This is a genomic window from Rhizobium beringeri (assembly GCF_004306515.1).
In the GTDB taxonomy this organism is placed as follows: domain Bacteria; phylum Pseudomonadota; class Alphaproteobacteria; order Rhizobiales; family Rhizobiaceae; genus Rhizobium; species Rhizobium beringeri.
The window spans coordinates 819254-874038 of sequence record NZ_SILG01000001.1; the positions used below are offsets into that span (position 1 = coordinate 819254).

Annotated in this window: 58 protein-coding genes and 2 pseudogenes (2 of these 60 running past the window's edge); 33 read left to right on the forward strand and 27 right to left on the reverse strand. The window is 60.3% G+C overall.

Annotated elements, in window-relative coordinates; genetic code table 11:
- Positions 1-269: the 5' portion of a dienelactone hydrolase family protein gene (locus ELH03_RS04290; RefSeq protein ID WP_128411594.1), read on the reverse strand. It extends 577 nt beyond the left edge of the window; only the first 269 of its 846 coding nucleotides appear in the window; its start codon is at positions 267-269; its stop codon lies off the left edge, out of view.
- A 324-nt stretch (positions 270-593) separates the two neighbouring features.
- Between ELH03_RS04290 and ELH03_RS04295 the strand changes: the two are divergent.
- The 3 genes and pseudogenes from ELH03_RS04295 to ELH03_RS04305 all read left to right on the forward strand — a co-directional run.
- Positions 594-1397 (forward strand): annotated as a pseudogene (locus tag ELH03_RS04295) (hypothetical protein); the annotation flags it as partial.
- Positions 1398-1413: 16 nt separating this feature from the next.
- Positions 1414-1842 carry a DUF1515 domain-containing protein gene (locus tag ELH03_RS04300; RefSeq protein WP_128411595.1) on the forward strand — a complete coding sequence of 143 codons (429 nt, stop codon included), beginning with the start codon at positions 1414-1416 and terminating at the stop codon, positions 1840-1842.
- A gap of 208 nt (positions 1843-2050) precedes the next feature.
- On the forward strand, positions 2051-2236 hold the full coding sequence (locus tag ELH03_RS04305) for a hypothetical protein (RefSeq protein WP_018241117.1): 186 nt from the start codon (positions 2051-2053) through the stop codon (positions 2234-2236).
- Positions 2237-2952: 716 nt separating this feature from the next.
- Here the strand turns inward: ELH03_RS04305 and ELH03_RS04315 are convergent.
- The 8 genes from ELH03_RS04315 to ELH03_RS04345 form a co-directional block, all read right to left on the reverse strand.
- On the reverse strand, positions 2953-3153 hold the full coding sequence (locus ELH03_RS04315; protein WP_128403799.1) for a hypothetical protein: 201 nt from the start codon (positions 3151-3153) through the stop codon (positions 2953-2955).
- 336 nt (positions 3154-3489) lie between these two features.
- Positions 3490-3672 carry a DUF3606 domain-containing protein gene (locus tag ELH03_RS04320; RefSeq protein WP_018517836.1) on the reverse strand — a complete coding sequence of 61 codons (183 nt, stop codon included), beginning with the start codon at positions 3670-3672 and terminating at the stop codon, positions 3490-3492.
- A 116-nt stretch (positions 3673-3788) separates the two neighbouring features.
- A complete protein-coding gene (locus ELH03_RS04325; RefSeq protein ID WP_128403809.1) occupies positions 3789-4025 on the reverse strand; it encodes a hypothetical protein in 237 nt (78 codons plus the stop codon).
- 212 nt (positions 4026-4237) lie between these two features.
- Complete coding sequence (locus ELH03_RS04330; RefSeq protein ID WP_128403798.1) at positions 4238-4681, reverse strand: pyridoxamine 5'-phosphate oxidase family protein; 444 nt, start codon at positions 4679-4681, stop codon at positions 4238-4240.
- Positions 4682-4766: 85 nt separating this feature from the next.
- Entirely contained in the window at positions 4767-4916 is a 150-nt protein-coding gene (locus tag ELH03_RS37240; RefSeq protein WP_165447333.1) for a hypothetical protein, read from the reverse strand.
- Positions 4917-4984: 68 nt separating this feature from the next.
- Positions 4985-5347 (reverse strand): hypothetical protein, encoded by a 363-nt coding sequence (locus tag ELH03_RS04335; RefSeq protein WP_128403797.1) that lies wholly within the window; start codon positions 5345-5347, stop codon positions 4985-4987.
- A 79-nt stretch (positions 5348-5426) separates the two neighbouring features.
- On the reverse strand, positions 5427-5690 hold the full coding sequence (locus ELH03_RS04340; protein WP_128403796.1) for a DUF1488 family protein: 264 nt from the start codon (positions 5688-5690) through the stop codon (positions 5427-5429).
- 120 nt (positions 5691-5810) lie between these two features.
- Positions 5811-6113 carry a hypothetical protein gene (locus ELH03_RS04345; RefSeq protein WP_018449489.1) on the reverse strand — a complete coding sequence of 101 codons (303 nt, stop codon included), beginning with the start codon at positions 6111-6113 and terminating at the stop codon, positions 5811-5813.
- Between the two features lie 191 nt (positions 6114-6304).
- Between ELH03_RS04345 and ELH03_RS04350 the strand changes: the two genes are divergently transcribed.
- Both ELH03_RS04350 and ELH03_RS04355 read left to right on the forward strand, forming a co-directional pair.
- Positions 6305-6709: a hypothetical protein gene (locus ELH03_RS04350; protein ID WP_027685551.1), complete on the forward strand. Its 405-nt coding sequence runs from the start codon at positions 6305-6307 to the stop codon at positions 6707-6709.
- Positions 6710-6782: 73 nt separating this feature from the next.
- Entirely contained in the window at positions 6783-7151 is a 369-nt protein-coding gene (locus tag ELH03_RS04355; RefSeq protein WP_128411619.1) for a hypothetical protein, read from the forward strand.
- 142 nt (positions 7152-7293) lie between these two features.
- On the opposite strand, the gene ELH03_RS04360 is transcribed toward ELH03_RS04355, so the two are convergent.
- On the reverse strand, positions 7294-8799 hold the full coding sequence (locus tag ELH03_RS04360; protein WP_128411596.1) for a DegQ family serine endoprotease: 1506 nt from the start codon (positions 8797-8799) through the stop codon (positions 7294-7296).
- Positions 8800-9410: 611 nt separating this feature from the next.
- On the opposite strand from ELH03_RS04360, the gene ELH03_RS04365 reads away from it, so the two are divergent.
- Complete coding sequence (locus tag ELH03_RS04365; RefSeq protein ID WP_245504873.1) at positions 9411-10400, forward strand: LacI family DNA-binding transcriptional regulator; 990 nt, start codon at positions 9411-9413, stop codon at positions 10398-10400.
- An 85-nt stretch (positions 10401-10485) separates the two neighbouring features.
- On the opposite strand, the gene ELH03_RS04370 is transcribed toward ELH03_RS04365, so the two are convergent.
- Positions 10486-11415 carry a LysR family transcriptional regulator gene (locus ELH03_RS04370; protein WP_130766079.1) on the reverse strand — a complete coding sequence of 310 codons (930 nt, stop codon included), beginning with the start codon at positions 11413-11415 and terminating at the stop codon, positions 10486-10488.
- Between the two features lie 110 nt (positions 11416-11525).
- Between ELH03_RS04370 and ELH03_RS04375 the strand changes: the two genes are divergently transcribed.
- Both ELH03_RS04375 and ELH03_RS04380 read left to right on the forward strand, forming a co-directional pair.
- A complete protein-coding gene (locus tag ELH03_RS04375) occupies positions 11526-12125 on the forward strand; it encodes an NADPH-dependent F420 reductase (RefSeq protein WP_128411599.1) in 600 nt (199 codons plus the stop codon).
- Between the two features lie 97 nt (positions 12126-12222).
- On the forward strand, positions 12223-13143 hold the full coding sequence (locus ELH03_RS04380; RefSeq protein WP_128411600.1) for a LysR family transcriptional regulator: 921 nt from the start codon (positions 12223-12225) through the stop codon (positions 13141-13143).
- Positions 13144-13151: 8 nt separating this feature from the next.
- Here ELH03_RS04380 and ELH03_RS04385 read toward each other — a convergent pair whose 3' ends face one another.
- The gene (locus ELH03_RS04385) at positions 13152-14105 is read right to left on the reverse strand and encodes an NmrA/HSCARG family protein (RefSeq protein WP_128411601.1); all 954 of its coding nucleotides are present in this window, start codon (positions 14103-14105) and stop codon (positions 13152-13154) included.
- 274 nt (positions 14106-14379) lie between these two features.
- Between ELH03_RS04385 and ELH03_RS04390 the strand changes: the two are divergent.
- The 11 genes and pseudogenes from ELH03_RS04390 to ELH03_RS04440 all read left to right on the forward strand — a co-directional run.
- A pseudogene (locus tag ELH03_RS04390) lies at positions 14380-14731 on the forward strand (transposase); the annotation flags it as partial.
- A gap of 222 nt (positions 14732-14953) precedes the next feature.
- Positions 14954-16210 (forward strand): polysaccharide biosynthesis/export family protein, encoded by a 1257-nt coding sequence (locus ELH03_RS04395; RefSeq protein WP_233942061.1) that lies wholly within the window; start codon positions 14954-14956, stop codon positions 16208-16210.
- Positions 16211-16378: 168 nt separating this feature from the next.
- Positions 16379-17095, forward strand: a complete 717-nt coding sequence (locus ELH03_RS04400) for a glycosyltransferase family 2 protein (RefSeq protein WP_233942437.1) — start codon at positions 16379-16381, stop codon at positions 17093-17095.
- Positions 17096-17121: 26 nt separating this feature from the next.
- The gene (locus ELH03_RS04405; RefSeq protein WP_130766080.1) at positions 17122-18285 is read left to right on the forward strand and encodes a glycosyltransferase family 4 protein; all 1164 of its coding nucleotides are present in this window, start codon (positions 17122-17124) and stop codon (positions 18283-18285) included.
- Complete coding sequence (locus ELH03_RS04410; protein WP_130766081.1) at positions 18272-20371, forward strand: putative glycosyltransferase family protein; 2100 nt, start codon at positions 18272-18274, stop codon at positions 20369-20371. The genes ELH03_RS04405 and ELH03_RS04410 overlap by 14 nt, the downstream gene beginning before the upstream one ends.
- Complete coding sequence (locus ELH03_RS04415; RefSeq protein ID WP_130658560.1) at positions 20368-21255, forward strand: DUF6492 family protein; 888 nt, start codon at positions 20368-20370, stop codon at positions 21253-21255. Before ELH03_RS04410 ends, ELH03_RS04415 begins: the two co-directional genes overlap by 4 nt.
- Entirely contained in the window at positions 21252-22082 is an 831-nt protein-coding gene (locus ELH03_RS04420) for a hypothetical protein (RefSeq protein WP_130766082.1), read from the forward strand. Before ELH03_RS04415 ends, ELH03_RS04420 begins: the two co-directional genes overlap by 4 nt.
- On the forward strand, positions 22075-23076 hold the full coding sequence (locus ELH03_RS04425) for a glycosyltransferase family 2 protein (protein WP_130766083.1): 1002 nt from the start codon (positions 22075-22077) through the stop codon (positions 23074-23076). Before ELH03_RS04420 ends, ELH03_RS04425 begins: the two co-directional genes overlap by 8 nt.
- A 2-nt stretch (positions 23077-23078) precedes the next feature.
- Positions 23079-24458 (forward strand): polysaccharide biosynthesis protein, encoded by a 1380-nt coding sequence (locus ELH03_RS04430; protein ID WP_130766084.1) that lies wholly within the window; start codon positions 23079-23081, stop codon positions 24456-24458.
- Positions 24459-24474: 16 nt separating this feature from the next.
- Positions 24475-25656, forward strand: a complete 1182-nt coding sequence (locus ELH03_RS04435) for a glycoside hydrolase 5 family protein (protein WP_130766085.1) — start codon at positions 24475-24477, stop codon at positions 25654-25656.
- A 494-nt stretch (positions 25657-26150) separates the two neighbouring features.
- Positions 26151-26654 carry a hypothetical protein gene (locus ELH03_RS04440; RefSeq protein WP_130766086.1) on the forward strand — a complete coding sequence of 168 codons (504 nt, stop codon included), beginning with the start codon at positions 26151-26153 and terminating at the stop codon, positions 26652-26654.
- Positions 26655-26894: 240 nt separating this feature from the next.
- Here ELH03_RS04440 and ELH03_RS04445 read toward each other — a convergent pair whose 3' ends face one another.
- Positions 26895-27866, reverse strand: coding sequence for a quinone oxidoreductase family protein (locus ELH03_RS04445; RefSeq protein WP_130766087.1), 972 nt, complete (start codon positions 27864-27866; stop codon positions 26895-26897).
- A 69-nt stretch (positions 27867-27935) separates the two neighbouring features.
- Here ELH03_RS04445 and ELH03_RS04450 point away from each other — a divergent pair, with 69 nt between their 5' ends.
- Entirely contained in the window at positions 27936-28802 is an 867-nt protein-coding gene (locus ELH03_RS04450) for a LysR family transcriptional regulator (RefSeq protein ID WP_197729980.1), read from the forward strand.
- 160 nt (positions 28803-28962) lie between these two features.
- On the opposite strand, the gene ELH03_RS04455 is transcribed toward ELH03_RS04450, so the two are convergent.
- The 5 genes from ELH03_RS04455 to ELH03_RS04475 all read right to left on the reverse strand — a co-directional run bounded on the left by ELH03_RS04455 (position 28963) and on the right by ELH03_RS04475 (position 34233).
- Positions 28963-29376, reverse strand: a complete 414-nt coding sequence (locus tag ELH03_RS04455; protein ID WP_164902130.1) for a GFA family protein — start codon at positions 29374-29376, stop codon at positions 28963-28965.
- Between the two features lie 404 nt (positions 29377-29780).
- The gene (locus ELH03_RS04460; protein ID WP_128403777.1) at positions 29781-30422 is read right to left on the reverse strand and encodes a peroxiredoxin-like family protein; all 642 of its coding nucleotides are present in this window, start codon (positions 30420-30422) and stop codon (positions 29781-29783) included.
- 449 nt (positions 30423-30871) lie between these two features.
- A complete protein-coding gene (gene cysN, locus ELH03_RS04465; RefSeq protein ID WP_028734142.1) occupies positions 30872-32368 on the reverse strand; it encodes a sulfate adenylyltransferase subunit CysN in 1497 nt (498 codons plus the stop codon).
- A 1-nt stretch (position 32369) separates the two neighbouring features.
- On the reverse strand, positions 32370-33323 hold the full coding sequence (cysD, locus tag ELH03_RS04470; RefSeq protein WP_128403775.1) for a sulfate adenylyltransferase subunit CysD: 954 nt from the start codon (positions 33321-33323) through the stop codon (positions 32370-32372).
- A 151-nt stretch (positions 33324-33474) separates the two neighbouring features.
- Positions 33475-34233, reverse strand: coding sequence for a phosphoadenylyl-sulfate reductase (locus tag ELH03_RS04475; protein WP_128403774.1), 759 nt, complete (start codon positions 34231-34233; stop codon positions 33475-33477).
- A gap of 420 nt (positions 34234-34653) precedes the next feature.
- On the opposite strand from ELH03_RS04475, the gene ELH03_RS04480 reads away from it, so the two are divergent.
- From ELH03_RS04480 to ELH03_RS04490, 3 genes are all read left to right on the forward strand, one after another.
- Entirely contained in the window at positions 34654-35100 is a 447-nt protein-coding gene (locus ELH03_RS04480; protein ID WP_105005357.1) for an RrF2 family transcriptional regulator, read from the forward strand.
- Positions 35101-35445: 345 nt separating this feature from the next.
- A complete protein-coding gene (locus ELH03_RS04485; protein ID WP_128403773.1) occupies positions 35446-35793 on the forward strand; it encodes a DUF6152 family protein in 348 nt (115 codons plus the stop codon).
- A 19-nt stretch (positions 35794-35812) separates the two neighbouring features.
- On the forward strand, positions 35813-36286 hold the full coding sequence (locus ELH03_RS04490) for a DUF6644 family protein (RefSeq protein WP_128403772.1): 474 nt from the start codon (positions 35813-35815) through the stop codon (positions 36284-36286).
- Between the two features lie 5 nt (positions 36287-36291).
- Here ELH03_RS04490 and betA read toward each other — a convergent pair whose 3' ends face one another.
- The 3 genes from betA to betI form a co-directional block, all read right to left on the reverse strand.
- Positions 36292-37944: a choline dehydrogenase gene (gene betA / locus ELH03_RS04495; protein ID WP_128403771.1), complete on the reverse strand. Its 1653-nt coding sequence runs from the start codon at positions 37942-37944 to the stop codon at positions 36292-36294.
- Between the two features lie 199 nt (positions 37945-38143).
- Complete coding sequence (gene betB, locus ELH03_RS04500) at positions 38144-39607, reverse strand: betaine-aldehyde dehydrogenase (protein ID WP_128411607.1); 1464 nt, start codon at positions 39605-39607, stop codon at positions 38144-38146.
- A complete protein-coding gene (gene betI, locus ELH03_RS04505; protein ID WP_233942073.1) occupies positions 39604-40245 on the reverse strand; it encodes a transcriptional regulator BetI in 642 nt (213 codons plus the stop codon). The genes betB and betI overlap by 4 nt, the downstream gene beginning before the upstream one ends.
- Positions 40246-40385: 140 nt before the next feature.
- On the opposite strand from betI, the gene ELH03_RS04510 reads away from it, so the two are divergent.
- The 4 genes from ELH03_RS04510 to ELH03_RS04525 all read left to right on the forward strand — a co-directional run bounded on the left by ELH03_RS04510 (position 40386) and on the right by ELH03_RS04525 (position 44529).
- The gene (locus ELH03_RS04510; protein WP_128411608.1) at positions 40386-40940 is read left to right on the forward strand and encodes an HdeD family acid-resistance protein; all 555 of its coding nucleotides are present in this window, start codon (positions 40386-40388) and stop codon (positions 40938-40940) included.
- 192 nt (positions 40941-41132) lie between these two features.
- Positions 41133-41372 (forward strand): ribbon-helix-helix domain-containing protein, encoded by a 240-nt coding sequence (locus ELH03_RS04515; protein WP_027685520.1) that lies wholly within the window; start codon positions 41133-41135, stop codon positions 41370-41372.
- Between the two features lie 159 nt (positions 41373-41531).
- Positions 41532-43355 carry a bifunctional diguanylate cyclase/phosphodiesterase gene (locus ELH03_RS04520; RefSeq protein WP_233942075.1) on the forward strand — a complete coding sequence of 608 codons (1824 nt, stop codon included), beginning with the start codon at positions 41532-41534 and terminating at the stop codon, positions 43353-43355.
- Positions 43356-43530: 175 nt separating this feature from the next.
- On the forward strand, positions 43531-44529 hold the full coding sequence (locus tag ELH03_RS04525; RefSeq protein ID WP_130766088.1) for an NAD(P)H-quinone oxidoreductase: 999 nt from the start codon (positions 43531-43533) through the stop codon (positions 44527-44529).
- Positions 44530-44701: 172 nt separating this feature from the next.
- Here the strand turns inward: ELH03_RS04525 and ELH03_RS04530 are convergent, their stop codons facing one another.
- Entirely contained in the window at positions 44702-46141 is a 1440-nt protein-coding gene (locus ELH03_RS04530) for an MFS transporter (RefSeq protein ID WP_128411610.1), read from the reverse strand.
- 101 nt (positions 46142-46242) lie between these two features.
- Between ELH03_RS04530 and ELH03_RS04535 the strand changes: the two genes are divergently transcribed.
- Positions 46243-46866 (forward strand): helix-turn-helix transcriptional regulator, encoded by a 624-nt coding sequence (locus ELH03_RS04535; RefSeq protein WP_128411611.1) that lies wholly within the window; start codon positions 46243-46245, stop codon positions 46864-46866.
- Between the two features lie 25 nt (positions 46867-46891).
- Here ELH03_RS04535 and ELH03_RS04540 read toward each other — a convergent pair whose 3' ends face one another.
- Positions 46892-48103, reverse strand: coding sequence for an MFS transporter (locus tag ELH03_RS04540; RefSeq protein WP_128411612.1), 1212 nt, complete (start codon positions 48101-48103; stop codon positions 46892-46894).
- A gap of 782 nt (positions 48104-48885) precedes the next feature.
- Here ELH03_RS04540 and ELH03_RS04550 point away from each other — a divergent pair.
- Complete coding sequence (locus tag ELH03_RS04550; protein WP_128411613.1) at positions 48886-49893, forward strand: asparaginase; 1008 nt, start codon at positions 48886-48888, stop codon at positions 49891-49893.
- 128 nt (positions 49894-50021) lie between these two features.
- Entirely contained in the window at positions 50022-50762 is a 741-nt protein-coding gene (locus ELH03_RS04555) for a hypothetical protein (protein WP_128411614.1), read from the forward strand.
- On the opposite strand, the gene ELH03_RS04560 is transcribed toward ELH03_RS04555, so the two are convergent.
- Entirely contained in the window at positions 50737-51492 is a 756-nt protein-coding gene (locus ELH03_RS04560) for a DeoR/GlpR family DNA-binding transcription regulator (RefSeq protein WP_128402241.1), read from the reverse strand. The two genes, ELH03_RS04555 and ELH03_RS04560, sit on opposite strands and share 26 nt — an antisense overlap.
- 141 nt (positions 51493-51633) lie before the next feature.
- Here ELH03_RS04560 and ELH03_RS04565 point away from each other — a divergent pair, with 141 nt between their 5' ends.
- Positions 51634-51990 (forward strand): hypothetical protein, encoded by a 357-nt coding sequence (locus ELH03_RS04565; RefSeq protein WP_012756560.1) that lies wholly within the window; start codon positions 51634-51636, stop codon positions 51988-51990.
- A 360-nt stretch (positions 51991-52350) separates the two neighbouring features.
- A complete protein-coding gene (locus ELH03_RS04570; RefSeq protein ID WP_130658574.1) occupies positions 52351-52971 on the forward strand; it encodes a glutathione S-transferase family protein in 621 nt (206 codons plus the stop codon).
- On the opposite strand, the gene ELH03_RS04575 is transcribed toward ELH03_RS04570, so the two are convergent.
- Positions 52956-53321: an MmcQ/YjbR family DNA-binding protein gene (locus ELH03_RS04575; protein ID WP_128402243.1), complete on the reverse strand. Its 366-nt coding sequence runs from the start codon at positions 53319-53321 to the stop codon at positions 52956-52958. The genes ELH03_RS04570 and ELH03_RS04575 overlap by 16 nt on opposite strands.
- Positions 53322-53359: 38 nt before the next feature.
- Positions 53360-53554: a hypothetical protein gene (locus ELH03_RS04580; RefSeq protein ID WP_128402244.1), complete on the reverse strand. Its 195-nt coding sequence runs from the start codon at positions 53552-53554 to the stop codon at positions 53360-53362.
- A 177-nt stretch (positions 53555-53731) separates the two neighbouring features.
- On the opposite strand from ELH03_RS04580, the gene ELH03_RS04585 reads away from it, so the two are divergent.
- Positions 53732-54628 carry a LysR substrate-binding domain-containing protein gene (locus ELH03_RS04585; protein WP_128402245.1) on the forward strand — a complete coding sequence of 299 codons (897 nt, stop codon included), beginning with the start codon at positions 53732-53734 and terminating at the stop codon, positions 54626-54628.
- Between the two features lie 3 nt (positions 54629-54631).
- On the opposite strand, the gene ELH03_RS04590 is transcribed toward ELH03_RS04585, so the two are convergent.
- Positions 54632-54785, reverse strand: partial view of a glutathione S-transferase family protein gene (locus tag ELH03_RS04590; RefSeq protein ID WP_128402246.1) — the 3' portion only. 512 nt of this gene lie beyond the right edge of the window; 154 of the gene's 666 nt are visible here — the last part of the coding sequence; its start codon lies beyond the right edge, outside the window; its stop codon occupies positions 54632-54634.

Below are 54785 nucleotides of genomic sequence, written 5' to 3' on the forward strand. Positions count from 1 at the left end.
ACACTCAAACGCATGCCCTCGCATCCATGCAGGAGGACGACCGCCGGGAAGGGGCCATCACCCCGGGGGCGGGACAGATATCCCAGCAATGGCGTGCCCTGCGGTTGAGAAAGAATTTCTCCCTGTTCTCTCGCCTTGCTTATTCGAAATGGGCTTAGCTTTATAGGCGCGCTTTCGAAGTGAACCAACTCGTCGGCATCAGCCGGGTTTCCAGCGAGCGCGACGTTGAGAACAGCGACGAGGCAAAGAAAAAGTCTCGTGGTTTTCACTGAACTTCTCCACCGTTGGATCAACAGCCTGCTAATTATACGCCGGACCTGAAGGCGCGCAAAGCGGGCGAGGGGTTTTGCCGCCGATTGGGTCGGATTCCAAACCGGCGCACGACCGCGATCGGAAGCCCTTGATCACCCCCTGGCAGATCATTTATGACTACCGTAAATCCAAGCTGCGAAATTTGAGTCCAGAAGCGATGTCGATCAAATCGACGGCGCCCTCCGATCGTACGCGCCATTCGCCAAGGCTTGCGGATTTGCCACAGGGCCCACCTCTTGCTCCGTCCTCCTCGGGCCTGACCCGAGGATCTACGTTGGTCTGGGAGTATCATACCCCTCGTCATGGGCGTCCCCGGCTCGAAGTCGGTGCAGGAACTGGCGACGTCGGCAACCAAGCGCTGGGCCATGATCGACGCGATCCGAGACACATACAATGGCGGCAAGCCTATCTGGACCTTCGTTCTCGACCAGTCCGGCCGCAACGATAACAGCGCCACGCCAAGCACATGGTCGAACGCCAAGCTCGGCTTGGTCGACCGCGTCAAGACGCGCTATGGGGCGTGCATCCATGTCGTCGGCGTCACCATAATTCCGACCATGACCGCTTCGTCGGACAGCGGCCGGACGGTCGCGGGCTATACCGTGCCGGCCTTATGGACAACCACGTTGGCGACGGTGAACAACACCATCAAGGCAAGTTCTCGTTACGCCAAGGTCATCGATCAGTTGCTTGCCTTCACAGCGGAGACTGATCCGACGAAGTCGCCGGCCGCTGAAATGTTTCCGCTCGGAAACGTCGTCGGGCATCCTGGAAATCAGGACGGCGTGACGACGTGGGACACGATCAAGCTGCCGGCTTCAGTGCCGGACGGCACCCGCATCATGTTCGAATATCAGCCGGGCCTATGGACGTCGAGAAACACCTATGGCCGCACCGACAATGGCGACGGGACGGCCGACTATAAGGTGCAGGAGATATTCGCTACCAATGTCCAGGACAATGCAGCGCTGCTGGCCCACGGCATGAACCTCGATACCACGTCTTATGTCCATCCGACGCTGCAAGGGATCTTGCGATTTGTCAGCCGCTTGCCGCAATCCGAAAAGCTGAAATTTTACCCCTAGTCGAGCGCGGAGAGAGATGACATCCGATGACGACATTCTCCGCGCTCTCGGGCGCGTCGAGGGAAGACTGACGGGCATCGAGGACAACGTCGCGCTTCTGCGCAAGGAGGTCAGCGACGAAAAGGCCAGTGCCCATGACAGCCGCGCCGTGATCCACAAGCGGCTCGACGAGCAGGCCAGGCAGATCGCCCACCTGGACACCAGGGTGGCGATCAGCGGCGGCGCGGATGCGCAGATCCGCGAGGAAATCAAGAGCCTCAAGGAGACTGTCGAGAAGAACCAGGAGGCGGTCGGGCCGGCGCTTGAAGAGTGGAAGCGGATGAAAACGATCGGCTACGGCATTTCAGGCCTGATCGCCTTCGCCGGCCTGACGATCGGCGGCATCATTGCTTATGCCAGCGATGGCGCGGTTGCGGCGCTTCGGCATTGGTTGAAGATCAATTGATCTGGTGGCGCCGATCACTGGGCGGCCGGTCTTGGGTTGTCGCGTGCGCAAACGCTTCTCGTGCTCTACAGATAGCCTATCTATTGTGATCCCGTTACGCGCCGCCCGCCGTGGCGCCCGGCAGACCAGCAAACCAAACTTCCAAATTTTAGACTCGCCAACGAACAAAACGGCGGCCTGCTGGTTTTCCTCTCAGGAGGAAACGGTCATGAAAACCATGAGCAATCGCCAAGTTCGCATTCCCGGCCCGCGAGAGCACGATGTTGCGGAACATTGCCGCAAGTTTGGGATTGGCCCGGCAGAGGAGAAGAAGCTGAAGAAACTTCTCGGCTCTCGGGCGCCGCTCCATGAAATCCAGGCCAATGCTCCGCCCCGGCAGCCAAGGTGGCGTTAGGTGGGGAAGGGGTCGCGGAAGACGTCGCACGTGATCACTACACGCCACATTACGGCAATGATTCAAAGATTGAGCGGAACAGAGCAGCGCCGTGAACGCTCGCGAAAGAGGTGCTTTTGCCGGGTTTTGACATGATCGATCTTGTTTAAGACGTGGGCGAATGTTCGGCTCGCTCCACTTGGACCCGCTGAAAGCCCCGCTCCGGCGGGGTTTTTCGTTGGCGTTGCGATGTGCCTGTCGGTTTTCGCCCGGCGGGAGCTTATCGGTGTGACGGTCCAAACGTGCCCGGGCAGGTTGTCAATGATCGCTCGGCGGAATTTCCGGGATCGTGGCGTCGTATCTCAGCCGGGGAACTTCCGACAATATCAGGGGTTTTGCCGGCGGATCGCGCGGCAGGTCTCGTCTCCTGTACCACTGCACCCCTGCAGTTGCTGCGCGGTCCACTCGTGCAAGCGCGATGATAGGGGCTTTGCTCCCGGCTGTCGCTAGCGGGCAAGGTCATTGCAGCGCCGCGCGTCTTTTAAGGCGCACAAAGGACGCTGCAACACTTTGAATTGCTGCATAACTCGTTAAATCGATTCCGATTTAACGAGTTATGCAGCGGTCTTTCGTCACTTGGACGTTGGAAGTTCCCACCTTCGAAGACGCGGCGATCCGCGTCGACCGAAGCACCCGCGCTGGCCCAAGAAGGCACAGGTGCGGGCCAGGAAAGCGTATCAATGCTGCAGTTGCCGCGAGAGCATGAGGATGTAATCGTCGGCGATATCGGCAACCACCATGGCGGCTTCCGCGGCCGTGTACCCCCTGCCGATGGCGTCGCTGACGATTTTCATCACGGCCGGTTCAAGCGCTTCCCGGCAGTCGGACAGACTTTCGACATGCGGGCATTTTGGACGAAATTCCAAGACGTTGTTCATGGCATACCCTCCATTCGATCTAGCTCGGGCCCTATGAAGGCAAGCCGGCCTCTCCAGGGAAAGGCGGGCCACGGTTCCGGCGAGCTGCTTCAGGAACCAGAAGTGTTGTCGTTGAAGCTACGATGGCATAGGGGCGGATGTATTCAAGCGCATGCTGATATTAAGGTAAGCCAGTAGGGTTAATTCGTCCGCTGATGTTGCATCGTGGCATCGCAAGCAGATGCAAAGCCAGCTGCGGCTAATGCATGTCGCCCAAAAGTGTGCGCGGTTTTGGGATAATGACATGCATCAAATAAAGGCCGTAGAGTTTAGCGCCTGGGAGGCTATTTTTTTACCCTAGACGCTGATACGGCGGCCGGCTTTATCAGCCTCTTTGCGATTGGCGCCGTGCTTCTCGATGATGTCCCTGGCATCCTCGTTGGAAATACGATGTTTCTTGGCGAAATAGATGACTTCGTAGGGCGCCTCAGTGACGGCCTCTTTGGCGGGTTGGATCTTTTTCGTTTTGTCATTGGACATGATTTTTCCTTCCATGGAAATGTTGAACTGGACGTGCCAACGCCGTCTCCGAACCGAGGATCGGAGAACCGGCGCTCTCAAGTCGGCATCAAACGAAGAATTGGCTTCGTGCCGTCTTATCGATGGGCTCGGGCCGTCATATGTTTTTCCCAGATCTGCGTCGCCTGCGTTGCCGTGCCGGTCTTGTGGAATCGCAGCAGGTGCAGTCCTTCCGCCCGTCGTTTTTCGTTAAAGGCGCTGTTTTCGTAGTCGGTGCCTTCGACAATGCTCTCGCTTTGAAGAACGGCCTTCAATTCCTGCACATAGTGCCCGGTGATGTTGAATAGCGCTTCATTCTCAGGTGCGTCTGTCATCGTTTTCCCTATGGATGGTCGCGTGGCATTCAACGCGGTGCCGGTTCGGCAGGCCACGTTGGTAAGATGCATCAAGCAATCCGCGCCCCTATGGGAAGGCTGGTATCGGACAGCGTTTAGCTGGGGGTGTCTGTCTGGAGTTCCATATATCATGCAGCAGCGCCGCCTTGCGAATCAAGGATCAAGGCGCGGTCAGTCTGAACGCCCGCATGTTAAACCACTTGCCTTCCCGATACCATCTCAATCGAAATACCGAAGAATATGGAGGGAGCAGGGCTATCTTCGCTTTCCGAATTTAAGGCAAACGCTCCGGGTTCCCACCAGAACGGTTGCTTCTGCAGGAGAGACCAGGCGTGGATGCGTTCGTCATGCCGGGCCGGCGTATCGGTCAGCTCATCATAGGTGCCCTGAACAAGCACGCTCCTCCACGTTCGGTTTTCTCCGAACTCTTCAACCTGAACACAGGCGGGTGAATGGGCCCGCAATAGATCAATCTTCAGGCCCGGCATGGAAAATATGAAAAGCCGGTCTTTTTCATAGGCATACTGAATGGGAACGATATAGGGATATTTTTCGCCCAGGCATGCCAGATGGCCACGGGTGTGGCCTGCCAGAAAGGCGAGGCAGTCTTGTTCACCCATTTCTCGCAGTTGCATCGCATTATCCAATTCCGTCAGCGTTTCAGCCCTTCGTTTGATAGGCAGCCAAGCGTCTTGGCTCGCCGCAACAGTCTTGCAGCGCCTACCAGAACACATCGTTGAGAATGATATAGACGATAAAGGCCAGGCAGATGGCTGGTGTCGATTTCACCAGAAAGTCGATATACCTGAACCTGCCGATATGCTGGGCCAGGCGTTTCCACGAATGGATGTGTACCGTGGAAGACATCATGCCCTCCTTTGGTTGGGGCCGGATAACTCTGATTACCCCGGGAAGCAGCGCCCGTTCACAAGCTGCCACTACACCAAATATGGGCGCCAATCATCTGCGCTACAAGGCGTGGCGGATTGCCGTTCCGGCAAAGAGATCTCGCTGCTGTGCACGATCGCAAGGGGTGGCGCGGAGGGGGCAGGATTGCGGGGCACGTCCATACAGGGTTGCGCTTCTACCTCAACCATCGTTTCGATCAGTTTCAGCCGATCGAGTTTCCGCCGTTGATCGTCGTAGAGCCTGCTGAGCAGCGCATAGGCCGATCCGGAGGGTCTGCCTTTGCGCAATAGTTTCCTGATCAGCATTTCCTGATCGGCAACGCGGTGCGCCGCCTTCACGATATGGCGACGCGCCAGCTTCAGGTCTTTCGGGCGGTATCGTGTGGAAACCATATGCTTTGCTCCCCCTGTCTCATCCGGCAGTAGCCGGATGGTGGCCGTTTCAGTTCACCGGCCGCACACCTTCTCGCGATCAGCGAAAATCTGCAGCCGTGAGCGTGAAGTTGTTTCCGCGTCGATGCTGATAGACCCTCGATGCAGCCTCCTGAATGGAAGAACGCGCCGCATCAAAGGCGTTGAGAAATGCGGCTTCGGAAGAATTCTGGGTGATCGCGCTGCCGAGCGCTGCTTCTTCGACCAGAAACCTGACCTCGAACATGCCGTCATAGCCGGTGAAGCGGACACCTTTTCTCGCTTCGTCGAAGCTGCGGCTTCTGTTGGGAAAGATAAGTGCCATTGCGGTTATCCTTGGAAGTGGGCGGGAGCCGCTGTGCGGACCTCGGACCCGGCGATGATTGTCGATGCACGGCTGGCCGGAACGGGCAGCTTGATGCCAAATGGTTGGCAATCGGCCTGCTTAATGGATCGTCTGCACGATGACCCGGTCATCAAGCAAAGCCTGCGATGTCTTGATCAAGCGCACCGTACCAGTGATGATCTCGTCGGAATAGACCGGATCCGCACGCGAAATTTCGTCCGTCATATCGCGGAGGACTTTGTTTATCTCAAGCAGAGGCGGCACAAGGTCCAGTAATCCGTCGGCGGCCAGCCCGTGAGCCAGGCCTGCGATCACCTCTCTGAGGTGATCTATGAGCGCACGCCTTTCCGAAACCGCCAGTGCCGACGGCTTTGTGAGGGTCGCTTCACCGTTGAACTGCATGATGCGTATCCTCCTCTCTCTAAAATGGGTTCCGCCACGCCATTATCAATGGCTGCCGCCGAATGAGGTTGCGGTCAGATGGCAAAGAGCGCAAACTGAACTATCGGCGGGCACGATACGGGCACCGCTGCTTGGGGCGCGCCAGTAAACCCTGGCGCCAGCGAACCCTAGCCCCAACGAAGGAGGACGCAATGTCTTCCACATCAGATCAATTTTTCGATATCCACAATTTGAGAATGCTGGACCGTATCCTCCGAAAGGCCGGCTTTCGCGGCGGCGAAACCTACGCGACCGATGATGGCGAGATCAGCGCCACAAGTTTCCTCATTCATTGTTTCCAGATGGGGATCGTCGATGAGGCCGCGTTGAAATCGGCTCTGAAAATGTATCTCGCCACACAGTTGAGTTCAGGCCCGCTTCCGCAGGCACTGGAAGACGGCTCCTTTGCCAGATGGCAGGATGACGGTGGCGCCCCGGTGAAAGCCTATCGGATCGCGCGGTATACGGCGTCTGGACGTGCGGACGCACCGCTGCGGCCGCCAGCTTACCGCTTTCCCAAAACCAGGCTGCCTGAACGAGTGTCCGAGATCCCGTGAACAGGCCCTGCTGCGACGTCGCCGGCAACGCCCGATCGATCGTCACGATGACATGACGAACAAGGAAGAAGACATGTCTGGGATTCACGCCGATCAAAAGGACCGGGCCAGGCAACGCGAGATCATCGCCCCGGTGCGGAAAAGCTCGACGTCAAGCTGGACCGCCGACGATCTGATAACGCAGGCGCGTCAAGCGCGGTCACCGGAGCAGGGGATCGATAACGCTGATAAGCAAGCCTATGGTCTGGCGCGTCCACACAAAGGTCCGTTCGACAACGCGACGGCATTCAGCGCTTCCACCTACGACCATGATCTCCCGACGCGGCAGCAATTGGAGGCCGCGCAACGCAGCCAATCCGACGCGATAAAGCGGCAAGAGGCAAACCGCCAAAAGGGCAAATCCCGCATGCGCGCAAAGACAAAGAAGCTGAAATCTTCCTGAGCAGGAAATAGAGGAGCGGACGGCGCCCTATAGTTTCTTGCCGACTGAGCGGTGCTTGGCTCCAAAGCCTTTCCGCGCCGGTCTATCGAAAAGCCCGCCTCAGGCGGGCTTTTCCTGTTTGTGGCAAAAGCTCGGGCGAGCGTCAGGCCGCCCCAAACGGCACGGCGACGAAGGTTTTGTTGCCGTCGCGTTCGACGAGCAGCAGCACCGACTTGCGGCCGGCCTTGCCGGCATCGGCGATCGCGGTCTTGACGTCGCGGGTGTTGTGGACCGGTCTGTCGTTCACCGAGACGATGACATCGCCGGATTGAATTCCGGCGGCCGCGGCCGACTTGTCCGGGTTGACACTGGCGACCACCGCACCGTTGACAGAGCGCGGCAGGTTGAGCTGCTGGCGCACGTCGGGTGTCAGGTCGGCCAAGCCGATGCCGAGGCTCGGCTGGCCGCTGCTCTCGTCCTTGCTGGCGGGGCTTTCGGCCGCAGCCTGTTTCTGGCCATCGTCATTGGTGCCGACGGTGACGTTGAGATCGATCGTCTTGCCGTCGCGCCAGACGCTGAGGGCTTCCTTGGCGCCCGGCGAAAGGTCGGCGACCAGGCGCGACAGGTCCTTCGGCGTCTTGACACTCTCGCCGCCAACTGAAGTGACGATATCGCCTGGCTTCAGGCCGGCATGGGCGGCCGGCGTATCGGCGGTGACGGCGGCAACCAGCGCACCGCCTGTTTTATCTAGGCCGACGGCATCGGCGACATCCTTGGTGACCGGCTGGATCTGCACGCCGAGATAGCCGTGATCGATCGAGCCGTCCTTCTGCAGCTTGGCGACGATCGCCTTGGCCTCGTCGGAGGGAATGGCGAAACCGACGCCGACACTGCCGCCGTTCGGCGAATAGATGGCGGTGTTGATGCCGACGACATTGCCGCTGCGGTCGACGAGCGGGCCGCCGGAATTGCCATGGTTGATCGGCGCGTCGATCTGGATGAAATCGTCATAGGGCCCGCTGTGCAGGTCGCGGCCGCGCGCCGAGACGATGCCGGCGGTTACAGTGGTGCCGATGCCGAAGGGGTTGCCGATCGCCAGGATCTGGTCGCCGAGCTTCAGCCTGTCGGAATCGCCCCAGGCAATGGTTTGCAGCGGCTTCGCCGCCTCTATCTTCACCACGGCGACATCGGATTTCGGGTCGGTGCCGATCAGCTTGGCCGGCAGCTCCGTGCCGTCATCCAGCGTCACCTTGATGTCGACGGCATTGTCGATGACATGGTTGTTGGTGACGATCACCCCGTCGGGGCTGATGATGAAGCCGGAGCCGAGCGCCATTGCCTGCTGCGAAGGCCGGTTTTTCGGCGCCTGGCGCGGCAGCGGAATGCCCTGGTCCTCGAAGAACTGGCGGAACTGCTCGTCCATCGGCGACTCCTGCTGGTCGGCGCTGACATCGGTCGCCTTGACAGTCGTGGTGATGGTGACGACGGCAGGCTTGTCGGCATCGACGATGGACGCGAAGGAGCCGCTCGGTGCGAGAACGCCGCCGGCATCGGACGGCGCGGCAAAGGCGCTGGACGAATTGATCGTAAAGGGCAGGCATGCCGCGCCGGCGATGATGGCGGCCCCGACAAGCGCTGCGGTGCGATGTTTGCGTAAGATGTGTGACATGGTGGTGATCCCTTGGGCGGTGGTCCCTTGCGAGAGCGTTGGCTTTGGATGGCGTCGTGGTTCCATGTCCTGGGACCTGGCGTCGGATGGCTTTTGGCGGCAATTCCTCTGGGGAACGCACAGTCGTCGAGGGGCGGCGACCGGGGGAAGAGAAGAATTGGCGCCCGGGATTCATATGATCCCATCGAGCGGATTTACAAATTAAAGTTTGATCATGTTTATATTGCCAATTTGTAAGTTATGACCGGAATTTAATCTTCGCTGCCCATGCGTTCCGGCCGGCTGCCCCGCTGCAGAACTTCCGGCCCGGTTTTGCCTCGCTTCGCGTCCGCCGCGATGTTTTCATTCGAAAATAAATGGACTTATTCCCGAAGGCGGTGATCCGATCGCCGCAGGCGCCCGTAATTTGCCGACAGACGATCCTGCTGCTCTTTCTGGAAATTGTATTCCAGGATCCTGTTACGAATATAAAATGTTAGTAGACTCTAAATTATTTCTTCTTCAGAAAGTAAAGACCGCGATTCGAGGGCATGCGAGTCTCGCGGGCGAGATATAACGGGGCGGTGAGGACGGCAGTGGAGCGGGGGCGGAAGGCCAGGCGCGGCGCGCATGTGAAGTTGAGCGATGTGGCAAAGAGGGTGGGGGTCAGCCCCATCACCATTTCGCGCGCGCTTCGCAATCCTGAAATCGTCTCGGAGGATCTGCGCCAGACCATTCTGCGCACGGTCGACGAGATGGGTTATATCCCCAATCTTGCCGCCCGGGCGTTGGCTGGCCGCCACAACGGCAGCGTCGGCGTCATCACGCCCGCTTTGCACCAGCACGGCTTCGCCGGCCTGATGATCGGCATTGAGGATCGCTTGCGCGCCACCGAATTCGGCGTGCAGTATTCCAACACGCTCCACCATGCCGACGGCGAGGCCGGCCAACTGAAATCCTTCCTGATGCAGAAGCCGGCCGGCGTCATCATCGCCGGTGCCGAATCCTATCATGATCTTCTGCCGTTGATCGAGAATGCCGCCTGTCCGATCGCCCATATCACCGATCTCAGCCAGGAGCCGGAAAGGCTGGTCGTCGGCCTTGATCATCATGCGGCAGGCGCCGAACCCACCCGCTTCCTGCTGTCGAGGGGCTATGAGAGGATCGGCTTCATCGGCCGCGGCACGGATATTCGCTCGCGTCGCCGGAAGGAAGGCTATGAGGCCGCGATGCGGGAAGCCGGCCGTTTCGATCCCGATCTCGCCATTGGCGGAGATGAGGGAAGCAGCACCGGCCTCGGCAGGGAATTGTTTGCCCGCCTGTTGCAGCGCGTGCCGGATATTGATGCCGTCTTTGCCCAAAGCGACGATCTGGCGCTCGGCGTGCTCATCGAAAGCGCCGTGCGCGGCATCCGCGTGCCGGAGGATGTCGGCATCTGCGGCTTCAACGATCTGGAATTTTCGGCCTTCACCGAGCCATCGCTGACGACGGTGCACATACCGCGCTACGATATCGGCTACCGCGTCGCCGACATGTTGCTGCGCGCCGTCCGCGACGAGCCGCCCGGCGAAGACAAGGTCGATTGCGGCTTCGCCATCATCCCGCGCGGCTCAACGCGCTAGCGCGGCTCGACGCGGCAAGCCGATATGATCTGCAGGCTTTGTACCGGCCATGAGGCCAGTCAAAAACGCCCTCAAACTGTCGAGATCAGCCCAGGGTTCCTGCAAATCGATCCGGCCACCGTTCACGTTGAAAAACCTCCGTCAGGAAGTCGATGAACACTCTTGTCTTGGAGGGCAACAGGGTGCGGTTTGCATAATAGATCGAAATCGGGCCCGCATCGGCATACCACGCCGGGATCAATCGGATCAGTTCGCCGCTCTCCAGATAGCGAAGAGCATCCGCCTTGGCGATCATCGCGACACCAAGGCCGAGACGGGCGGCGGATCGCATTGCGGCGGGATCGTTGACGACGATCTTCTCTTTCAAGGCCGCAGGCTGCTCATCTCCAGCAAGATTGCGCATCTGCCGCTGGTGAATTCGACCCGTCCGCATCGAGCGCATGACAATACCGTCGAGTTCGCGCAAGCCTGATGGATCATGAGGCGGAACACGATCGCCCATATATCCCGGTGATGCCACGGGGATAATATGAGCAGGCGCCAATGGCCTGGCGATGACACCAGGCGTCAACTCGAAACCCCCGCCGATCGCAGCATCATAGCCCTCGGCGATCAGATCGACCTGTCTGTTTTCGAACATCCATTCCGGCCGGATCATCGGATATCGCTGCATGAACTCCGGCAATAGCGGAAGGATATAGCCTATGCCGAGTGTCGGGCTCATGCTGAGTTTCAGCACGCCGGATGGTTCGGACTGTTCGTTTGATGCCTCGGAGATCGCTCCCTGCAGGCTGTCCAGGTGGTCTCGGATTGAGTGCAGAAAACGCTCGCCTGCTTCCGTGAGCGTCAGGCTTCGGGTGCTTCGTTGAAACAGCCTGAGTTTCAGGTTGCCTTCAAGTGCTGCGACATTGCGGCTGACCGCCGCTGGCGTCAGGCCGAGCCGTCGTGCCGCCGAGGAGAAGCTCCCAAGCTCGGCGCTGCGCACGAAGGATTCCAGGTTTGCAAGCGTCTCCATGCCGTCACTTTCAATGAATGCTTGAAATTGATAACAGGCAATTCCGTCTAATCACAAGCGAATAAGAAGGCGATATTCGCTCCATCGAAACCAAACATGGAGTTATCGCAATGACCATCGGTATCATTGGCGCCGGCAAGATCGGCTCCGCCTTCGCCCGAGCCCTTGCCCGCAACGGCATCTCCGCCACGATCTCGAACAGTCGCGGCCCTGATACATTGCAGGATCTTACCGAGGAACTGTCGCCGCACATTACGGCGGGGACGATCGAAGAGGCGGCGAAAGCCGACCTCGTCCTTGTCGCCGTCCCTTGGTCGAAGCTTCCCAAGGCATTGGTGGATCTTCCCGACTGGGCGGGCCGCATCGTGATCGACGCCAACAATCCGATCGAAGGACCGCTGTTCAAACCGGCCGAGCTGAACGGTCGCTTGTCGACAGAAGTCTTCGCAAGCCTGGTGCCCGGTGCTCGCGTCGTCAAGGCATTCAACCATCTTCTGGCGCATCTGGTTTCAGCCGATCCCCACGCCGAGGGCGGGAGCCGCGTGCTCTTCTATTCCGGCGACGATGCCCAATCGAAGGCCGAAGTGGGGGCGCTGATCTCCAAGCTGGGCTTTGCCGGCATCGATCTCGGGCCGATTTCAATTGGCGGCAAGCTCGCCCAATTCCCCGGCGGGCCGTTGCCTGTCCTCAACCTCGTCAAATTCGGATGAACAGCGATCGGCCGGATCAATCCGGCCGATCTGCTCGAACTAGGCACGGCGCAGATTATTCCCTATATGGAATGAATGAGGATCACTGTGCTGAAAAATGGATAGTGCGGGACTGTCTCTGGACAGAATGCGCACCTTTGTTCGCGTCGCCGAACGCGGCAACCTGTCGATGGTCGCAAGAGAGCTGGGTGTCGGTCAATCCACCGTGACGCGGCACCTCAATGACCTTGAGGAGGCTGTCGGCGTCCCGCTTCTCAGTCGAACCACGCGTCGGGTCACCCTCACCGACGAAGGTAGCCGCTATTATGCGAACTGCCTTCAGATATTACGCTTGGTCGAACAGGCTGCCGAAGAAGCGCGAGATGCCCGTCGGGCCCCCGCGGGCGCTGTTCGGCTTTCTTGTACGGCAGCGCTCGGCGTGATGCACATCACGCGCCTGATCTTCGATTTCCAGGACAGGCATCCTGATATCCGGGTCGATCTCAACCTGACGGACGAGCGGATCGACCTGGTTCGCGAAGGCGTTGACGTCGCACTCCGTCTTGGGCCTCTCGCAGACAGCGCGATGAAACTTCACGCGCTCGGAGAAAGCCATCGGCTGCTGGTGGGCGCTCCGACCTATTTGTCCGTCCATGGACGGCCAGAGCGCCCAGCCGATCTGTCACGCTTCGAAACCGTCGTGATGTCCAATGTGGCGGGGAGCGATCAGCTCGTTCTTTCCTCTCCCGATGGCGCAAGCCTGATGATCCCGGTCAGCGGGAAGCTGCGCGTCGATCACGGGCTTGCGGCGCGCGAAGCCTTCGCCGCCGGACGCGGCATTGGTCCTGCACATCTCTGGTTGGTTCACGATCTTCTGGACGACGGCCAGCTCGAGGTCTTGCTTGGCAACTATCGTCCTTTACCGGTTCCGGTGAGCTTGCTGATCGTTCCAGAGCGTGCAGCCATTGCCCGCGTTCGGCTTCTCGTCGACTTTCTTGTCGCCGAGGTTTCGAAATTGCCGGGAATCCGGCCATCGTAAGTCTTTGTTCAAAGTCCGAAAGACCGCTTATCGCCACGCCACCCTGTCGTCCTGAGATACTGTTCCCAGTTGAGCGTCTCGGGGTTCAGGCGACGGCTCCAATCGAGGTCGTGCTCCTTGCCGAAATAGCCATAGTCGACAGCATATTCGACCATCCCCAGAAGCTCTCGAACGAGAAGTTCGTTGGCGGCAAACTCCGGAAAATAGTGCAGCAGGCCATCCCGGGTGAAAGCGTTTCGATACTCGGTCTTGAGCCCGGTCACGCGCTGAAAGGTTTCGACCATCTCGCCCGGAGAGATGATGTCGCCAAGGATCGGCAGCGTTTTGCCGTTGTAACGCTCGGGATTTGAGAAAATTTCGAGGACGACCGGCCCGGTCGCCGTCAGCGGATCGACAAAAGGCGCTCGGAAATCTTCAGGAAGATAAACCGGCAACAGGAGCGTATCGCCCTCCATGCGCGGCACATAATATTCGAGAAGATTCGTGTAAAAGAATGCCAGCATGACGAAGGAATGAGAGACCGGCAGGCCGCGAATATAGTCTGCAACGCGCGCTTTGTCGGTAAAATGCGGCGCATACTTCGTGCCCCTGGTGATCTTGTCGACGTTCTCAAGTGTGCTGAAAACAATATGCCCGACGCCGGCCTCAACGGCGGCATCCGCCAGTTGCCGGCCGAGAGGGGCCTCGATGGTCTCCGGCGGGGCGATCGGCGGCGTCATCAGAAATGCGCCATCCGCGCCTTTGAAGGCTGCGACGAGGTCCTTTTGACGGCCAAGTTCGAGAGGGACGGCTACGATTTCAGCGCCGCGTTCCTCCAGACGTAAGGCCTCAGGCGAATCCTTTTTCCGGGTTAAAGCACGCACCCGGAAACGTTGGCTCTGAAGGAGTGTCGCGGCGACGCTGCGCCCCTGTTTGCTCGTTGCACCGGCAATCGCGATAAGTGGCTTTTCATGTGCGGACATAGAGCTTTAGACCTTTCCCTGTCATTGACGCTGACTGCGGTGCCAGGCGTCATTTTGCGCGAGAGCGGTCGGCCGGTGCCGAGAGCCCACCTCAATTGCGTGCACCCTATCTCACCAGGTTCTGCGGCTGTAGATATCTGAAATACATAACATAATGCCATTTTATGGATAAATGGCACCGGCCGGGCGCGGATACAAATCGGTTCGCCATCCCGGATCAGAACGTCGAAACCCGCGCCGGGATGACCGGAAGCGCCGAAAGCCATCCCTGGACTCTGCCGACATCCAGGATCGCGACGGCGCAAGTGTCGTCCTTGAAACCATTCTCAAACGCTGGCCCTGGCTCAGACATCTCTTCGCCGATGGCGGCTACGGAGGACCAAAGCTGAGAGGGCTTTGCAAAAGGTCGCAAAGTTCACCCTGCGGATCGTCCAGCGAACCGATAAGGCCAAGGGTTTCGAACTGCTGCTTCGTCGCTGGGTCGTGGAGCGAATTTTCACATGGCTTGGCGAATGACGGCATTGGCCAAGAATTGGGAAAAATCAGTCGCGTCGGCCGAAGCCTGGATCGTTATCGCGCGTATTCGCATCCTCACCCGACGCCTGGCAAGATACTACATTCATTGAATTCTTTTCGACTCGGCCTGTCAGGCTCCTTCGAGGATGTACTAATCCTTCTTAAGTACTATTGAATATGGTTAATATTATGTTAGTCTTAAAGAGATCCAGGGAAATTAGTACGGTTTTAAGGCGGAAATTCGAAACATGAAGCTTTCGCAGATAATATCGCCGGCTATGCCTGAATATAGGTTGAGAGGCTGTTCTCGCCTAAATCAAACAATACTATGCATGGTATTTGCAGCAATTGTTCCATTGACGTCAGCAGCGGAAGAGTTACCTGCGTCCACGGGAGCGGTCTCGGTTCCGACATCTGGTGAGACTTCGGCCCGGCAGCCTCAACTGTTGCGTGACGTTCTTCGCTCAGGCGATAAATTGAATCTCGCATTTTACGAAAGCTTGGCCTCCGTAGAAGATCGCTGGACGGGCTCACAGGGCTCGGTTCCCTGGAACTTTTACCAGCGCCCCGAGCTCACTGGCGAATACGTCGTTGAAGCGGACGGAACGATTTCGCTTCCGCTTTTGGGACGCTTCCGGGTTCGAGGGCTTCCTCCGGCGGATGTGGAGGCGACAATTCTTCCTTCCTACGAAAGTTTGGTCGGCAGAAAGGGGTTCGTGAATATTGTCAAGATTGAGCACCAGCCTGTTTATATTACCGGCCCGGTTCGTAATCCTGGCTCGTTTCGATATGTTGATGGCATGACTGTTCTGCATGCCGTTGCGCAAGCGGGTGGCATGACGGCGAGGAGTCTTGAGCCATGGCAGAGTGTGGAAATTACACGCCAGATCGAGCGGTTGAAGGCTGAGTTGGTCGATCTGAAGCGGCTTGCGTCGCGAACCGAGGTGCTCAGGGCCAAGCGCGATTCCGTGCAAATTGCCAGCATTGGCGCACCTGTTCTTGGTCCCGATCCCGATGCTCAACGGTTGCTGGATGATGAGACATGGCAGCGCCAATTGGTAACGACGAGCAAGGATGCGCAGAGCAGTGCTTACGCAAAATCTGTTGCCAATGCTCAGGCCGACCTCGATCTGCGGCAGGCGCGCGTCGGCAATTATGATGCCACCATTCGGGTCCGTCAGGATCGGCTGGCAAGTATCGAGAAGTTGGCCAAAAACAAACTTGTCACGAGCATTGAGTTGACCCGGGCACAAAGCGAACTGACCGAGTCGGAAGATCGAAAGCAGCAAGCCGTCATCGATGTCGAGAGCGCAAAGCAACGGCTGGCGGCAGCGAAACAGGACGTTGAGCGCGATGGTATCGAACGCAAGATCGAGATCGAAAAGTCGGCAGCGGATGCCGAAAGAGGCCTATCCACGGCGTTGAAGGCGACCGAGAGCGATCTTGAAATCTTCCGGTCGATGGTCTCGTCGAATGATAGCGCCGGTGTTGAATTTGAAATCGTTCGGCCTGGACCGAATGGTGTCATCGTCGAACCTGCGACCGAAGAAACGGTCTTACAGCCCGGCGATCTGATCAAAGTACATTGAGACTTAGCCACCATACTCTTCCAGGAGAGTTCAGTCCTCCTCTCGGCCAAAGAGCTCAGGGGCATCGTCGATTGCGATTTGTCACGCGGTCCAAAACGCCAAGGAGAGCTTATGTCTACAATTGAAGCGCAACAATCCTCGCATTCTTCGATGCCGGTCCAAGGTCCGATGTTCAATTTGCCAAGGACTTCACTCGTCATTCCAACCTTGAACGAAGCGGAAAACATCAAGCTTCTCCTGCCCCGCATACCGACATGGGTGCATGAAATCATCATCGTCGATGGGCGATCGACAGACGGAACGCCGGATATAGCGCGAAGCATGCGCGACGATGTCAAGATCGTACTTCAGCCCAAGAAGGGCAAAGGTATCGCATTGCGGACGGGCTTCGAAGCCGCATCTGGTGATATGATCGTGATGCTTGATGCTGACGGGTCGATGGATCCCTACGAAATCATCTTGTTCGTCGCGGCTCTTGTTGCAGGTGCGGATTTCGTCAAGGGTTCGCGCTTTATGCAGGGTGGCGGCACCAGCGACATGACGGTCATCCGCCGTTTCGGCAATCTGGGCCTGACCCTCCTTGTCCGGATGCTCTATGGCAGCTCTTTTAGCGATCTGTGCTACGGCTACATGGGCTTTTGGAGACGGCATGTTCCCTTGCTGCGTGCCGATTGCGACGGCTTCGAAATTGAGACGCTGATCAATTTGCGGGCCCTGAAGAACAAGCTCAAAATCATGGAAGTCGCAAGCTTTGAATCGGAGCGCGTCTTCGGCGTTAGCAATCTGCGTGCCCTTCCGGATGGCTGGCGCGTGCTGAAGACGATCTTCCGAGAACGCGTCAGTACGCCGACGGGCGTCCAAGTCCTCGAGCAGGGCATTTCCTGAGGTCTGGATTTAATTGGCGAGGCCGCATGATGCGCATTTTGATGCTCAGCGCGAGATACCTGCCTTTTGCCGGAGGGACGGAAACCCATGTAAGCGAGGTCGCAACCCGGCTCGTGCGCAAGGGGCATACGGTGACGGTATTGACGGGCAATCCCGACGGCCTTCTTCCGGCAGCGGAAACCCGAGACGGCGTGCAGATTGTCAGGCTGAAGACGTTTCCCAGTGGGCGGGATTGGTGCTTCGCCCCCGGCGTCTTCAAGGCGGTCGCCGAAGGCGATTGGGACCTGATGCATGTTCAGGGCTACCACACCTTCTTGGCACCGCTCGGAATGATGGCCGCCGCATCGCGGAAGGGGCTTCCTTTCGTGGTCACCTTTCACAGCGGTGGCCATTCGTCACGATTTCGGTCCTCGATCCGGCGCTTCCAACATAGAATGCTTGCGCCTCTGGCTGCCAGGGCAGCGCAACTCATTGGCGTGTCGCGATTCGAAGCGGATCTATTCAGCCGGAATATGGCAATCGCGAGAGACCGGTTCATCGTTATCCCCAATGGCGCGCGGCTGCCGGAAAAGTCCGCGCGGCGACCGGCTTCACCTCACGACAGGCGGCTGATTGTCTCGCTCGGCAGGCTGGAGCGCTATAAAGGTCATCATCGGGCGCTTGCTGCATTTAATGTGCTGGCAACGAAATTCCCTGATATGCGCCTTCGGATCCTAGGAGAAGGGCCCTATGAGGCGAAGCTGCGTCAGCAGGTGGCCGAGCTGGGGCTCGGCAACCGTGTCGAGATCGGGGCAATTCCGCCGACCGACCGGTCCGCAATGGCCGATCTTTTGTCTTCGGCCGCTCTTGTCGTGCTCCTCAGCGATTATGAAGCTCATCCCGTGGCGGTTATGGAGGCGCTTTCGGTCAAGGCTCCCGTACTGACCACCGACACATCCGGCTTTCGGGAGCTGGCTGAGGAGGGCCTCGTGCGATCCATTCCGCTCAACGCTTCGCCAGACTTCACCGCGCGTGAAATGCTGGCCGCCATGGACGCGGGTCCGATCTCCATTGAGACGAGGTTGCCGGACTGGGACGATTGCACGGACCGGCTGCTGATGGTGTACAGGCGCATACTTTCGCATCCGCAGCCTGAACTGCGAACCGGTCCAGCACTGCTTGGAGATTTGAAGCACGATGACCGTTGTTGAGGGGCGGACTTCTCCAGACCAGCAGAAGGCCTACCTGGGCAGAGCTTATCGTCATGGCTATACAGGAAGGGTTTCCATTCCACGCATCGATCTGTGGATCGCCGCATTTCTGGGCCTGCGCAGGCGGGACAGCGCGGTTGGGGGTGTTGCCGATCCATCGTCGTTGGGGATGTCGCCGGTCTTTGCCTTCCTGTGCAGCTGCGCCCTTATTGTGATCGCTCTTGCTGCAAATGCCAGTCGCCTGGGAGAGGGCTGGGCGGTTCCCATGTTCTATACCGCCATCGCCGCGATCTTTCTCCCCGCAGCGGCGCGAATCATCCATCCGGGAGCCAGCCGCCTGGAGCGCTTGGCGCTCATAGTGATCGTGACCTCAGCCTTCTTCGTGGTACGCATCATCCGCGCACCCGTCGCCTTCATAGACCATGACGAATTCCTGCACTGGGCGACGGTGAACGACATACTGGGGGCGGGGCGACTGTTCCTGCCCAATCCCCTTCTGCCGGTCAGCCCCCTCTATCCCGGGCTCGAGCTCATAACGTCCGCCTTGGTCAACCTGTCCGGACTGTCCGTCTTCGCGGCGGGCCTCATCGTGTTGGCGACGGCACGGATGATGCTGATGCTCGCGCTATTCCTGCTCTTTGAGAAGATCACGGATTCGGCACGGATCGCCTCCATCGCCTGCCTGATCTACATGGGCTCGTCCACGTTTTTGCTGTTCGACGTGCATTACTCCTATGAAAGCCTGGCGATCCCCATGCTTGCGGCGGTGCTGTTGGTTTCGGAAAGTCGACGCATGGCGCGGGGCGACACGGCAGGCTGGCCGATGGTCGTCGCCACCATGGTCCTGATCGTCGCGCTCGCGGTGACTCATCATCTCACCTCCTATTTTTGCACGGCCCTTTTGTGCGGCACGGCGGTGATGGAATGCCTGAGGCAGGGCGCGTCCGCTATGCAAAGGCGGCAGGCGATCCTGCTGGCCTCGATCGCCGTGATTGCTCCGATCGCCTGGTCGAAGATCGTCGGGAACCCCACCGGCAGCTACATCCTTCCCGTACTGGAAGGCGGCATACGCGAGGTAGCGCAATTCGTATCGAGTTCGACCACGACGCGTAAGCTTTTCGTGTCGGACACGGGAGTCTTGGCGCCTGCTTGGCAACGTAACCTGACGATGGCGGGCGTCGCGCTGATCTGCCTGGGCCTTCTTACCGGCTTTCTCCGCTCGCTCGTTTTCAATGGGCGGCACCGGAATGCGAGCATCCTCTGGCCGCCGACCAGATGGCGCCTATGGCGGTCAAGCCTTCTCGTCGTCCTCGTTTTGGTGACGCTGGCCTATCCCGTCAGTATCATCTTCCGCCTGACCCGCAGTGGGTGGGAGATCGGCAACCGCATCGGCTCGCTATCCTTCCTCGGCGTCGCAATTGTCGTCGCGGTGGCCGTCGCGGCGTTCTGGCAAGGCACGTCGCGCGGCTGGCTGCGCGCGACGGCGCTTGCCGCGGCCGCAACGACGGTGCTGATTGCTGGCGTCATCAGCTCCGAGGGACCACGTATCCTCGTTCCGGCCGGCTATGAAGTGTCGGCCGACTCCTCGTCGATAGAACCGATGGGGATCAGCGCCGCAAGGTGGACCAGGGAATGGCTGGGCGGCGACCAGCATTTCGCAAGCGACCGGATCAATCGCCTGCTCCTGTCTACCTACGGCCGGCAAAAGGTCTCGACCACGCTTGAGAGCGGGCAGGATACAAGCATGGCCATCACCGCAGCCGATCTCGGCCCGATGGAACGCAAGCTGCTGATCGACTCGGGAGTCGGCTTCGTCATGGTCGACCTGCGCTTGACCACCGGCCTGCCCGGCGTCGGCGTCTATTTCGACGGCGGCGCGCAAGACCGAAACTACATGGTCCCCCTCCGGGCGTCGTCGCTCCTCAAGTTCAATTCCGCGCCCGATGTCGACCGCACCTTCGACAACGGCTTCATGGTCATTTTCGATGTGGGGCGGCTCGGGCAACCACGGCAGCCCGGCGTCCCTCGCAAGCGGACCGGAGAGCCGGTGCAATCCTTGGGACGAACAGACGGAGATTTACAATGATCGATAGCCGTATCGACGCTTTCATGTGCGTCCATTCGCGGGACATCGAATATTTACTCGAAGCGTCCCTTCGCTCCTACCAGCAGCATTTCCCCGACAAGGGAAACCTAACCATGGTCACCGACAACCCGGCCGCTTTAAGAGCCTTCCTCGACGCGAAGGGTCTCGTGCCTGGCGCCGCCGTCACGGGCGACAACGACTGGCTTTCGGCCAGCGAACTGGAACTTCCCGGCTGGTTTCGGCAGCAGATCATCAAGCTGCGCGCCTTCGAATTCTGCCGGACCGACCATTTCTGTAATCTCGGTGCGGATACACTGCTGCTGCGGCCCATCGCGATGACCGATCTGATCGACCGGCGCGAACCGGTTCTCTATTATTCCAGCCACAGGCTTCCCGATCTGCACTACCGTTTCGAGAAGCAACGGTTGCGCAATGTTGCAAAGATCCTCGGCGTCGAGCCGGTCCGGTCTTTTCGCTACGTCGATTTCATCAACGATTTCTTCTGCTTCAAACGTGAATGGCTCATCGCGCTGAATGATTACATCGCGTCGAAATACGGCTCAAAACCCTACGTCGAGCTGCTCAAGGGTCTCAGCGCGTCAAAGGACCAGGCACGGTTCGGGGAATGGACGCTCTATTCCGTCTTTCTGCTCGATGTGATGCACCAGTCACCGACGATGCGCGATGCGCGCGGGGCCTATCTGACGCAGATCCATAGTCGCCTCGGCCTCACTCTGAGCCGGCTGGACAGCAAGATCGTTCATCTCGTCCAGAAATCCTTCGACCCGAACGTGATACGGCAGAAGCTCATGAAGGTGAACCCGGGCGCCGCTCAGATCATCGGCGCGACGGCATGGGCGGATGCAGGAGCCCGTCTCCGATGATGGCCCGCCGTGTCTTCTTGGCAATCCTTCCGCTGTGGGTTCTTGCCGCTGCGTTGGCCGTAACGTGGCTGCCCGAAACCTTTTCGACCTGGGAGAAGGCGGTCCGTCTGGCGCTCTGCGCACCGCTGGTACTGTATCTCCCGGGCCGTATGCTGGTGGACACCCTGCGCATAGAGGGCGATACGGTCACAAGGGGGACGCTCGCGGTTTTCCTGAGCTTCGCGGTCTGCATTTTTTTGGGGCTTCTGCTGCATGTCGCCGGGCATCTCGATGCGCGAGGCTGGGTATACGCGCTGGGCCTGACGACCATCGCCGTTTGGTGCCTGAATGACGTTTTGCCGCTCGCAAGGCCGGTTTCAGCCATTCCCTGGGCTTGGCCCGGCCGCCGTTTTTTGATCTTCGCATTTTCCATGATCTTGGCGACGAGTTCCGTCCTCATGGCGCGCCCGGTCGCGCTTGAACGCAAGCCGTTTCATTTCACAGAGCTTTGGATGGTGCCCAAATGGAACTGGACGAACAATGTGGTAACGATCGGCGTGCGCAATTCGGAAGACGCCAAGACGCTTTACAGTCTTGACCTTGTTCTGGGCGGCGCGTTGATCGGAAGGATGCCAACCTTCGAACTGGCACCTTCCTCTAGCCAAACCTTCGAATTCTCCGTACCGACAAAAACGCGCCCTCCCGCACGGCTGGAAGCCTGGCTCTTCAAGGGCGGCGACAGAGGAACGATCTACCGCAAGGTCTGGATAACCATCGACACACTCCAGTCCCCGGCACCCACCGGAATAAGCCTTCAATTCGCTGATCCGGAGATGAAAAATGGATAATTTCCAGCACCCCGTGCCCGGCAAGCTCACGACGGCAATCGTCATCTGCTGCTATTCCGACAAGCGCTGGGACATCCTCAACAAAGCAATCGAGTCGGCAGCGCGCCAAGTCCCGGCCGCGGACGAGATCGTCGTCATCGTCGATCACAATCCGGCACTCGCGCTGCGTCTGCGCGCCAAGCGCTTCGAAACCCCAGTCAGGATCGTCGAGAATATTCATCCGCCCGGCCTCTCCGGTGCCCGCAATACCGGGATTTCTGTCAGCCGCGGCGGGGTCATCCTGTTTCTCGACGACGACGCCGTGTCGGATCAAGATTTGCTGGCGACTTTGGTGCGGCAACTGGAGGATCCCTCGGTTCTGGGCGCCGTGTCCGCTATCCGCCCGTTGTGGGAAACAGACCGTCCGTCCTGGTTTCCCGACGAATTCCTGTGGACCCTCGGCTGCACCTATCGCGGCCTTCATCCGGGGCCGGTGCGCAACCTCATCGGCGCGTCCATGTGCATCCGCCGCGACGTCTTCGATCATACGGGCGGCTTCGATTCCGGCTTGGGCCGAACGGCCAAGGCTTTGCCGCTCGGATGCGAGGAAACCGAACTCTGCATCCGTGCAAGCAAGGCTCTGCCACATGGCCGTTTCGTCTTCGAGCCATCGAGCGGCAGCGATCACGTCATACCCGCCGATCGCGCGACGTGGAAATATTTCCTTCACCGATGCTGGGCCGAAGGGCTTTCAAAGGCCAGCCTATCGTTGATGGCAGGTTCCGGCGAGGCGCTGGCGTCGGAAAAGACCTATATGACGAGGACGTTGCCTCAAGGGGTTATGCGGGGGTTCGCTGATGTGCTGCTTGGGCAGCCGAGCGGCCTTCTTCGGGTTGTCGCGCTAGGCGCCGGCCTGGCGGCCACCGCGGCCGGCTTCGCTCTCGGCAGGACCCGCGCTGCCCTTACGCGACGGTTCACCTCCGTTCCTGCTCGCGCGCTCGAACCGGTGGAATAGGCATGATGACCGTCAGCGCCGCCATTGCCAAGGTCCGCAGCCTCCTGATGAATCAGGCGGTTTTGCTCCTCAATGCAGGCATGCTGGGGCTTGGAACGTTGATGACGGCCATTCTCGGCTTCGTCTACTGGTGGTTCGCGGCGCGTTCCTTCTCGGCCGAAGCTGTTGGGCTCGCCGCCGCCGCCATATCGTTGATGAATCTCCTCGCGAATCTCGGTGAAGTCGGTCTCGGGCCCTTCCTGATGGGCGAGATAGGCCGTCAGAAAAGAGCAGGCCCCTTTCTGACGGGCGCCCTCCTGGCCTCGTTCAGCGCCTCCATCGTGGTGGGGCTGATCTATCTTGCTATCGCTGCCTATACATCGACGCAGCTTGGCTCGATCGTCGGTTCCTCCGCGACCGATCTCTTCTTCGTCGCTGGGTGCGCTCTGACGGCGGTGACCCTCGTGCTGGACCAAGCCCTGGTTGGCCTTCTGCGCAGCAGCTTTCAACTGGCCCGGAATGTCGTCTTCGCCGCCAGCAAGCTTCTTCTACTGATCGCTCTCGGCTTGACACTTGGCCGGGCAAGCAGCGGACTGGCGATCTTCACCACCTGGTTTGCCGGGCAGCTTGTCTCGCTGGTCGTCGTGGCCGGGCTTCTTGTTTATGCCGGCAGGCGTGTTTTCCACCGGCCGGAGATCCACGCTTTCCGCCCGGTGCTCGGACAGGTTTTCGGCCATCACGCGCTCAGCATGGCTGTTCAGGCGCCGGCGCTGCTGCTGCCCGTCGTCGTCACGGTGATGTTGTCCGCTGAGATCAACGCCGCCTTCTATGCCGCCTGGACGGTGCTGAACGTCGCGCTTCTAGTCCCTGCGTCACTCGCCTCGGTATTGTTTGCCATCGCTGTGCGGGAGCCGGAGCTATTTCCCGCGCGCCTGCGCCTGTCGCTCGGCTTGTCGATGCTGGTCTGCGCGGCGACCGCCTTGGCGTTCCTCTTCCTGTCGCGCTTCATGCTCTGGATATTCAATCCGGCCTATGCCGTGATTGCAGGAAATGGCCTCCAGTTTCTTGGCGTTGCCGCTTTCGGAATGGCGTTGAAGTATCATTATCTGGCGGTTCAACGTGTTCGACGGCGCCTGAGTTTTGCCACGCTCGTTCTGATCGGCGGGGCGGTGCTGGAGATCGTGGCCGCCGCCGGCGGTGCGCAATTCGGGATAGCAGGCACAGCCAACTTCTGGGTCATTGCTGTTTCGCTGGAAGGCCTCCTTCTGTGCCCGGCATTGTATTGGGCCATACGGCGCACTGCGACGCCGTCCACCACCGCGCCGCCAGCGGCTGCCGGTGTCTCGACATACGGCAATTCCCTCGACGAGACAGACCAAATCGGAATTGCCTCACGGGCTTGAAAGGGAGTTTCTTCGCATGAGGCGTATTCACCGTTTCCGGAATTTCGCTGCCGGCGCTGCGGCGCTGGCGCTTTTTTGGTCTGCTCAGGTCGGATCTACGGACGCACAGTCATCTGGGCAGCAATCTTTCGTCACGACGAAAGAGGGGGGCTTCCTGCTGGACGGCAAGCCATTTCGCGTGGCCGGCGTAAACAACCATTATCTGACATTTGGCTCGTCAGGCGAAGTCACCCGCGTGTTGGACGATGCCACGGCAATGGGTGCCAATGTGGTGCGCACCTTCCTGCAACCAGTTATAGGCTCGCTGGACGGCCGGGTGCCGACGATCTGGAATTCAAAAAGCACGGCCGATTCCAGCAATCTGGGAACCAAGGGCATCTATATGATGAGTTTGGATCCGACGACCAACCGGATGGTTCCCAACGACGGACCTGACGGCCTGCAAAAGGTCGATTACCTCATCGCGGAAGCGGCGAAGCGCAAGCTTAAGCTGATCCTCGCATTCGTCGATTTCTGGGCCTACACGGGCGGTGCCCAGCAGATGAACGCCTGGTACGGGAGTTCGGACAAATACACCTTTTTTGCCGCTGATCCGCGAACCCGACGTGATTACAAGGAATGGGTTGGGCATGTTCTGTCGCGCGTCAACACGATTACTGGTGTCCGCTATTCCGATGACCCCACCATATTTGCCTGGGATCTGGCCAACGAACCTGACATCCATCCCAAACCGCTCCTTCATGACTGGGTGTCGGAAATGTCAGCCTATGTCAAATCCCTGGCACCGAAACAGCTCGTAACGACGGGCCATGGGAACATGGATCAGAAGCTGTCGGATATGAATATTCCGAGCGTCGATTTCGGCACGTGGCATGGCTACCCATCCTACGCCAAAATGAGCCATTCCGATTTCGATGCCCGCATTCGCGAATACTGCGCGATCGGGCGAAATATTGGAAAACCGGTGATCCTGGAGGAATTTGGAATTCCGCGATCCGATCCCGATCAGGCAAATGCCTATGGAACTTGGCTGAACACGATCGCCACCTCGGATTGCGGAGGCTGGGTGGTCTGGCGGCTTGTCAGCACACAGGACTCGGGCCTCTATCCCGAGGACGACTACGACAAATTCGACATCCATAACGATGGAAGCGCTGCTTGGCAGGCTCTGCGCGACGCCGCCCTCAAGCTTCAATAATCAGGGGCCACCGGAGCCATTCCGCCGTTCACCATTCGTCGTCTTGAGCGGTGGATCGGGTACGGCACCGGGTGTTGCCATTCGATTTGATGGCTGCCAACAACATGTGGCATATCGCTCGAAAGCGGAAACCGATTTCAAGAAGAAAATATGCGTGACACGAAGATCGGAAGCGCGCCTGCGAACCGGAATGGTTGCGCGTTCTTTCCTAGGGGCTTCCCATTATCCGTAACATAGCCACATATTAACAGACGAGTGATAGCAATTTCAACACGCCAGAGTATTGACCTAAATGCTTCCATATTTTCTTGCGATCTAAACTGGGTCTCTAGCTTCGCCAAATATTCGCGGTATATCCAGGATATCAGGGACAAACGGGAGATTTTCGAAGGTCAGTTGGTAATATGAATAATGCGGACGGCCTCGCTCCTAGAAGCGGTATCGTATATTGACTCATCATCGGGCTATCCCGATTCGAAAGAGGGATTCCGGCAGTGAACTCTTCACGCTTTCTCCAATCAATCGTCGAAGCCGAATCCCATGATACACGCTTGAATTTCGCCCGCGCCGCGATTTTTCAGCTTTATAGTGCTTGCCTGCCAACCGGTTCTGCGCCGGCTCAGTTTTCCGTCGAACTCACTCTATCTGAAGAAGAAGCGGTCACCCTTGTCGTGCGGCCGTTCGTCAATAAGGTCGAAGCACTTGGCGGGCTTGTGAAATCCCTGTTTTCGACAAACGCGGAGACCGTACTGCGAGCTCTGCCATGCAGGGTGGAGGATAAGGTTGGATCCGGCATTGGATTGATACTTTTCGTCGACGATGAGCCGATGATTACCATCGGATCTCTTGCAGATAATAACGGACTGTTTATTCGCCAAATCGAGTCCGCATCCGGGAATACTTCCGAGGTTGCCACAATCGGGACGCATGTAGGCCAACGACTTGCTAGTGTGGTTCCTATTCCGACTGGATATCTCCATCTGCGTAAGCCGAAATAACCGTAGCTTGGCCGACAATCGAGGTCTGCCTCGCTTTGTGTGGCGACCAAGTCGGCTGAACTGCAACATGCCTGCCCTGAGGTCGAGCGCATGCTGGCATGGCTCGGCATAAACCGGCGGCTGGCAAGGGGTTTCGAGCGCTTCTCAGCGACAAGCCTCGCCTTCATCCAGACCGCAATGATTAAGCTCATGACGAGAAGGCCGGCCCGCTACCCGCTGTCTTGAACGGACTCTGAGCAATCAAGGGATTAGCAGGATACTGCCCGCCGAGCGTCCGGATTCCATCTCTCCGTGCGCCTTGGCAACATCGGCCAACCGATATTCGGCACCGATCTGCGAAACGATCCCTATCTCCATCGCTCGGACTGCAGCGAGAGCAGCCTCGCGATACTGTCCGATGTCAGCGCACCAGGCCATGATGCTCGGATGGCAGAGCGCCTTGCCCGGGCGAAGTTCCTCGACAGGCACCGGTGGAATAGCACCGGCGGCCTGACCGATGGTGACAGCCATGCCGAATGGCCGGACCGAGCGTATGCTTTTGAGAAGCGTGTCGCCGCCGATCCCGTCATAGGCGACGTCAACGCCAAGCCCGTTCGTGAGCCGTTTCACGTCCGCGACGATATCGGCGCCTCGTCCAACAATAAGGTGATCGGCCCCATAAGATGCGGCGAGTGCGGCCTTTTCGGAAGAGCCGACCGTCCCGATCACGGTGGCATCGAGCGATCTGGCCCAACGCACGAGGATGCTCCCCAGCCCACCCGCGGCCGCATGGATCAGAACCTGAGTGCCTGCACCCACATTATAGGTCTTTTTCAACAGCATATACGCGGTCATGTCTTTGAGCAGCGAACTCGCTGCCGTTTTTGCTGAAACGGCATCCGGAAGTTTGATCGCCCGTTCAGCGGCAATATTCCTCGTGGAGCGATAGGCGCCAATCGGAAGCCCTGCATAGGCAACGCGGTCACCTTTTTGGAACACGGAGACGCCAGGACCGACATCCTCGACGATGCCCGCCGCCTCGGCGCCGATCACCGCGGGGTAGGAGGGCATCGGGTAGATGCCTTTTCGATGATAGACGTCGAGAAAGTTGGTTCCGATCGCCTGATGACGGATCGTTATCTCGCCATCACCAGGAGGCTCACAACGGTGATGCTCAACGCGGAACTGGGTGATGTCACCAGGGGCGTTCAGCCATATGATTTGGTCAGTCATCTCTCGTGCTCCTTCATGGGCACAAATTAAGCGATGGCATGATGTGTGAAAATTCCCTATTGCTTCACAATGATTGGGAGAAAATTCACAAATATCGACTGGGACGACCTTCGGCATTTCCTGGCGCTCGCGCAGTCGGGAACGTTGCTTGGTGCCGCAAAGCTGCTCGGCGTCGAACACGCCACGATCAGTCGGCGGGTTTCGTCGCTTGAAGCCAGCCTGGGTCGCAAGCTCGTAGACCGCCGCGGACGGCGCATCATGTTAACCGCGGACGGAGAGCAGGTTGCCAAGCACGCAGCTCTTGTCGCGGCGCAAACTGCGGCAATCGAGCAGCTCGGTCGCAGCAGCGCCACGGAATTGCGTGGCCATGTGAGGATCAGCGCGCCTCCCGCTCTCTCAAGCGTGCTCCTGGCAAAGCCGATCGCGGCCGTCAGGCGAGACCATCCCGGTGTTCAGATCACGCTCGTCGGAGAAAAGCGCCTCGCGTCCCTGAACAGACGAGAGGCGGATATCGCCGTACGAATGTCGCGTCCCGAGGACGGCGATTACTCCATCGTCAAGCTCGGCGAGACAAGCTTCCATCTCTACGCATCAAAGACCTATCTCGAAACGGTTCCACCGTCGGACTGGACCTTCATCGGTTACGACGAAACCATGAACGCCTCGCCGCAACAGCTGCGGCTGATCGAACTGGCCGCCGGCCGGCCGATCGCTGTGAGGTCATCTGTTCTGGAGTTTCAGGCCGCAACCGCAAGCCTTGGCGCAGGTGTCGTCATGCTCCCCGATTTCGCCGTCCTGGAGTCCAGCGGTCTCCAGCGCATTGAGAACGAACAGGCTTTGACAAGAGAGGTCTGGCTGGTTGTCCATTCGGACATCAAAGACGTCCCCTCCGTCCGCGTCGTCGTCGATGCGCTGAAAAACGCTCTCGGGAAGTAGTGTGTTCAGTCCGGAAGCAACGGTGTTGTCAGCGATCAATGGTCTGCGCGAAAGGGTCGTCTAGCAGGCAGCGAAAGAGCTTCCGCTGCCGATGATCCAAAGTCCGCTTCAGGCCCGAAAAGCCGAAGTTCGCTGCGCTCACCGAGCTTCCCTCGACAATTCATTCCAATTGGAGGATTGGATGGCTTTGAAAGTGCTGTACCGTTTCGTCAAGCTGCACCCACTTATGTTTCGAGTGTTCGAAGACTGATAGGGCAGGTGGTGCGAAGGCCGGGTCGGCAAGGGAACCTACCGCCACCCCGATCCAGGACGGCGAAGCATCGGCCTTCCAATAGACGGTCGAGCCGCAAGTTGGGCAAAAATGCATTCGGACCTTGCGACCGCTCTCGGCAGTGCGAATGAATTCTGTAGACGTTCCAGATATTTCGACACAGCCAATCGAGTAGAAGGCATTTGCGCTGAACGGTGCACCCGTTCTGCGCTGGCAAGCCAAACAGTGACACAGCGCAGTCAATTGTGGTGGTTCGCTGAGCATCAGTCTCAGAGCGCCGCAGGCGCATTGGGCATTGGCCATGGAAACTCCTCCCGCTTGCACGGTGAAATTACGTTGAATGAGGGGTGAAGCGCAGGCCCGAACCGCAAATGGTTAGGATGGGCGATGCGAAGGGGCTGAGACCCGATATGATTTCAGGCTCACAGAAGCTCAAATGTAGATCGCGGAAATGCCGAAGTCTAGAGGAAAGCCATCTGACCGCTTCGAGCCGGAAGCGGATGCGGAGCCCTGATCGCACGGTCTCAGGTTCTGATCGGTTTTTTGCGGCAAGCTGGATTTCAAATTTCACTGGCGATCTATAGCCAAGGGCGGAGTGCAGCCGCTCGCGAGCAAGCGGTAAACAGCGAATCGATGAGCATCTCGAACGATGCTTCAATCCACTGAGCACCATCCGGGCGGTGGGTCGTCGAGCGAGTTTTTCGTTGTTAATGTACGACTTGGGAAGCTACCGACATCAATTCCTCGGAATTCGGTGCCTTGAATGTCTGGAGCCCTGCCTCCAGAACTTCAGTGAAGCTCCAGCGTACGATGCCCTCCCGGTCGATTAGGAACTGACCAACAAGCTGCCCGTGGTCGGCAGTCATCATCTGCTGATCGGCTTCCGTAATCTGATATCCTTCCTTCTCGTTGAGAAAGTCGTCCATTGCCATCACGCCCATAGGCTCGGGCAACTCGCCCGGAAGATCGATCTGTATCGCCATGACCGTGTCGATCCCGACCTCGCGTAAGCCGAAGGCTTGGTGCGAAGCCCGTACCGGGTCGGAAGCAGCAAGAAGATCGGGTATCGGATGGTACCGGAAATAGAGCCGCGCGCGTTCGACCGGGGTGTTTACCACCGCCAGGGATTGGACGCCTTTCTCACGCAGCATCGGGTTGAGATATGCCATGGCCGCGACATGGCGCCGGCAGAACGGACAATGCAGGCCTCGAAACAAACCGATCAACAATGGGCTGCGGCCACGAAAATCATCAAGTGCGATCTTCCCCTCGCGAGAGATCGCATCAAACACAAGGTTCGGGACCCGGTCGCCCGGTTGTAGTGGATGGTCGACATAGCGCGTGGACATGGACAACCTCCTCGCTCGGGGATCAGTCGAGAAAAGGCAGTGCTTCGAGGTCGAGATTGAGCGTTGCAGGGCCTGACCTCTCGTCTTACCGCACCGCCAGGATCCGATCTAAGAATGGCCCCACATTGGCCCGCGGGCAAGCGGTAAACAGCGAATCGTGAATGGAAAGAGCCCGTTTTCTGCAAACTCTGATTTTTTTAGCGGCCGTAGAGGCCGACACAGAAAATTGCGCTGGGGGACCAGCCAATTTTGCCTTCAAGCAGTGTAGGGCCGCGTAGCGGAAGTTAAGCCCGGATTTTTGACTTTTTCAACACTATCGGCGCAAAGTCTCAGGTTCTGATCGGTTCTTTGCTGTTCGGCAGGAAATCCGCCAGCCCTGCAGCCAGCGGCTTCGGCTGCGGTGAGGGGCCAGTCTTGCTGGCCCCTTATCCCTCATCCCTTATCCCTTGTCAGATATCGCTTGCAGCGCTCGACCAGAGGTCGGCCGCTTCGGCTGCCGTCATGCGCCGTACTTCGGCCTCGTGGCTGCGGCTGGCGAAGAGTTCGCTCGCCATGATCTGCTCGGCAAGATCGGCCGGAAGCGAGAGGATGACGCGGGCTTCGCCATTGTGCAGGCCGCCGAGTTCGGTGCGCTTGCCGGTCACCATGCCGCCGGCAACCGTGTTGTTGGTCTCCGGATCGATCAGGATGAAGGAGCCGGAAAGCCGGTTCTGCTCATAGGGGTCGAAGATCGCCGCTTCGTCGAAGACGAGCCGGACTTTGCCGATGGCGTTCATGTAGAGTCGCTGGGCGGCGTTCCAGGTGCCGGTCTTCAGTTCCAGCTGGCTGAGCGGCTGCACCTGAACGCGCTGGCGGCGGCTGCCGCTCTTCAGCCAGTAGCGTTTTCCGGGCTCGATACCCTCAGGCTGCAGCGCCACGATCTGTGCGTCGAAGGCAAGGCCGACCTGCGGCTGGGCGTCGATCGAGACGATCATATCGCCGCGCGCCACGTCGACCTGGCGGTCGAGCACCAGCGTGATCGCGTCACCGGCAACGGCCGCATTGCGGACGAGATCGAAGGTGACGATCTTCGAGACGTTGGCGACCATGCCGGACGGCAGGATCATGACGCTGTCGCCCGGTTTGACCGACCCGCCGGCAACCGTGCCCTGATAGCCGCGGAAACTTTCGCCGGGACGCGAGACGCGCTGCACCGAAAGGCGGAAGCCGACCGTCTGCGACGAGCGCACGGTCGCAAGCTCCAGCGTTTCCACCAGCGTCGGGCCGCTGTACCAGGGCATGGCAGCCTGGCCGGAATAGACGACGTTTTCGCCCTTCAGCGCCGACATCGGAATGGCGGTGATCTGCTTGACGCCGAGCGACAGGGCAAATTCGCGGAAGTCATGGCTGATCTTGTCGAAGCCGGCGCGGTCGTAGCCCGTCAGGTCGATCTTGTTGACCGCGAGCACGAACTGCTTGATGCCGAGCAGCGAGGCGATCGTCGCGTGACGGCGCGTCTGCTCGAGAATGCCGAAGCGCGCATCGACCAGCAGAATGGCAAGATCGGCAGTCGAGGCGCCGGTCGCCATGTTGCGGGTATATTGCTCGTGGCCGGGCGTGTCGGCGACGATGAAGGAGCGCTTGTCGGTCGAGAAATAGCGATAGGCGACATCGATGGTGATGCCCTGTTCGCGCTCGGCCTGCAGGCCGTCGAGCAGCAGCGCGAAGTCGGGCAGGCCGAGATCGTTCTGCTTGCCGGTGGAATCGCGCTGCAACGTGGCGGCCTGGTCTTCCTTGACCGCCTTGGTGTCCCAGAGCAGGCGGCCGATCAAGGTCGACTTGCCGTCATCGACGCTGCCGCAGGTAATCAGGCGCAGCGGGCGCGAGTCGCGCAGAGCTTTCTGCTGCTCGGCGGCGGGCAGGCTGACGACGGTGGCGGCCGAGACGGCGGTTTGGGCTGCGGTCATCTCAGAAATATCCTTCACGCTTCTTCTTTTCCATGGAGCCGGACTGGTCGCGATCGATGGCGCGGCCCTGGCGTTCGGACACCGTTGCAATTTCGAGTTCGGCAATCACCTCTTCGAGGGTGGTGGCCTGTGAGCGGATGGCGCCGGTCAGCGGGAAGTCGCCGAGGGTGCGGAAGCGGATCATGCCTTCCTGGCGGACTTCGCCGGGCAGCAGTTCCAGGCGCGGATCCTCGGCCAGGATCATCATGCCGTCGCGCTCCACGAAGGGCCGCTTCTCGGCGTAATAGAGCGGCACCAACGGAATGTCTTCGGCCTGGATGTAGCGCCAGATATCGACCTCCGTCCAGTTCGACAGCGGGAAGGCGCGCACGCTCTCGCCCTTGCGGATCATGCCGTTATAGATGTTCCAGAGTTCCGGCCGCTGGTTGCGCGGATCCCAGCGATGATCGGGCGTGCGGAAGGAATAGATGCGCTCCTTGGCGCGGCTGGCTTCCTCGTCGCGCCGCGCACCGCCGAAAGCGGCATCGAACTGGCCGGCATCGAGCGCCTGGCGCAGGCCTTCGGTCTTCATGATGTCGGTGAAGGCGGCCGATCCATGCGTAAACGGCGTGATGTTTTCGGCTTTGCCGCGCGGATTGATGTGCTCGATCAGATCGAGATCATACTTCTTCGCGGTCTCGTCGCGGAAGGCGATCATCTCGGAAAACTTCCAGCCGGTATTCACATGCAGCAGCGGGAAGGGCACGCGGCCGGGATAGAAGGCCTTGCGCGCCAGATGCAGCAGCACCGAGGAGTCCTTGCCGATTGAATAGAGCATGACCGGACGCTCGAATTCGGCCGCAACCTCGCGGAAAATGTGGATGGATTCGTTTTCCAGCGCTTTCAGATGCGGGTCAAGCGGCGCCTTGGCGCTCTGCGGATTGCTGAGTTCCGTATCCGGACGGCTATCGGGCATGTTTTACTCCAGGCTATCGGTCGTTTACGGCTCGCCGCAAAACAATTCCTTGATGTTGGTTTTCCCCGGGAAGTTGGCTTTCCCTGGGAATGTTGGCTTTCCCAAGGCTGCGGCGGTCGCCGCGCCCTGATTGGGAAAGCCGTGGGGTGATTTACTGTGCGGCGATCGCTGCGGCCTCTTCGGCGACATGCAGGCCGCATTCGCGCGTCTCATCCTGCTCCCACCACCAGCGGCCGGCGCGTTCCGGCTCGCCGGGCTTGATCGCCCGGGTGCAGGGCTCGCAGCCGATCGAGGGATAGCCGCGCTGATGCAGCGGATTGACCGGCACGCCGTTTGCGGAAACGAAGGCCTTGATCGCCTCCAGGTCCCAATCGGCGAGCGGATTGACCTTCAGCAGGTGGCGCTCGGCGTCGTATTCGGCAAAGGGCGTTTCGGCGCGGTTGGCCGATTGGCCGCGGCGCAGGCCGGTGATCCAGATCGCAGCACCTTCGAGGGCACGGGCAAGCGGCTTCAGCTTGCGCATGCCGCAACAGGCATGCCGGGCTTCGACGCTCTCGTAGAAACCGTTGAGGCCGTACTGCGCCGCATAGGTGTCGATATCGGCCTTCTCGGGCTCGAAACGATGAATACGGATGTCGTACTGGCTTTCGGTCTCTTCGATCAGTGCCAGTGTTTCGGCAAACAGCCGGCCGGTCTGCAGCGTGGCGACATCGATCGGCAGGCGGTGCGTACCGATCTCGGCGGTGATCACCTGGTCCTCGATGCCGAGTGACGTTGTGAACACCACGCGGCCGCCAAGGCTGGAGACCAGCGACAGACGTCCGGCAAGGTCAAGGCCCGCCAGTCTGTCGTTCAGCGCCTCGGCTTCCGCAATCGGCCCTTCTTCCGCAATCGTATTGATAGCAGTCATGAGAATCCTGTCCTTTGTTGACGGGAGTATCGCAGTTCACGCAGGGATCGGACAGAAAAAGGGATTTCGAAAGCTGCGGCCGGAAGAGCAAATATCTCTCCGAAGCTGCCGCGATGCAGAAAAGCAGCCGCCTGCGGACAAAAATCCACACCGGCAGCTCGAATGTCTATAGAAATAGTAGAGTTACACGCAGCCTGTCAATCCGAAATCTGAAGTGATGCCGAAAATGGTGCAGAAGGCGCGGTTTTGGCATAGATTAAGAGAGCTTGGCCGAGAGCAAAAAACAAGGCCAAAACGCTTGTCTCTCAAGGCTTTCTCCGGCGCGTTCAAATTCCGTTCATGCTGGTTGTGCCATAGAGGTGAAAGTACTTCCGTAGCAGTGCGGAGATTCGCACTGCCTGTGTGTGTCGATGGTCAAAAATGATTACGCAAAAGGCGAAATATGCGCTGCGGGCGCTCACGGTCTTGGCTGATGCCGATGCCGACGAACCGGTGATGATTTCCGATATCGCGGCGCAGCAGAAGATCCCGAAGAAGTTCCTCGAACAGATCCTGCTCGACCTGAAACATCACGGCGTCGTCGCCAGCCGCCGCGGCAAGCAGGGCGGCTATCTCCTGCTCAAGCCCGCCCACACGATCACCTTCGGTGAGATTCTGCGCATCATCGACGGCCCGATCGCGCCGCTTCCATGCCTCTCGATCACCGCCTACCGCCGGTGCGACGATTGCGACGGCGAACAGAACTGCCAGATCCGCCACGTCTTCGCCAAGGTGGCGGACGCCACCCGCAAGGTGCTGTTCTCGACGACCATCGCCGATGCCGTCGCCCCAACGCACACCGCCGAAGTCACCCGTCTGCTGGCCTGAGCATCAGGGTGAACTGACGCCCGCATCTTTCTTCAAGATTTGGTGAAATCCCTTTTCTTCCAGCCTTGGTGCTCCACCTGCCTGCCCAAACGGCTACAGCGCCGCGCGTCTTTAGACGCGCAAAGGACGCTGTAACACTTTGAATTGCTGCATACTTCCTCAAATCGCCTCCGATTTGAGGAAGTATGCAGTGGGGAGGATATCATGTCTATAATTTCAGCACGGCGGATAGAGCAATTCCAGCAAAAGTGCGCAGCGGTTTTGCGTCCGGAATTGCGTGAAAACAAAGAGATAGAGCATTTCCGTGGTTCGAAGAAAAACGGAAATACTCTAGCGGCTGCGGCCATGCTTTCCGTGGTTTTTGCCACCGGCGCAATTGCCCATCACGGGTGGTCGTGGGCCGAGGCGGATCAGATCGAGCTGCGCGGCACCATAGAGAAGATCTCTATGGGCGGGCCGCATCCGACCCTCGATGTCGCGACTGTCAATGACGGCGTCTGGCTCGTTGAGCTCGGCAATCCGCGCCAGACCGAACGCTCCGGCTTCGTCGAAGGTGTGGCCAAGCCCGGCGACCAGGTGGTGGCCCTTGGAAACCGTTCGCAGGATCCAAAGGAGAAGCGGATGAAGGCGGTGCGCCTCACCATCGGCGAGAAGCGCTACGATATCTATCCCGACCGCATCAAGACGAACTGACCTCTGGGCGAACCGAGCTGTGATCGACATTCTCGAATGGCTGTCGGCAACGACACCTGCGGTCGCGCTCCGGCGCTCCGGAACACTCTACATGTTCGTCAACGCAGCCCATATCCTGGCGATCGGCCTTCTCATCGGCGCCATCCTGCCGCTTGATCTCAAGCTCGCCGGCTTCTTCCGCAAGCTGCCTGTTGAGATCGTCGGCCCGTTTCTCTCCCGCACCGCCGGCGTCGGCCTGGCCGCGGCTATTCTAACCGGCTTCTGCCTCTTCAGCGTCCGGGCGGTCGAATATGCCGCCAATCCCGCCTTCCTCGCCAAGCTCGGGCTGATCGCGCTCGGCCTTCTCAACCTGTCGATCGTGCGTCTCGGGCGGGGCTGGAAAACGGCTGTTTCATCAGGAATCGTCCGGCCCGGCCTGCGCTTTTCTGCCGTCCTGTCGGCCGCGATCTGGATCGCTGCCGTGATCGCCGGCCGGTGGATCGGGTTCCTCTGAAGGGATCAGCGGTCGCTGACGGCCGCGCGCGGGTTGACCCAGGGTTCCTGGTTCGAGCGCGCCAGCGGCTGTTTGCCGAGGATATGGTCGGCCGCCTTCTCTCCCGTCATGATCGAGGGTCCGTTCAGATTGCCGTAGGTGACGTGCGGGAAGATCGAGCTGTCGGCGACACGCAGGCCATCAACGCCGATCACCCGCGTTTGCGGGTCGACCACGGCCATCGGGTCGTCCTTGGCGCCCATGCGGCAGGTGCCGCAAGGGTGATAGGCGCTTTCCAGATGTTCGCGCAGGAAGGCGTCGATCTCTTCATCGCTTTGCACGCCTTCGCCCGGCTGGATCTCCGGCCCGCGATAGTCGTTGAAGGCGCTCTGCCCGAAGATCTCGCGGGTGAGGCGCACGCAGTGGCGGAACTTCTCCCAATCCTCGGCATGGCTCATATAGTTGAAGCGCAGCACCGGATCGGCCTTGGGATCGGCGGAGCGTAAGCTCACGCTGCCGCGCGATTTCGACAGGTTGTAGCCGACATGAACCTGGAAGCCGTGGCTTTTCGCCGCCGCCTTGCCGTCATAGCTGATTGCCACCGGCAGAAAATGATACTGGATGTCGGGCTGCTTCAGCCCCGGCGCCGAGCGCAGGAAGGCGCAGGCCTCGAACTGGTTGGAGGCGCCGAGCCCGCCGCGCGAGAGCAGCCATTGTGCGCCGGCCACCCCCTGCCAGAACCACGGCAGCCAGGAATAGAGCGACACCGGCTTGGTGCTCACCTGCTGGAAGTAGAATTCCATATGGTCCTGCAGGTTGGCGCCGACGCCCGGCCGGTCGGCCTTCACCGCAATGCCCATGTCCTGCAGGTGTTCTCCGGGACCGATGCCCGACAGCATCAAGAGCTTCGGCGAATTGAAGGAGGAGGCCGAGACGATCACCTCGCGGTTCGCCTTCACCACCTCTGTTCTGCCGTTGCGGTCGATCTCGACGCCGGTCGCCCGGCCGTCCTCGATCACGATCTTCTGCGCAAAGCCGTAGACGATGCTGACATTGTCCCGTTTCAGCGCCGGTTTCAGATAGGCATTGGCGGCAGACCAGCGGCGGCCGCCGAAGATCGTCTGCTCCATCAGCCCGAAGCCTTCCTGCTTGCTGCCGTTATAATCCTCCGTCGTCTCGAAGCCCGCCTGTTTGCCGGCCTCGACGAAGGCTTGGAAGAGCGGATTAGTGAAGCCGCCACGCTGGACATGCAGCGGCCCATCGGTGCCGCGCCAGCCCTCTTCGCCGCCATGCGAATGTTCCATCCGCTTGAAATAGGGAAGCACGTCGGCATAGGCCCAGCCGCTGGCGCCGAGCTCCTCCCAGCGGTTGAAGTCCTCGGCATGGCCGCGCACATAGACCATGCCGTTGATCGAGGAGGAGCCGCCGATCACCTTGCCGCGCGGCGCGGTGATGCGCCGATTGTTGAGGTTCGCCTCCGGCTCGGACAGATAACCCCAATTATACCTCTTCATGCTCATCGGCCAGGCAAGGGCTGCCGGCATCTGGATGAACGGCCCAAAATCGCTGCCACCCGCCTCGATGACGATGACACTGTTCTTGCCGTCTTCCGACAGACGGTAGGCGAGGGCGGAGCCGGCGGAGCCCGAGCCGATGATGACGAAATCTGCTTGTTGCATGACGTTCCCTTAGATTCTTTTGCAACGGCCTGAGAACCCCGCCCCAACCCCTCCCCACAAGGGGGAGGGGCTTAACTTGCTGCACCGCCTCACTTCAAAATCAGCGCCACAAGCGATGAGATCGAAGGGGGTAAAAACCGATGCCGCATATTAGCCCCTCCCCCTTGTGGGGAGGGGTTGGGGAGGGGTCTTCACTTCCTCAATAAGGCGCCACCACCGGCCCCATGCCCACATAAACCGTCTTCAGTTCGGAATAATGCTCCAGCGCCGCAAGCGAATTCTCGCGGCCGAAGCCGGATTGTTTCGAGCCGCCGAAGGGGATTTCCACCGGGCAGAGATTATAGGTGTTGATCCAGAGCGTGCCCGCCTCCAGCCGGTCGACGACACGATGGGCGCGGGTGAGGTCGGCGGTGAAGACGCCGCCGGAAAGGCCGAATTCGCTGGCATTGGCCCGCGTAATCACCTCGTCCTCTGCGTCGAAATCGAGCACTGACATGACCGGCCCGAAGATCTCCTCGCGGGCGATGCTCATGTCGTCGGTGACATCGGCAAATACCGTCGGCTGCACATAATAACCTTCGCCGGAGACGTTGTTCGGAATGCCGCCGCCGGCAATCAGTGTTGCGCCCTCGGCCTTGCCCTTCTCGATGTAGGAGATCACCTTCTCGCGCTGCGCCCAGGAGACCATCGGGCCCACCTGCGTCGCCTCGTCCATCGGATCGCCGATCAGCATCGCCTCGGTGCGGACTTTCAGCCGCTTCAGGAACTCGGCCTTAATCGCCTTCTGCACGAAGACGCGTGTGCCGTTCGAGCAGACTTGGCCGGTCGAATAGAAATTACCGAGCATCGCGCCGCCGACCGCCGAATCGAGATCGGCATCGTCGAAAACGATCAGCGGCGACTTGCCGCCGAGTTCCATCGTCACGTGCTTGAGGTTGCCGGCGGCGGCCGCCGCGACCCTGCGCCCGGTCGGCACCGATCCGGTCAGCGACACCTTGGCGACATCGGGATGGTTGACGAGCAGCGGCCCGGTATCGCGGTCGCCCTGGATCACATTGAAGAGCCCCTTCGGCAGTCCTGCCTCATGCAGGATCTCGGCGATCTTCAGCGCGCCGAGCGGCGTGTTCTCGGACGGCTTGAACACCATTGCATTGCCGCAGACAAGCGCCGGCGCAGCTTTCCAGCAGGCGATCTGCTGCGGATAGTTCCAGGCGCCGATGCCGACGCAGACGCCGAGCGGCACCCGCTTGGTATAGGCAAAGTCCTGGCCGAGCGGGATCTGCGAACCGTTGAGACCGGCCGGCGCAATGCCGCCGAAGAATTCGAAGGCATCCGCACCCGAGGTCGGGTCGGCGACGATCGTCTCCTGGATCGGCTTGCCGGTGTCGAGCGTCTCGAGTTCGGAGAGTGCCCGGTTTCTCTCGCGCATGATGTCGGCTGCCCGTTTCAGGATGCGTCCGCGCGCCATTGGGCTCATCGCCGCCCATTCCGGCTGGGCGCGTTTGGCCGCGGCGATCGCCCGTTCGACGATCGCGGGCGTTGCGGCATGCAGCCGGGCGATCACCTCGCCGGTCGCCGGATAGAGGCTCTCGATGACGGTGCCGTCGGTATCCTCGACATATTCGCCGTCGATGAAGTGCGAGGCTTTCGGCTGGGCTTTCATGTCATTTGTCCTTGGGTGGTTCGATGTGGTCGTTCCTTCTCCCTCCGGGGAGAGGGGGAGGCGGTGGCCAAAAGCGCATTCAGATAATCTTCCGTCAGCGCGATCGAGGCTTCAATGCCGATCGGCGCGGATTTCAGACTTTGCCTGATATAGAGCCCGTCGATCATCGCGGCAGCGCCTTCGGCGATGCGTTCTGCGGCGTCAGCCGGCAACAGCACTTTCAGATCGGCCAGCAGATTGGAGCGCAGCCGCCGCGCATAGATCACCAGGAAGCGCCGCGTCTCTTCCGAGCGCTGCGCTTCGGCGTAAAAGGCAAGCCAGGCGGCGACCGTGTCCGGCGCGAATTGATCGGCATGGAAGCTGACGCGGATGACGGCCGAAAGCCGCGCGCGCGGCGTCCTGGCTGCCGCAAGCGCCGTCACCGTATCGTTGCGCAATTGTCTTAGAAGCGAGCGTATGGTCTCGATCAGCAATTGTTCCTTGCTGCCGAAATAATGATGCGCCAGGGCAGGCGACACGCCGGCCTGCCGGGCGATGTCCGACATGGTGACGGCGAGCGAGCCGTGATCGCCGATCACCCGCAGCGCCGCATCGACAAGCGCCTTGCGGCGCATCGGCTCCATTCCGACCTTCGGCAACAAACCACTCCTATGAAATCAGCGGCAGGTTATTTTTGATTGACTGATCAATCAATAAAAATCTTTCGCGATTTGACCGGGCGCGGATCTTTCCCTGTCAAATTGCTGCAACATATTCTCAACCTGACAGGAGGTGCATCATGACCGATGTCTTCGAGGGGACGCCGACATCTTCGCTGCAGTCGAAATGGATCTGGTTTGCCGGCCTCGGCGTGCTGCTGCTCGTCTGCGGTCTGATCGCGCTCGGCAATCTGATGCTCGCCACCGTCGTGTCGGTCTATTATGTCGGCATGCTGATGCTGTTCGGTGGCGTGATCTATCTCGTCCATGCCTTCCAGGTGCGCGGCTGGGATCATGTGCTGTTCTGGATACTGAGCGGCCTGCTCTATGTGCTTGCCGGCATCTGCGCCTTCGTCAATCCGATCCTGACCTCGGCGGCACTGACGCTGTTTCTCTCGCTCGCACTCGTCATCGCCGGCGTCTTCCGCACCTGGGTCGGCATGCGCATGAAGCCCACCAAGGGCTGGCGTTGGATTGTCGCAAGCGGCGTCATCACCGCTCTTGCCGGTTTCGTCATCGCGCTCGGCTGGCCGGTGAACAGCCTGTGGATCCTCGGCCTGTTCCTAGCCGCCGATCTCATCGTCCAGGGCTCGACGATGATCGCCTTCGGCCTCGGCATCCGCAGTTCAAACTGATGCCGCTGACCGTTCTTTTTTGACAAGACTATGACAGGGGATTAGACTGAAGGGGTTAGAGACCGGTCCCGCGCAAGCGAACGGTCTGAGTGCGAATGCACCAAGGCGCCGGCGAGATCGCCGAGAATGCTGAAAATGGTCATGCGTCCCCCAGAGGCAGGGTTCTGCCTGATCAGAAAAGGGAGGAAGTTCATGCCGATGGTCACCGTTTCCATCTCTCCGCAACAGGCAGCGGGCATCCGCGCCGCCGTCGATAATGGCGGCTATGCCTCGAGCAGTGAGGTTGTCCGTGAGGCGCTGCGTCTCTGGGATACCACCCGCAAGCTCAATGAGTTCCGGGACGATATTCTTGACGACGACGCTCCATCCGGCGGCAGATGCGTCGCCGACATGTTCGCCGATCACGAGGCGGAGCGCCGTCGCTCCGCCTGAATAAGCATTTGATTGCATTGGAAGAATTGAATAAACGCGGAACGCGCAGGATACCCTTGCGCGTTTCATAAAACTTTCACATTGGCGAAAGAGTTCATTGATCCTTCTGCGGCATGTTCCGGACGAAAAAGAACAAGTCACAGTGGAGATCGGCCCACAATGAAGACCAGCATGTCCTTGGCTGCCACCGTCGCGCCGGATGTCCTGCGCCGCTACGCCAGCGATCAGATCGTCACCCTTGCCAAGCTCGTCGTCGAGAATGCCTTCCAGCCGATCGTCGAGGCCGGCACCGGCACGGTTTTCGGCTACGAATCCCTGATGCGCGGCCAGGAACGCATCGGCTATGATACGCCCCTCGAAATCCTCGACGAGGCTCACCAGGCCGGCCAGCTGCTGCAGCTCGAACAGATGGTCGCCAGCCGCGCGCTCGCCAAATTCGCGACGCTGTCGAATTTCTCCACCTCGACGTTGTTTCTCAATCTCGATGTCCGGTTGATCCCGCATGGCGAACACCTGGTCGAGAGCCTGCTGCAGCATCTGCGCAAGGCGAATATTCCGCCGTCTTCCGTCTGCTTCGAATTCTCCGAGCGGTTCGACAATACCAGCGTGCCGGAATTTTCCGGCCTCGTTTCCAGGCTGCGCAAGGCCGGTTTCAAGCTGGCGATCGACGATTTCGGCGTCGGTCATGGCGAGATGAAGCTGCTCTGCGATTATGCCGTCGATTATCTCAAGATCGACCGCCATTTCGTCGCCGAGATCGACCGCAGCCCGCGCAAGCGCCATCTGCTGAAGAGCATCGTCAACATTGCCCATGTGCTCGGCACGCGCGTCATCGCCGAAGGCATCGAGACCGAGGCCGAATTCATCGCCTGCCGCGAATATGGCGTCGACCTCGTCCAGGGCTGGTTTATCTCCCGTCCGACGACGCATATGTCCGAGCTGGCGCCGTCCTTCCCGCATCTGCAGGAGCTCGGCAAGAGCAAGCGGGGCAGCCAGTCGCTCGACGAAATCCTCATCCGCAAGCAGATCGAGCTGCTGCCGACGGTCTATGAGAATGACAGCATCGACAGCGTCTTCGAACTCTTCCGGCGTAATCCGCGCCAGGCTTTCTTTCCCGTCCTCAACGCCAATGACGAGCCACGCGGCATCATCCACGAGCATCACCTCAAGGAATATATCTACCAGCCCTTCGGCCGCGATCTCCTGAAGAACAAGATGTACGAGCGCTCCATCTCGCATTTCGTCGAGATGGCACCGATCGTCGGCCTCGACAGCGACGCCGAGCAGTTGATGGCGATCTTCGCCAATATGGAAGGCAGCAACTGCCTGATCCTGACCGACAATATGCGCTATGCCGGCGTCGTCTCCGCCGCGTCGCTGATCAAGGTGATCAACGAGAAACAGCTGAAGACCGCGCAGGACCAGAACCCGCTGACCGGCCTGCCGGGCAATCGCGCCATCCGCGATTTCATGCGTCAGTCCGGCCGCGACGGTGATGAGCTCCGCCACTTCTGCTATTGCGACTTCGACAATTTCAAGCCGTTCAACGATGCCTATGGCTTCCATCTCGGCGACCACGCGATCTCGCTGTTTGCCGCGCTGATGCGCCGCTATTTTTTCGCCGAACGCCATTTCCTCGGCCATGTCGGCGGCGACGATTTCTTCATCGGCGTCGTCGGCTGGACCAAGGAAGAGCTGACGGAGATCCTCGAGCGGCTGATCAGCGATTTCCATGACGACGTGCGGGATCTCTATTCCGACGAGGACCGCGCCGCCGGCCGCATCCTCGGTCACGACCGCACCGGCGCCGAAGCTTTGTTCCCCCTGATGCGCTGCTCGATCGGCGTCATCGAACTGCCGGAGGGTCTCGTCATCGACGATATCAACCGCGTCAGCGCCGAAATTGCCATCATCAAGTCGGCGGCCAAGGACAGCGAGGACGGCCTGGTCTTCCACCTCCTACAGCGCCGCGCGTCCTTTTAGACGCGCAAAGGACGCTGTAGCACTTATGCAGTGGGCGAGGCGAATTGACGCCTCTGCCACATCAAGTCTTCCCAAGCCTGCGGGGCTGATTTACTTCCTGTGTTTTAGACAAAAAACCAGAGCGGTTCCGCGCACTTCCACCAAAAGCTGAACTGCTCCAGGGAGGAGCCGGGTCATGCCATTGCCTCAGGAAATGCGTTTCGTCGATCTGCCGTCCTTTGGCGGGCCGGAGGTGATGACGATCGGCAGGCGCCCGCTTCCGGTACCCCAAGACGGGCAGGTTCTGGTGCGCGCCGAGGCGATCGGCGTCAACCGCCCGGATATTGCCCAGCGCCAGGGCAGCTATCCCCCGCCCAAGGATGCGAGCTCGATCCTCGGCCTGGAGCTTGCAGGCGAAATCGTTGCCGTCGGCCCCGGCGTCAGCGGCCATGGCGTCGGCGACAAGGTCTGCGGCCTTGCCAATGGCGGTGCCTATGCCGAATATTGCCTGCTGCCGGCAGGCCAGATCCTGCCGTTCCCCAAGGGCTATGACGCGGTGAAGGCGGCCGCTTTGCCTGAGACCTTCTTCACCGTCTGGGCCAATCTCTTCCAGATGGCCGGGCTGACGGAAGGCGAAACCGTGCTGATCCATGGCGGTTCCAGCGGCATCGGCACGACGGCGATCCAGCTCGCCCGCGCCTTCGGCGCCGAGGTCTACGTGACGGCGGGCTCGAAGGAGAAATGCGAGGCCTGTCAAAAGCTCGGCGCCAAACGCGCGATCAACTACAGGACCGAGGATTTCGCCGAGGTGATCAAGGCCGAGACCGGCCACGGCGTCGATATCATCCTCGACATGATCGGCGCGTCCTATTTCGAGCGCAACATTGCCTCGCTAGCGCGGGATGGCTGCCTGTCGATCATCGCCTTCCTCGGCGGCGCGATCGCCGAAAAGGTCAATCTCTCGCCGATCATGGTCAAGCGCCTGACGGTCACCGGCTCCACCATGCGGCCGCGCACGGCAGAAGAAAAACGCGCCATCCGCGACGATCTGCTCTCCGAGGTCTGGCCGCTGCTCGCAGCCGGCACCGTCGCCCCCGTCATCCACAAGGTCTTTGCCTTCGACGAGGTCGTCGAAGCCCACCGGCTGCTGGAAGACGGCAACCATGTCGGCAAGGTCATGCTGCGCGTCGGCTAGAGCAATTCCAGCAAAAGTGTGTAGCGCTTTTGCCAGGCAAAGCGCGAAGCGCTTTTGCCGGGAATTGCGTGAGAACAAAGAGCAATTCCAGCAAAAGTGTGCAACGGTTTTGCCAGGCAAAGCGCGAAGCGCTTTTGCCGGGAATTGCGCCAGACAAAGAGATAGGGCGCTCTTAGCGCGTCCTATTGGATGCGCGACGCTCTAGCGTTAGCGAGATACCGACGGCGAGAACACCGGGAACAGCCATCAGCAGATAGAGCCAGTGCGCCGCCGAAAGCGCGCCTGGTATGCCGCCCGGATCGACGAGGCCGGCGCCATTGGCGATGACGCCTGAGAAGGCCGCACCGAAGGCGCCGCCGAGCGAACTCATCGTCGGGATCGCCGAAGAGGCCTTGTCCTGCTCGTTGTCGGCAACGAGCCTGAGCACCATGGCGACGAGATGCGCCCAGCCGAGACCGATGCCGAAGCCCATCATCAACATGCCGATCGCCGCCGGCACGATGAGAAGCATATGCCCCTCCGGATTGTCGCTCGCCAGGAAGACCGCGAGCGAAGCGGTCGCTGCCGCCTCGATAAGGGCGCCGATGACGATGGCCGCATAGGCCTGTCGGCCGGTCAGCGAGCCGCTGAGGAAGGCCGCGAATGTCCAGCCCAGCGCAACCAGCGCCACCAGATAACCGGATAGGAGTGGCGCCACCCCATGCAGGGTCTGCAGGAAATAGGGGATAAAGACATCGCTGACGAGAACGACGGTCATGGCGAGCATCGTCAGATAGACCCGGGAAATCGGCTTTGAAAGGCTGACGGCGCCGGACGGCAAGAGCCGGTTCGGGCTCTTCCGCTCGATGAGAAGCATGGTTGCCACCGCGACGACCGAAGCCGCAATCAGCGCCGCTTTCGCACCTGTCGTCTCGATCGCGCCGGCCGCACTCACCATCAGCACGGCGGCAAGCAGCAGGCCGATCTGGGCAACCGGTGTTTTCTCCTGCTCGCGGTCGTCTTTGACCTCGGGCAGAAGCCGTGGCGCCAGGAACGCCATCAGCAGCCCGAGCGGCACCAGCACGATGAAAGCGTAGCGCCAGGCGTGGCCCGAAGAAAAGAATCCGCCGAGCGTCGGCCCGATGACGGTCGCCACGCCCCAGATCGCCGCATAGAGCGTCGAAGCCTTCGGCCAGAGCGGCTCGGGATAGACGAAGCGGATGAAGGCATAGCCGAGCGCTGCAAGTGCGCCTGTTCCGAGACCCTGCACCGCGCGTCCGATCAGCACCACCGCCATCGACGGTGCGGCTGCGGCAATCAGGCTGCCGACGCCGAAGACCAGTGCCGCGATCACATAGACGGATCGAAGCCCGATGCCGCGCGGCCGCATGGCGACGAAGATCGAGCCGAGCACGGCGGCGGCGACGAACAGGCTGGTGACCCAGGAAAACAGCGCGAGGCCGCCGATATCGCGCACGATCGAAGGCGCGATCGTCGCCATGATGTAACTCTCCACCGCATAAAGCGTCACGCCGCCGGCCAGCATCAAGGTTGCCGGCAGGTGCTCGGGCAGAAAGAGGCGGAAAAGGGAACTGGGGTTCGGGATGGCTGCGGTCTGGTCGATATCCGACATGGGATGAACTCGATATTTTTGCTGGCGAAGGATTATTTTCCAAGTTATAAATTGGAAAATTACACGTCATCCTGATTAAAACAAGACTTGACTTGGAAAATATGCGCCAGTCCCCCGTCAACCGGATCCTGATCCTGATAAAGACCGACGGTCCGCAGCTTGCCGCCGCGATCGGCTATGCGCTCGGCATATCAGGCGAGGCCGCCCGCCAGCAGCTGTCGAAGATGGCCGAGGAGGGGCTGGTGGAACCGGTCACCGTTGCCGCCGCGGGCAGGGGCCGGCCGCGTCAGCTCTGGCATCTCACGGCGAGCGGCAACCGCCAGTTCCCGGACGGCCATGCCGAGCTGACGGCAAATCTCCTTGGCACGCTCGTCGAACAGCTCGGCCCCGCAGCCCTCGATACCGTCATCTCCGCCCGCGAGGCCGAGACGCTGCAGCGCTATCGGCAGGAACTCAGCGAGGCGCATGACCTTGCCTCGCGCATCGAAGGCCTTGCCGGCATCCGCACCCGCGAGGGCTATATGGCTGATCACTGGCAGGAGGCGGACGGCTCCTTCATGCTGGTCGAAAACCACTGCCCGATCTGCGCCGCCGCCACCGCCTGCGCCGGCTTCTGCCGCTCCGAACTCGAAACCTTCCGCGCCGTCCTCGGCGCCGATATCGAGCGCAGCGAACACATCCTCCTCGGCGCCCGCCGTTGCGCCTATCGCATCACGCCACGTTGACGCCTGTCGATCGGAATCTCGTGGTTCAAGCCAACTGCCGCGCCTGCCGCCGGCTGCTTTCGAGATAGAGCAGCACTCCGATCGATGCGAGACCCGCGGCCGCGCCGACGAAGGCAGTGCCGGAATAATCGGTGATTGCGGTGCCGAAGGCGAAGAGGCCGGCGCTGATGCCAACGCCAATGAACGTGTTCAGCGAGATCAGCGAGGTTCCGAGCCCCGGCCGGTCCGCGATCAGGTCCTGCAGATAGGTGATCGGCACGCTGAGGATCGCTGCCGCCCCGCAGGCATTGACGAGGAGCAGCGCATAGATGTGCCAGGGCGCGGAAGCAAAACCAAGCAGCAGCAGATAGACGCAATAGATCAGCGCGCCGAAGGCGAGCACATGCGCGCTTCGGAAGCGGCGCTGCGCAAAGCCCCACATCATCATGAACGGCATCTCGAGCAAGGCCGTCAAGCCTGCGATGAAGCCGACATCGACCACAGTGCCGCCGGCCGCATGGGTGATGATCAGCGGCAAGAGCATGCTGTTCAGCCGCTGCAGCCCGAATAGCATCGCCATGACGATAACGCGCGACAGCACATGCGGCACAAAAATCCGTTTCAGCGAAGCAAAGAACCCGGCGTGATCGGGGGCAGGGCCGGCGGCGCCATTTCGGGGTGCGAAGAAGAAATACAGGCAGAAGCAGGTGCAGCTTGCCAATGCCGCGATCCCATAGGCCGGCGTCATCGACGGCGAACTGACGAGATAGAGGCCGATCAACCCCGGCGCCATCGCCCATGAGCCGGAAAAGAGCGCCCGCACCGTTGCGGTGATCGCTGCCCCCTGGCCACGGTCCATCTGATTGGTCCTGGCGCGCAGGCTGGCAAACAGCAGCGAATAGGTGGAATTGCTCATCGGCACCAGCAACAGCGTGGAGAAGATGAAGACCACGGCGCTATGAAAGATCGCGATCGACCCGAAGCCGAGCATGCCGGCGACGCAAAGCCCCAGCACCAGCGGCCGGCGCTCTTTCAGCCTGTCCGACCAGATGCCGAGCGTCAGGCTCGTCGTCACGTTGACGATTGCCGAGAAGAACACCAACGCCGAATAGGAGCCATTGCTCAAGCCGAGTTCGTTGATCCCGATGATCGACTGGTAGGGCGCGGTCGAAGCATAGGTGAAGGCGAGCGCGACGAGTGTCACGGTTGGAATGCGGATCCTGTTGTCGCGAAGGATCAAGGAAAAGGTGGATGGCATGGGGCGGTTCCTGATGCACCACTCATAGCTGCATCGGACCTATCAGAGAAACGATAGTTTTGGATCTCTTCGGTCAATTTATGTGATGAATGTTTGGACGATGTGATCGCCGTCCAAACCCGCAACGAGGCTGAGCGCCCATTTCAGAATTTCGCGACCAAATTCGAGAGCCAGAAGTCGATTTGCCCGAAGGGAAGAACATTTCCCAAAAAACCGACCAGAGCCGACGTGACGACCATCAATGCTAGCCCCAGAAGTACCCCAAGGCTTATTCCAACACTTGCTCTTGCGGGCCGGCGTGCCAACCAACACGCCAAACTCAGAGAGACAATCGTGAAAAGTGCCAACAACGTGGACTCGGTGATAGATATGCCCGATTGCAAAACAATTCCTCGGATTGTGAACTGGGTTGCAAGGCATAACGTCTCGAGGCGTCTAAACTCAAGGGCTGGGATGGCGGAGGTTGGGGAGCGCGGCCGGGGGGAGGGCGCACTTCCGCTCCCATTCCGTCTGACGTTGCTGTACTGGCCACAAAGCTCACTCCACCCTCCGTCATCCTCGGGCTTGACCCGCGAGGATCTACGCCGGCCTCCACCGGCAGCGGGCATGGATCCGCGGGCGTCAAGGCCGAGGATGACGGAATATGCGGTGACGTCCAGCCATGTATAGAGCCGGTGCTCCCTCAAGCGGCCCCCGAGCCCCGCGTCACGTCAACCCCGTTGGCTTTCGCCGCGTGACGCGTTATGGACTGCGCACCCCCGCTAGCATTCGGATAAAAGCTCATGACCAATCCCGTCACCGTCGAAGTCACCCGCGGCTTGCTCGTCGAAAGTCGCCATCGCGGCGCGGCGGCTGTTGTCGATGGCGATGGCACGCTTGTCTTCTCATTGGGCGATATCGAGGCCGCGATCTTCCCGCGCTCGTCCTGCAAGGCGATGCAGGCGCTGCCGCTGATCGAGAGTGGTGCGGCCGATGCCTATGGCTTCGGCGACAAGGAATTGGCGCTGGCCTGCGCCTCGCATAATGGCGAGGACGAGCATGTGGCGCTGGCCGCTTCCATGCTGTCGCGCGCCGGCCGTGATGCTGAAGCGCTGGAATGCGGCGCCCACTGGTCGTCCCATCAGAAGACCCTGATCCATCAGGCCCGCACGCTCGAGGCTCCGAACGCGCTGCACAACAATTGCTCGGGAAAACATGCCGGCTTCATCTGCGCCTGCTGTCATCGGGACCTCGATCCGAAGGGCTATGTCGGCTATCAGCACCCGCTGCAGGTCGAGATCCGCGCGGCGATGGAAAGCCTGACAGGCGCCGTGCTTGGCGCCGACAGCTGCGGCACCGACGGCTGCTCGATCCCGACCTATGCCGTGCCGCTGCGCAGCCTTGCCCATGGTTTTGCCAAAATGGCGACCGGCACCGGCCTCGAACCCCTGCGCGCCAAGGCATCCCGCCGGCTGATCGAGGCCTGCATGGCCGAGCCCTTCTATGTCGCCGGTTCCGGCCGCGCCTGCACGGCGTTGATGCAGATCGCCCCCGGCCGCATCTTCTGCAAAACAGGTGCTGAGGGCGTCTTCTGCGCCGCGATCCCCGAAAAGGGCATCGCCATCGCGCTCAAATGCGAGGATGGCACGACCCGCGCCGCCGAAGCCATGGTGGCGGCGACGCTCGCCCGTTTCTTCGAGACGGAAGACGAGGTGCATGCGGCCCTGATGGCCCATGCCGCAACGCCGATGCGCAATTGGAACGGCATCCATGTCGGTGATGTCAGGATCACCTCCGCCTTGGCCGGATGAGTCGAGCTTTCGTACATAAGTTATTAGAAAAATAAGAATTACCTAATATAAAGAGGTACGTCCTGCGATCGCGGATGCACCCTTTCGCGGCGACGTGAGCACAGTCCTGGAAGCCGTGAGGGCAGGGCATGTTTGCAGGCCGCTATCTCTGGTGGATGCTGATGGGTATCGGCATCTTCATGTTCGCCGCGCTGAGCCTCGATTATATCACCTGGCTCACGATCCAGCTGTCCGGCTGCGGTGATATGGCCGGCGCCTGCGAGCCGGCCCTCCGGCTGATATCGGGCGTGCTCAAACCCGCCTGCATCTGGACCGCGATCGGCGTGCTCTTCATGGCGACGCTGCTCCGTCTTCACGCTCTCTCGCTCATCTGGTTCTGGGGGCCGATCGTCGCCATCTGGTTCGTCGCTTCCACGCCGATCCTGCTCTTCCTGGCGGCGGATGCGGCGGCGCTGACGCAACCCGCCACCCTGGCCGCACTGCCCGTCGCCTTCCTGTTTCTGGCGGCTTTCGCAGCCTATCTCATGTTTGCCCTCGAGGACGGTGACATGCTGCCGCTTGCAGCCTCGGTGCCGTTGCGCCTCACACTCCGCCTGACGGCGGTCTACGGCGCGCTTGCCGGCGCAGCCTTCATGCCGGAACTGTCGCGGATCGCCGGGACCCTGCTCGACATGCCGGCACTTTCCGTCATCATCGCGCTGGCGCAGCCCTATCTGCAGACGGTGCTCACCCTTGGAACCGGCAGCATGGCGCCGGCCTATGCCGTGTTGGCGGCCTTCATCGCGGCCCTTGCCGCAAGTCTCTTGCCGCATGCTGCAGCACCGCAGCCCTCCCGCAGCACCATCATGCTGCGGCGATCGCGCCGTTGAGATCGCGATAGGGTTTCAGCTGTTCGGCCGTCATCTCCATGGGCACGATCAGCCCCGCCACCTCGGAAATACCAAGCACCGGGCAGGGCGAGACGAGGTCGAACTTCTCCTCGGTCAGCAGCACATGCGTTTCGGCCGCGCAGCGGGCGATATGCCGCTTGATCGCCGCTTCCTCGAAATCGCCGGTGGAAAGCCCGTGTACCGGATGCGCCGCCGTCACCCCGAGGAAGAAGAGATCGGGGCGAAGCTGCGAGATTGCTGCCGCCGCTGCCGCTCCCGTCGCCACCATCGAATGTTTGTAGAGCCGTCCGCCGGTGAGGATCACCTCGGCTGTCGGGTGGTGTTCCAGCTCGGCGGCGATCGTCGGGCTGTGGGTCGCAACCGTCAGCGGCATGTCGCGCGGCAAATGCCTGGCGATCTCCGCCGTCGTCGTGCCGCCGTCGAGGAAGATCATCTGACCGGGCTTGACCATCGCCGCCGCCGCCGCCCCCAGCCGCGCCTTGATCTGTGACGAGACGCTGCGCCGCGCGGTGAAATCAGGCAGATCAGGCGCCAGCGGCATCGCCCCGCCATGCACCCGTTTCAACAGCCCCTCTGCCGCCATTTCCCGGAGGTCGCGCCGGATCGTGTCTTCCGAAAGCGCGAAATCCTCGGCGACGCGTTTGGCGATCACCTGACCGTCACGGCGCAGGATGTCGAGAATGAGGGTCTTGCGTTGCGTTGTCAGCATCGTCTCTCTGCACGAAATTAAACAGGATAGCCCGATATTGCACGAAGTGACTCGACATTCAAGAAATATCGTGCATTTTCAAGAAATCCCGTGCATGAGGCCGGGAGTGCTCACGCATAAAGCGGAGCGAAGGAGTGGATCATGTTGATTTTGATTGCCGGGCCCTATCGGTCCGGAACGGGCGACGACCCGGAAAAGATGGCTGCCAACCTGAAGCGGCTGGAAGCGCCTTCGCACGCGCTGTTTCAGGCCGGCCACGTGCCGATGATCGGCGAATGGGTGGCCCTGCCGATCTGGCACGCCGCCGGCGGCAGGTCGGTCGGCGATGCGCTCTACGAAGAGATCTTCCACCCGGTCGCCGGCCGGCTGCTGCAGCTCTGCGAGGGCGTACTGCGCCTGCCGGGCGATTCCAAGGGAGCGGACAACGACGTCCGCATCGCCCGGGAACGCGGCATCCCGGTCTGGCACCGCCTGGAAGACGTGCCGGGCTGCGGCTGAGCGGATTGCTGCGCCTGCGATTTGCCCTTCGCTTACGCTCAGCGCATTCGCGGCTTTGCCGCTCACCCCCTCATCTGCCTGCCGACATCTTCTCCCCGCTGGGGAGAAGCGGACTCGTGGCGGCGCCTCGCTCCTCTGAAGCGTTGTAATGGAGAAGAGGGCGCCCGGCTTGCGCCCTCTTCTCCCCAGCGGGGAGAAGAGGGCCCGAAGGGTCGGATGAGGGGGCCACACGGCACATCTGTTATGTCCTTACACTGGACGCACCCACCCTTGTCCCGATGGAGGATCAAAACCCAGTCTCCCCAGTTCCGGCGCACCGACCGCTACGCTATAACCCTTGCCGAAAGGGAGTCGAGAACCATGCTGACATTGTATTACGCGCCGGGAACCTGCGCGCTCGCAAGCCTTATTGCCCTGGAAGAATCCGGCCTGGCCTTCGAAGTAAAGAAGATCAGCCTCCGCGATGGCGATCAGCGTTCGCCGGACTATCTGAAGATCAACCCGAAGGGCCGGGTGCCGGCACTGGTCACTGATTATGGCGTGCTGACGGAAACGCCGGCGATCCTGGCCTATATCGCCCAGAGCGCGCCGGCCGCCAAGCTGGCGCCGCATGACGATGCCTTCGAATTTGCCAGGCTCCAGTCCTTCAACAGCTATATCTGCTCGACCGTGCATGTGAACCATGCCCATCGCCCGCGCGGCTCGCGCTGGGCCGACGAGCCGGCGGCAATCGAGGCGATGAAGGCCAAGGTGCCTGAGAATATGGCCGCTTGTTTCACGCTGATCGAGCAGACGATGTTTGAAGGCCCATGGGTGATGGGTGAAGCCTATTCGCTCGCCGATCCCTATCTCTTCGTCATGACGGACTGGCTGCCGTCGGACGGCGTCGATCCCGCCCGCTTCGAAAAGGCGAGCGACCACCACGCCCGCATGCTGCAGCGCCCCGCCGTCCAGCGGGCGCTGGCCTACGACCGGGGCTGATCGTTAAACCCGGCGGCAAGCTTCTTCGGCGCCCGGAACAGCCAGGCGCCGATCAGCCGCAGCCGCAATTCCGCGTCGCCGATCACCGCGGCGCGTACCGGCAGATGCGGCCAGCCGACATAATGATCGGTTTGAAAATAGACGTCAGGCGCCATCTCCAGCAGGTGATCCTTGTCGTCGAGCGAAATCGAGATCACGATCGTCTCGGCGTTCTTCACCGCCACAAAACTCTTGCCGCCGACCTTCAGCGCCGGATTGCCATAGGAGGTACTCTCCTCGATATCAGGCAGGCCGGCTTCCGCCGCCAGCCGTTTCAGGCGTTGGAAGATCGCATCGACGTCGTCGGCCATTGCTCCGCCCTTTCGGTTAGGGCGAACCTACCATATCTTCACGCGCATTTCGCCAGCGGCGGTTTGGCCTCTTTGGGAAAGCCGGTCGGCATCCCGAGCGGCAGATCGGCGATTTCGCGCATCGACATACGCTCGACCTCGGGATGCCGGAGCGGATCATCCTTCCAGGTGGGGATAATTTCTGCGCTTCTCGCGGGAAGGGCAGGTCTCAAGAAAAACTTCAGCAACGACATGGCAGGCCTCGCTTTCTTCGGTGGCCTAGAAGGATGATTGCAAAGTGGCCTCCGCCTGCTGAGCTATCTTATCCGTCTCACGCACTGTGTTTGAATGGATTGCCTATGCTTCCAATGTCGGCCTCGACAGGCAGATTTTCAATTGAGATTAATGCGGCCGCGCTATAGAAAAACTATATGAAGAACTTGAATATGGTCCATCTCAACGGCCTGCGCGCCCTGGAGGCCGTCGGCCGTCTCGGCTCGCTCCAGGCCGCCGCCGACGAACTCGGCGTCTCGGTTGGCGCCGTCAGCCAGCAGGTCATCAAGGCCGAAGCCCAACTTGGTCAGGTGATCTTCGAGCGCACCGCCAGGGGCATGATCGCCACGGAAGCCGGCCGGCCGGTGCTCCTGGCGCTCGACGAGGGTTTTGCCCGTCTTTCGGCAGCGGTGTCGATCGCGAGCCGCAAGGACGATACGATCCTGACAATCTCGGTGGCGCCGGTTTTCGCCGCCCGCTGGCTCGTCTACCGGCTGGATCGCTTCGCCGAGCGTCATCCCGACATCAAGCTGCGGCTGGATGCGACGACCAATCTCGTCAATCCGGCCCTTTGCGATGTCGATATCGGCATCCGCGTCGGTAACGGCAAATGGCCGGATGTGAAGGCCGAACTGCTCCTGGCACAGGAGGTCTTTCCCGTCTGTTCCCCGGATATGGCCGCAACATTGAAAGAGCCCGCCGATATCCTCCAACTACCTGCCATCATCGATGGCCATGCCATGTTCACCTGGGAGGTCTGGATGCGCGAGGTCGGACTATCAGGTGCCACGCTTTCGACCCGCCACGTCTTCAACGATGCCTCGCTCTGCCTCGATGCGGCGATTGCAGGCCAGGGCGTCATGCTCGCCTGGCAGACCCTTGCCGCTTTTGCGCTCGCCGAAGGCCGGCTCGCAGCGCCCTTCGGCATTCGTGCGCCGACCGGCTTCGGTCATTACTTCGTCACCGCCGAAGGCACGCGCGAGCCGAAGAAGGTGAAGGATTTCAAGGCCTGGATCCGTGAGGAAATGGCCGGCACGCTCACGCTCTTCCAGTAGCCCTCAAACCTCGATCGGCTCCCTACCGCGGGTCGCCTGCATCGCCTTATAGGCCGGGCGGGACTGGCAGCGCTCGATCCAGGCTTTGATATTCGGATGCGCATCGAACAGCGCCTCTTCGGTCTGGGCGTAGCGCAGCACCTCGGCGATGTTGAGA

What these genes read in the sequence shown, in the direction of transcription:
- ELH03_RS04485 (WP_128403773.1), top strand. Translation starts at nt 35,446, where the DNA reads ATGCTTTCCGTGGTTTTTGCCACCGGCGCAATTGCCCATCACGGGTGG.
- ELH03_RS04450 (WP_197729980.1), top strand. Translation starts at nt 27,936, where the DNA reads ATGATTGGGAGAAAATTCACAAATATCGACTGGGACGACCTTCGGCAT.
- ELH03_RS04355 (WP_128411619.1), top strand. Translation starts at nt 6,783, where the DNA reads ATGTCTGGGATTCACGCCGATCAAAAGGACCGGGCCAGGCAACGCGAG.
- ELH03_RS04575 (WP_128402243.1), bottom strand. Translation starts at nt 53,321, where the DNA reads ATGGCCGACGACGTCGATGCGATCTTCCAACGCCTGAAACGGCTGGCG.
- ELH03_RS04315 (WP_128403799.1), bottom strand. Translation starts at nt 3,153, where the DNA reads ATGAACAACGTCTTGGAATTTCGTCCAAAATGCCCGCATGTCGAAAGT.
- ELH03_RS04400 (WP_233942437.1), top strand. Translation starts at nt 16,379, where the DNA reads ATGTTCAATTTGCCAAGGACTTCACTCGTCATTCCAACCTTGAACGAA.
- ELH03_RS04475 (WP_128403774.1), bottom strand. Translation starts at nt 34,233, where the DNA reads ATGACTGCTATCAATACGATTGCGGAAGAAGGGCCGATTGCGGAAGCC.
- ELH03_RS04520 (WP_233942075.1), top strand. Translation starts at nt 41,532, where the DNA reads ATGAAGACCAGCATGTCCTTGGCTGCCACCGTCGCGCCGGATGTCCTG.
- ELH03_RS04410 (WP_130766081.1), top strand. Translation starts at nt 18,272, where the DNA reads ATGACCGTTGTTGAGGGGCGGACTTCTCCAGACCAGCAGAAGGCCTAC.
- ELH03_RS04445 (WP_130766087.1), bottom strand. Translation starts at nt 27,866, where the DNA reads ATGACTGACCAAATCATATGGCTGAACGCCCCTGGTGACATCACCCAG.
- ELH03_RS04430 (WP_130766084.1), top strand. Translation starts at nt 23,079, where the DNA reads ATGATGACCGTCAGCGCCGCCATTGCCAAGGTCCGCAGCCTCCTGATG.
- ELH03_RS04350 (WP_027685551.1), top strand. Translation starts at nt 6,305, where the DNA reads ATGTCTTCCACATCAGATCAATTTTTCGATATCCACAATTTGAGAATG.
- ELH03_RS04510 (WP_128411608.1), top strand. Translation starts at nt 40,386, where the DNA reads ATGACCGATGTCTTCGAGGGGACGCCGACATCTTCGCTGCAGTCGAAA.
- ELH03_RS04395 (WP_233942061.1), top strand. Translation starts at nt 14,954, where the DNA reads ATGGTATTTGCAGCAATTGTTCCATTGACGTCAGCAGCGGAAGAGTTA.
- ELH03_RS04540 (WP_128411612.1), bottom strand. Translation starts at nt 48,103, where the DNA reads ATGCCATCCACCTTTTCCTTGATCCTTCGCGACAACAGGATCCGCATT.
- ELH03_RS04570 (WP_130658574.1), top strand. Translation starts at nt 52,351, where the DNA reads ATGCTGACATTGTATTACGCGCCGGGAACCTGCGCGCTCGCAAGCCTT.
- ELH03_RS04580 (WP_128402244.1), bottom strand. Translation starts at nt 53,554, where the DNA reads ATGTCGTTGCTGAAGTTTTTCTTGAGACCTGCCCTTCCCGCGAGAAGC.
- ELH03_RS04480 (WP_105005357.1), top strand. Translation starts at nt 34,654, where the DNA reads ATGATTACGCAAAAGGCGAAATATGCGCTGCGGGCGCTCACGGTCTTG.
- ELH03_RS04305 (WP_018241117.1), top strand. Translation starts at nt 2,051, where the DNA reads ATGAAAACCATGAGCAATCGCCAAGTTCGCATTCCCGGCCCGCGAGAG.
- ELH03_RS04555 (WP_128411614.1), top strand. Translation starts at nt 50,022, where the DNA reads ATGTTTGCAGGCCGCTATCTCTGGTGGATGCTGATGGGTATCGGCATC.
- betB (WP_128411607.1), bottom strand. Translation starts at nt 39,607, where the DNA reads ATGAAAGCCCAGCCGAAAGCCTCGCACTTCATCGACGGCGAATATGTC.
- ELH03_RS04560 (WP_128402241.1), bottom strand. Translation starts at nt 51,492, where the DNA reads ATGCTGACAACGCAACGCAAGACCCTCATTCTCGACATCCTGCGCCGT.
- ELH03_RS04320 (WP_018517836.1), bottom strand. Translation starts at nt 3,672, where the DNA reads ATGTCCAATGACAAAACGAAAAAGATCCAACCCGCCAAAGAGGCCGTC.
- ELH03_RS04415 (WP_130658560.1), top strand. Translation starts at nt 20,368, where the DNA reads ATGATCGATAGCCGTATCGACGCTTTCATGTGCGTCCATTCGCGGGAC.
- ELH03_RS04550 (WP_128411613.1), top strand. Translation starts at nt 48,886, where the DNA reads ATGACCAATCCCGTCACCGTCGAAGTCACCCGCGGCTTGCTCGTCGAA.
- ELH03_RS04565 (WP_012756560.1), top strand. Translation starts at nt 51,634, where the DNA reads ATGTTGATTTTGATTGCCGGGCCCTATCGGTCCGGAACGGGCGACGAC.
- ELH03_RS04325 (WP_128403809.1), bottom strand. Translation starts at nt 4,025, where the DNA reads ATGACAGACGCACCTGAGAATGAAGCGCTATTCAACATCACCGGGCAC.
- ELH03_RS04300 (WP_128411595.1), top strand. Translation starts at nt 1,414, where the DNA reads ATGACATCCGATGACGACATTCTCCGCGCTCTCGGGCGCGTCGAGGGA.
- ELH03_RS04535 (WP_128411611.1), top strand. Translation starts at nt 46,243, where the DNA reads ATGCGCCAGTCCCCCGTCAACCGGATCCTGATCCTGATAAAGACCGAC.
- ELH03_RS04455 (WP_164902130.1), bottom strand. Translation starts at nt 29,376, where the DNA reads ATGGCCAATGCCCAATGCGCCTGCGGCGCTCTGAGACTGATGCTCAGC.
- ELH03_RS04435 (WP_130766085.1), top strand. Translation starts at nt 24,475, where the DNA reads ATGAGGCGTATTCACCGTTTCCGGAATTTCGCTGCCGGCGCTGCGGCG.
- ELH03_RS04370 (WP_130766079.1), bottom strand. Translation starts at nt 11,415, where the DNA reads ATGGAGACGCTTGCAAACCTGGAATCCTTCGTGCGCAGCGCCGAGCTT.
- ELH03_RS37240 (WP_165447333.1), bottom strand. Translation starts at nt 4,916, where the DNA reads ATGATGTCTTCCACGGTACACATCCATTCGTGGAAACGCCTGGCCCAG.
- ELH03_RS04460 (WP_128403777.1), bottom strand. Translation starts at nt 30,422, where the DNA reads ATGTCCACGCGCTATGTCGACCATCCACTACAACCGGGCGACCGGGTC.
- ELH03_RS04530 (WP_128411610.1), bottom strand. Translation starts at nt 46,141, where the DNA reads ATGTCGGATATCGACCAGACCGCAGCCATCCCGAACCCCAGTTCCCTT.
- ELH03_RS04525 (WP_130766088.1), top strand. Translation starts at nt 43,531, where the DNA reads ATGCCATTGCCTCAGGAAATGCGTTTCGTCGATCTGCCGTCCTTTGGC.
- ELH03_RS04585 (WP_128402245.1), top strand. Translation starts at nt 53,732, where the DNA reads ATGAAGAACTTGAATATGGTCCATCTCAACGGCCTGCGCGCCCTGGAG.
- ELH03_RS04345 (WP_018449489.1), bottom strand. Translation starts at nt 6,113, where the DNA reads ATGCAGTTCAACGGTGAAGCGACCCTCACAAAGCCGTCGGCACTGGCG.
- ELH03_RS04375 (WP_128411599.1), top strand. Translation starts at nt 11,526, where the DNA reads ATGACCATCGGTATCATTGGCGCCGGCAAGATCGGCTCCGCCTTCGCC.
- ELH03_RS04515 (WP_027685520.1), top strand. Translation starts at nt 41,133, where the DNA reads ATGCCGATGGTCACCGTTTCCATCTCTCCGCAACAGGCAGCGGGCATC.
- ELH03_RS04405 (WP_130766080.1), top strand. Translation starts at nt 17,122, where the DNA reads ATGATGCGCATTTTGATGCTCAGCGCGAGATACCTGCCTTTTGCCGGA.
- ELH03_RS04360 (WP_128411596.1), bottom strand. Translation starts at nt 8,799, where the DNA reads ATGTCACACATCTTACGCAAACATCGCACCGCAGCGCTTGTCGGGGCC.
- ELH03_RS04385 (WP_128411601.1), bottom strand. Translation starts at nt 14,105, where the DNA reads ATGTCCGCACATGAAAAGCCACTTATCGCGATTGCCGGTGCAACGAGC.
- ELH03_RS04420 (WP_130766082.1), top strand. Translation starts at nt 21,252, where the DNA reads ATGATGGCCCGCCGTGTCTTCTTGGCAATCCTTCCGCTGTGGGTTCTT.
- ELH03_RS04330 (WP_128403798.1), bottom strand. Translation starts at nt 4,681, where the DNA reads ATGCAACTGCGAGAAATGGGTGAACAAGACTGCCTCGCCTTTCTGGCA.
- ELH03_RS04335 (WP_128403797.1), bottom strand. Translation starts at nt 5,347, where the DNA reads ATGGTTTCCACACGATACCGCCCGAAAGACCTGAAGCTGGCGCGTCGC.
- cysN (WP_028734142.1), bottom strand. Translation starts at nt 32,368, where the DNA reads ATGACCGCAGCCCAAACCGCCGTCTCGGCCGCCACCGTCGTCAGCCTG.
- ELH03_RS04380 (WP_128411600.1), top strand. Translation starts at nt 12,223, where the DNA reads ATGGATAGTGCGGGACTGTCTCTGGACAGAATGCGCACCTTTGTTCGC.
- ELH03_RS04425 (WP_130766083.1), top strand. Translation starts at nt 22,075, where the DNA reads ATGGATAATTTCCAGCACCCCGTGCCCGGCAAGCTCACGACGGCAATC.
- ELH03_RS04340 (WP_128403796.1), bottom strand. Translation starts at nt 5,690, where the DNA reads ATGGCACTTATCTTTCCCAACAGAAGCCGCAGCTTCGACGAAGCGAGA.
- betA (WP_128403771.1), bottom strand. Translation starts at nt 37,944, where the DNA reads ATGCAACAAGCAGATTTCGTCATCATCGGCTCGGGCTCCGCCGGCTCC.
- cysD (WP_128403775.1), bottom strand. Translation starts at nt 33,323, where the DNA reads ATGCCCGATAGCCGTCCGGATACGGAACTCAGCAATCCGCAGAGCGCC.